This window comes from Micromonospora sp. NPDC005197 (genome assembly GCF_040608295.1).
In the GTDB taxonomy this organism is placed as follows: domain Bacteria; phylum Actinomycetota; class Actinomycetes; order Mycobacteriales; family Micromonosporaceae; genus Micromonospora.
In genome coordinates, this window is sequence record NZ_JBEXHY010000008.1 from 55,586 (window position 1) to 110,892 (window position 55,307).

Here is a 55,307-nt window from a genome sequence, read left to right on the forward strand (position 1 = left end):
GTGACCCAGCCGTCGGCGTCCGGCGCACCGGCGTGCTCCTGCGCCGCGCGGCTCATCGCCGGTGGGAGCAGGTGCGTCGTGCGCGCCAGCGCCGCCACGGTCATCCGCACCCGGGCCTCGGCGCGATAGACGCCCCGCTCGTAGCGCTCGGCGTGCTCCTGCCAGCAGCCCGCCAGGTCGAACCCGTCCGGCCGCTCGGCCGGTTCGTCCAGCACGGTCAACTCCAGGATCGCGCCCACCCGGTAGGTGCGCACCTGCCCGGACGCGGCGGCGACCAGGTACCAGCGGCCCGCCTTGAGCACCACGCCGAGCGGGTCGAGGGTCCGGGTCACCTCCCGGGGCGCCTGCCACCGCCGGTAGCGCACCCGGACCCGACGGTCCTCCCACACCGCTGTGGCCAGCGCGGCCAGGTGGGGTGTGGGCTCGGGTTCGCGAAACCAGCTCGGCGCGTCCAGGTGAAACCGCTGCCGGATCCGGCCGCCGGGGTCGGCGAGGTCCGCCGGCAGCGCGGCGCGCAGCTTCAGCTCCGCCGTGGCCAGCACCGAGCCCAGGCCCAGCTCGGCGGCCGGGCCGGGCACACCGGCCAGGAACAACGCCTCGGCCTCACCGGCGGTCAGCCCGGTGAGCCGGGTGCGGTAGCCGTCGAGCAGGCGGTAACCACCGGCCGGGCCACGCTCGGCGTACACCGGCACACCGGCGGCCCCCAGCGACTCCACGTCGCGATACACCGTGCGAACCGACACCTCCAGGGCGTCGGCCAGCTCGGCGGCGGTCATCCGCCCCCGGGCCTGCAGGAGCAGCAGCAGGGAGACCAGCCGGCTGGCACGCACCGTGCGACCGTAGCCGACACCGTCCGCGCCGCCGCGCGGGCCGGCGTCGGCGCGCCTGCGTGGCAATCCCATCCGCTGCTGAGAACCTTTTTCACATGGTGTCCTCCGACGCTCCCGTGCTCGCCCGCCCGACCGCCCGACCGGCCCTGCCGAGCGGGCCGGTCGACGTCACCGAGGCGTGGCTGCGCAACCGCCGGCTGTCCGAGCACACCCGCGACGCCTACCGGCGCGACGTCACCGCGTGGCTCAGCTGGTGCGCCGGGCACGACCTGGATCCGCTGCGGGCCAGCTTCCTGCACGTCAACGAGTACGCCCGCGCGCTGGAGTCCACTCTCGTCGTCCGCAGCGGCCGACCGTTGACCCCGGCGACCGTGGCGCGGCGGCTGTCGGCGCTGTCCAGCTGGTACGACTTCCTCGTCAAGCTCGGGGGCGTGCCGGCCAACCCGGTCTCCGGCGCGGACCGGCCCCGCGTCGACCGGGACCACTCCGCCACCGTCGGGCTCACCCCGGAGGAGGTGGACGCGCTGCTCACCGCCGCCGACGCGGAGACCGGCCCGACGGCGGCCCGCAACCGGGCGACGATCGCGCTCCTGGCCGATCTGGGCCTGCGGGTCGGGGAGCTGGTCTCGCTGGACCTGACCGATCTCGGCACCGAACGCGGGCACCGCAGCGTGCGCTTCGTCGGCAAGGGCGGCAAGCAGCGCCGCCGCGCCCTCACCCCGGGCACCGCGTACGCGGTGGACGCGTACCTGGCGCAGCGGGCCGCCACCACCGGCGTGCCGGTGACCCACCTGACCGGGCCCCTGCTGGTCACCGCCAGCGGCGCCCGGCTCGACCGGCACTCGGTGTTCCGGATGGTCCGCCGACTCGCCCGCGCCGCCGGCATCCCGGCCTGGGCGCGGCTGTCCCCGCACTCGCTGCGACACGCGTTCGCCACCACCGCCCGCTCCGAGGGTGTTCCCCTCGAAGACGTGCAGGACGCCATGGGCCACGCCGACCCGCGGACCACCCGCCGCTACGACCGGGACCGGCACAACCTCGACCGCGACCCGGCGTACGCGGTGTGGGCCGCCCGGTCCCGTCGCCGCGGCTGACTGTCCCACCCCCGGCCTACGGTCGGCGGATGAGACACGGTCTGGAGATCCCCTGCGGTGGCGGCGCCGTCGCGGTGTCCACCCTGGTCGAGCTGGGTGAGCTGGCCGAGAACGCCGGATGGGACGGGGTGTTCCTGGAGGATTACCTGATCCACCACTGCGGCGACGACCCGTTCACCTACGACCCGTGGTTGGTGCTCACCGCGATCGCCGGGCGCACCGACCGGGTGCGGCTGGGCACCACGGTCACAGCGCTGCCCCGCCGCCGTCCGGCGAAGCTGGCCCGCGAGGTGCTGACCCTCGACCACCTGAGCGCGGGCCGGGCCACCGTGGCGGTCGGTGTCGGCGACCCCGGCGACCGTGGCCTGGCCGCGTTCGGCGAGCCGACCGAGGTGGCCGTGCGCGCCGCGATGCTCGACGAGGGTCTCGACCTGCTGACCGGCCTGCTCAGTGGTGAGCGGGTCGACCACCGGGGCGCCCACTACCGCGCCAACCGGGTGGCGCTGCGGCCACCGCCCGTGCAGTCGCCCCGGGTGCCGGTCTGGGTCGGCGGCAGCACCCAGGCCGGGGCGGTGCGACGCCGCGCGGCCCGCGCCGACGGCATCGTGCCGTACAAGCTCACCGACACCGACGGCTGGGCCGACTTCACCCCCGACGAGGTCCGCGACCTGGTAGCGGCCATGCCACCGACCAGGGCCGACGGCCAGCCGTTCGACGTGGCGATCGGCGGGCGACGCCGCCGCCCGGACGAGCGCGCCGAACGGGCCTACCTCCGCGAGCTGGCCGCCGCCGGGGCCACCTGGTGGCTGGAGTACGTCCCGGTCGGCGACCCGGCGGCGATGCGCGCCGCGGTGGCCCGAGGTCCGCTGCGCTGAGCGTCCCTCCCGCGCCCGCAGGTCAGCCCTGCGGGCGGGGGCAGATGCAGAACGGCTGCCCGATGGGGTCGAGGAGCACCACCCACCGGTCGCCGCCGGGTTGGAACTCCGGCTTCGAGGCGCCGGCGGCGACGAACTCCTTCTCGGCCACGGCCAGGTCGTCGACGTAGAGGTCCAGGTGGTAGCGCTTCTGCCCGGCCGGGTCCGGCCAGGACGGCGGCTGGTAGCCCTCGACCAGGCCGAAGCCGATGGACGCGCCACCGCCGCTGATCATCGCGTACTCGGCTTGGCTGTGGGTGATCTCCCAGCCCAACGCCCGGTGGTAGAAGGCGGCGTGCGCGGCCGGGTCGGAGCTGTCCAGGTTGACCATCGCGAGGTCGGCGGTTGTCGTCATGCGGGCAGTCTGCACCGGTGTACCTGCCAACCGATGTCAGGTACGTCGGGCGTTTCTCGACGCCGACGACGCCCGGGTTCAGGGCGCGCCGAGTGGCCACACCGTCACCCGCGAGGCGCTCTCGCGGCAGGCCAGGCCACTGCCGGCCCGCCGGCAGTCGGTCACCCCCGCCGGGAGCGGGCCGCGCACCCGGGGGCCGTCCCGACCTGCCGTGGCGACCAGGGTGCGCCGGCCGTCCGCTGCCGTCCGCAGCAGCACCAGCGCGTCGGTAGCCGTCCGGGTACCCGCCACGGTGTGCCAGCGCGCCCCGGCCGGCCACGTCCAGCGGACGACGCCGGAGGCCGGATCGAGGGCCCGGCGGCCGTGCTCGTCCTGCGCGCAGACCAGGCCCTGACAGGCCCGCAGGGTCAGCTCGCCCCGCTGCACCGCACCTCCCAGCGCGGCGCCAGCTCGGGCAGGTCGTACCCCGTCAGCGCCGCACCGGTGGCGGTCGGGTGACGCAGCACGAGGTACGCGCCGACGGCCTGCGGGTTGTCCGGGCCGTAGTCGGCCGGCGGCAGCCGCCCCTGCCCGTGCACGGTGCCGTCCCGCGCGGCGAGCAGCCGGGTCAGCCCGTCGTCCTGCACGAGCAGCACCCGCGCGGGTCTGCCGGGCAGCACCTCCAGCACGGCCGTGGACGGCAGCCGTACCGTCCAGCGGGTGCCGCCGGTGGCCGGGTCGACGCCACGTACCAGCCCCTCGACCCGGCGCCCCGGTTCGGCGGCGCTGCGGACCTCGCTGACCGCCACCGCCGCCTCGCCGACCGCGTACACCCGCTCGGGTCGCCGCCACAGCGCCGCGCCGGTGCGCATCGACCGGGCGGTCGTCGCCACGGCCTGACGCACCTGATCGCGCTCGGTGAGCAGCAGCACGTCACCGGCAGCCTCGGCGGACCACCCGGCGGCGGGCGACACGGCGACCCGCCAGCGCGGGGCGCGGTACGGCGCCGCCACGTCGTACGCGCTCAGCGTCGGCGGGTCCACGACCAGCAGCAGCGGGCCCGCGCCCAGCAGTGTCGCGTCGCCGGACACCGGCGGCCCCACCCGCGCCGACAGGCGTACGGGAGCGGCGGCGCCGCCGAGCAGCGCGCACGCCGCCAGCAGCAGCGCCACCCGCCACCGCCGCGACGGCGCGCCCGACGCCCGACGGTGGGCCGGGGGAGCGCCCCGGTCAGGACGTCCACCGGCCGTCACCCCCGCTCGTGTCGACCGGTCAGCAGAGCAGCTCCAGGTGATGGTGGGCGTCCTCGGCGATGTCCTCCTGCCGCAGCCACCGCCGCGCCCACAGCCGGGCGGCCAGCTCCGCCTGCTCGTCACCCCACGCGGCGTGCTCCACGAGCAGGGCGGCGGTCAACGCGTACGCCAGGCGCAGCGCCAGGCCACGGGCGCCCGCGAGCACCGCCGCCGCGCCCGGCTCGGCCGTCACCGCCGCGATGGTGTCGCGCAGCTGCCCGGCGGCCGCGGCGAGGGTGTCGGCCAGCGCGGGCGACAGTGGCCGGGCCAGGTCGACGGCGGCGGTCAGCCGGCTCAGCAGCGGCGTCCCGGCGTCCTCCCGGGTCAGCGCGCGCAGCACGTCCAGGGCCAGCACGTTGGTGGTGCCCTCCCAAATCGGCAGCACCTGCGCATCGCGCAGCAGCCGGGGAACACCGGTGTCCTCCACGTAGCCGGCGCCGCCGAAGCTCTCCACGTACTCGCTGGCGGAGCTGACGGCGAGCCGACCGGTGGCGAGCTTCGCCAGCGGTGCCACGATGCGCAGCTCGGCGGCGGCCTCCGGGTCGGCGCCGACCTCGACCCGCCCGAGCAGCGCGAACGCGTGCCCCGCGAGGGCGAACGCGCCCGCCGCGTCGACCGCGAGGGTGCCCAGCGTCGCGCGGTGCAGCGGCGAGGACGCCAACGCGCCGCCCGCGACGTGCCGCGCGTCGGCGAACGCGCGGGCGTACGCGAGCCCGCGTCGCATCCCGCCGGCCGCGGCGGCGGCGTTGTGCACCCGGGTCACCACGACCAGGGTCATCGCCCGGACCAGGCCGGGCACCGCCGGGTCGCCCAACGGCAGGGCGTACGCGTCGCGCAGGCCGATCTCGGCGGTCGGCAGCGCCCGGGTGCCGAGCTTGTCCTTGAGCCGGTGCACGGTGACCCCGGGGGCGGGCGCGTCCGGCGCCGCGCCGGTGGCCAGCGGCGAGTCGACCGCGTAGCGGGGTACGAGGAACGGGGCGAGCACCCGGCTGCCCCGCCCGGCGCCCTCGGGGCGGGCCAGCGCCACCGCCATCGCCGCGTCGGCTGCGGAGCAGAACCACTTCTCCCCGGTCAGCCGCCACGAACCGTCGGCGGCGGGACGGCCGACGGTGCCGGAGCGGCCCAGGTCGGAGCCGCCCTGCGACTCGGTCATCCACTGGCCGCTGGTGATCGCCGTGGCCGGGTCGGTGGAGATCAGCCGGGGCAGCCACGCGTCACGGACACCCGCGTCGACGTCGGGGAGGCTGAGCAGCGCCGCCGCCCCGTCGGCCATCGCCACCGGGCAGGAGAACGTCGCCGACTCCGGCCCGTACAGGTGCAGCAGCGCGTGTTGCACGACCCGTGCGGCGGCGCCCCAGGTGCCGCGCGCGTCGGGCAGGTAGGGCAGCGCCACCACGGCGTGCCGGGCGGCGGCGGCCCGCTGCGCCTGCCAGCCGGCGGACGTGTCGATCCGGTCGATCCGCGCGCCCCACGGGTCGTAGCGGACCAGCGTCGGCGGGTGCGCCTCGGCGTCGGCGTGCGCCGCGCGCAGCGGCCCGGTGACGTCGGCGGCCAGCTCGGCGAGGCGACCCTTGGCGGCCGCGTGTCCGGCCGGGCCGAGGTGACGCTCCAGCCAGGACCGCAGCAGGGCGTCACCGGCGTACGGGTCGGCGGGGGGTGGTACCGGCTGCACGAAGCGGCTCATCGATCGACTCCTGGCGCTGCTGGGGGTGTGCGCCGACGGTAGACGATGCGTCGCCGCCGCGAACAGGGCCTCGGGCACACCCGATTTCCCGCTTGTCCTGCCTCACCGCGATGGCGTTCTCTACGGTCGGTAGTCGTGGGTGCCGGCCAGTCGTGGAGCCGACCGGCCCGGCGGCACCGCCCGATGCGCACCGGGCTGGCCTTCGCCGGGTTCGGCATGGCGCTGTGCTGCGTCGGGGTGGCCGGGCTGGGGGCGTGGAACCTGCAGACGGTGCGGCAGGCATCCGGCCCGATCCGGGAGACCGCCGACGGTTTCCTCAGCGAGGTGGCCCTCGGCGACAGCGACCAGGCGTACGAGCGGCTCTGCGCGGACGCGCGTACCCGGTGGAGCGCGATCGGGTTCACCAGCTGGGTGCGGACGCCACCGATGGTGACCGACTACGAGATCACCGACGTGTCGGTGGCCACCAAGGGCGGTCGTCCCCGTGGCACGGTGACGGTGCGGTTGACCCGCGACGGCGGCATCAGTGAGGAACGCCGCCTGCCGGTGGTCCGTGAGAACGGCGACTGGCGGGTGTGCGGTGACCCGTTCTGAGCCGCCGGCCGTCGACCTGGTGACCAACTGGCTGCAACCGGATCAGGGCCCGGTGCGGGCGATGCTGATCGGGGTGACGCTGGGCAGCCTGCTGTTGTCGGCGGCGATCCCGCAGGCGTTCGCCGGGACCGGCCTGCTCTTCGCGGTGGTCTACGCGGGCGTGCAGGTGGGCCGGACCATGTTCGCGTTGTGGGCGACGCAGGGCAGTCCGTGGCTGGTCGACGGGTTTCAGAAGTCGCTGCCGTGGATCGGCGCCACGTCGGTGCTCGTGGTGGTCGGCGGCCTGGTGGACATGCCGGCCCGGGAGGTGGTGTGGGCAGCGGTGATCGTGCTGGAGGTGGTTGGCCGGTCGATCGGCTACCCGCTGCCGGGTCGGGAGCGCAGCCGCCCCGAGCGGTGGATGGTGGAGGGTGGGCACCTGGCCGAACGCAGCGCGGCGTTCGTCCTGATCGCGCTCGGCGAGTCGATCCTGGTCACCGGCAGCACCCTCACGTCGCACGTGGACCTGGTGACGTCGGGGGCGTTCCTGAGGGCCTCAGTCGCGGGGGCCGAGGTCGCCGCTGCGGTAGTGCCGGCGGCAGAGCACCTGGTAGCGCACGTCGGCGGTGTCGACGGTGTCGCCGATGACGACCTGCGCGCCCTCGCGCACGACCCGGCCGTCGACGACGCGGGCGTTGAGCAGCCCCTCCCGGCCGCACCAGCAGAGCACCTCGACCTGGATGCGGGCCACCTCGTCGGCCAGCTCGAACAGGCGCTGCGCGGCGGGGAACAGGCAGGACCGGAAGTCGGTGGCGAGGCCGAACGCGAACACGTCCACGTCGTAGCTGTCGACCAGCTCGGCCATCTGCTCGACGTGTTCGACTGTGTAGAAGCAGGCCTCGTCGCAGATCAGGTAGTCGACGCGGACCCCGTCGGCCCAGCGGCCGCGCACCAGCGCCCGCAGGTCCAGGTCGTCGGTGACCTCGATGGCCTCGTGGGCCAGGCCGATGCGGGTGGTGACCTGCGGGCCCAACGACCGGTCGATGCGGGTGGTGACCAGCCCACGACGACCCTGTCGGGCGTGGTTGTAGTTCATCTGCAACGCCATGGTGGACTTGCCGCAGTCCATCGGCCCCCAGAAGAACTTCAACGCCGCGGCGTGCACCGGACGCCCGTCGAGCCCGCGCGCGGCCGCGCAGCCCGCCGGAGCGTGCGGCTGGCCGGGGAACGGGTGGGCCAGGCAGGTCGGGGCGGCAGCGGCGTCGTCGGTCACGGTCGGGCAGCCTAGCTGATCGACCGCCCCTGATCCGTCGGGTGCGGGATGCGTGCTCAGAGCACCCGGGGTGGCGTGTTGCCGGCGGCGACGATGGCCCGACGGATCGGCACGGCGGCCAGGAGCAGGAACCCGACCACGAAGAAGATCAGCAGTGAGACCAGGCCCACGCGGTAGGAGGCGGTGAGTTGGAACACGAGGCCGAACGCGAGCGGGCCGAGCCAGCTGGTGCCCTTGTCGCTGATCTCGTAGAAGCCGTAGTACTCGCCCTCCTTGCCGGCGGGGATGAGCTGGCTGAACAGCGACCGGCTCAGCGCCTGGCTGCCGCCGAGGACCAGGCCGATGGCCGCGCCGAGGATCATGAACGGCACCGGCGCCTCGGCGGGCAGCCGGAACGCGCCGAGGATTACACCGGTCCACAGCACCAGGCTGAGCAGCACGGTCTTCCACGCGCCGATGCGCCGGGCCAGCGCGCCGAGGCTCAACGCGCCGCCGAAGGCGAGGAACTGCACCAGCAGGATGGTGATGATCAGGGTGCTCTGCTCCAGGCGCAGCTCCTCGGTGCCGTACTGGCTGGCCAGGGTGATGACGGTCTGGATGCCGTCGTTGTAGACCAGGAACGCGAGCAGGAAGAACAACGTCAGCGGGTACGCCTTGACCTCGCGCAGGGTGCGGCCGAGCTGCCGGAACCCGTCGGTGAGCACGTTGCCGCGCGCCGCGAGGGCCGCCGCGCTGGGGCGTTCGCGCAGCCAGCGCAGCGGCACCAGCGTGAACGCCGCCCACCACACCCCGGCCGACACGATCGACCAGCGGGCCAGGTCCAGGGTGCGCTGCGGGTTGTCGTCCTCGCTGAGCAGGGTGACCGCGACCAGGTTGAGCGCCAGCAGCAGGCCACCGCCGAGGTAGCCCAGCGCCCAGCCGCGGCTGGAGATGCCGTCGCGTTCGTCGGGGCCGCCGAGCTGCGGCAGGAACGAGTTGTAGACCACGATGGCCGCGCCGAAGGAGATGTTGGCGATCAGGAACAGCGCCCCGCCGAGCAGGTAGCGGTCGCCGGTGACGAAGGCCATCGCGATGGTCGCGCCGGCGCCGGTGAACGCGGCCCCGCCGAGCAGCCGCTTCTTGTGCGCCGACCGGTCGGCGATCGCCCCGATGACGGGCAGCACGAACACGGTGAGGAACACCGACAGCGAGATCAGGTACGGGTAGTAGGACCCGGCCGCCACCCGGATGCCCAGCGGGTGCACGTACCCGTCGCAGGTGTCGGCGCCCAGCTCGCAGCCGGCGGCCAGCTCGGCGACGGTGGTGATGAACGGTCCCAGGAACACGGTGATCACCGTGGTCTGGAACGCCGAGTTGGCCCAGTCGTAGATGTACCAGCCGCGCCGCTCCCGGCGAGTGCTCGCCGGAGGCGGGGTGTCGTCCACCGTGGGGGTCACGGTCTCGGCCATCGGGGGTCCTTCGACGCTCAGGCGGCCCAGTGGCCGCGGCTGCGGTAGACGTCGCGCAGCACGCCGACGTGATCGGTCATGATGCCATCCACGCCACGATCCAGTAACTCGTGCATCTGGGCGGGTTCGTCGATCGTCCAGACGTGCACCTGCAGGCCGAGTCGGTGGCAGTAGTCGAGGAACCGGCGGTCCACCACCGGCATCCGCCCGTAGCGCGGCGGCACCTGCGCGGCGACCACCGACTGCGGCAGCCGCAGTGGCCGCCCGTGCAGCGAGGCGAGCCGCAGCCGGGCGACGCCGCGCATGCCGAGGCTGGTGGCGACGCGTCCCTCGGTGAGCGCCCGCAGCCGGGTCAGTCGGGCGTCGCTGAACGAGGCGAGCAGCACCCGGCCGGCGGCGCCGACCCGGGTCACGGTCGCGACCGTCGGCGCGACGCCGCCGTCGGCCTTCACGTCGATGTTGAATCGGACCTGCGGCCAGGCGCTGAGCACCTCGTCGAGCCGGGGTACGACGGCGGCGCCGCCGACGCGTACCGAGGCGAGGTCGGCCCAGCTCATCTCGGCGATGCGTCCCGCCTCGCCGGTGAGCCGCGCGAGCGTCGGGTCGTGGAAGATCACCGCGACGCCGTCGGCGGTGGCGTGCACGTCGGTCTCCACGTACCGGTAGCCGAGCCCGATGGCCCGGGCGAACGCCTCGGTGGTGTTCTCGTCGCCGTCGGCCGCGCCGCCACGGTGGGCGAACGCCAGCGGCGCGGGCGCGTCCAGGTAGCCGAATCGGTTCAGCACGGGACGCAGTATGCCTGCCGCTGGTGGACCCCCGGTGGCCTGCCGGCAACATTCGTCGCACGGCGGCGAGGGTCAGGCCAGCCAGCCGCCGGTCAGCCGGGCCACCGCGGCGCCGTCGAGGTCGGCGAGCTTGACGGCGGCGAACTGCCGGGCCCCGTCGGAGGTCTGCACCCGCACCGGCGGCGTCGGGTCCATCAGCGTCGCCACCACGACCGCCGCGGCGTCGGCGGAGGACTGCGCGGCGGCGAACGCCTGCCCGGTGCGGGCCAGGTACGCGCGCAGAGCCGGCCCGTACACCCCGGCGGCGTCGCTGGCGGCGCCGGGATCGATGCCGATGCTGGAGACGAACTCGCTGGCCACCGCGCCCGGCTCGACGACGGTGACCCGCACCCCGGTGGTCGCGGCGAGCGGGGCGAGCGATTCCATGTACCCCTCGACGGCGAATTTCGCCGCGCAGTACGCCTCGTTGAACGGCTGCCCGACGATCCCGCCGACGCTGGAGATGGTGATCAGGCGGCCCCGGCTGGCCCGCAGGTGGGCCAGGGCGGCGCGGCTGACGTGCAGCACGCCGAAGAAGTTGACCTCCATGACGGCCCGGACGTCGTCGACGCTGTCGACTTCCAGGGTGCCGACGTGCCCGGCGCCGGCGTTGTTGACGACCGCGTCGAGCCGGCCGTAGGTGTCGACCACCTCGTCGACGCAGGCGCTCACCGAGTCGGGGTCGGTGACGTCGAGGCGGCGTACGTCGATCAGGTCGGCCACGCCCGCGATGTCGGCGGCGGCGCGCAGCCGTTCGGCGCGGCCGAGGTCGCGCATGGTGGCCACCGTTCGCCAGCCGGCGCGGGCGCAGCCGAGCGCGATCTCCAGGCCGATGCCGGAGGACGTGCCGGTGATCAGCACCGTCTGCTCGCTCATGATCTCCTGCCCTTCGTGCCAGGGCGGCTGGCGCGAACGGAAGCCGGTCCCCGCCGGCCGCCCCCGTACGCACCCAACCCGCGGTGAACGTCACCGCATGTTACGGCCGGGACTGGTGTCCGGTGCCCGTTCGGCTCGGCTCAGCGCCATGCACCGCGTATCCGCCGGCGAGGATCGGGTACCGGGGCCGCTGGGGGTTGCCCGGGGGCAGGTCGGTCTCGGGGTCGAGGCAGTGCGTGGGTGGCGGCTCGTCCCCGTTCTGCGCCTGCGCGTCGACGATCACATCCGGCAGCCTCCCGCCGTCGATGATCTTCACGTAGTAGCCGTGGTTCCGTACCGCGCCTTCGCCCTCGGGCACGATCGCGGTCAACAGGGCGACGTTTCCGGTGACCCGCAGACAGGTCACGTCGGCCCGTCCCTGCCGCGACCACCACGGCCGCCACCACCCCCAACGCCGCCACACGTGAACCAGACATGACCATTCCTCCTCGGTCGGTTGCTCGGTTGACGCGTTCCAGCATCAGCGCGGGCCGAGGCGACCTCATCCCTCCACCGAGCCAGCCTGCTCCCTCGGCCAAGGGACGGACGCCGGCGGTGATCGACTCGGTTTCCTTGAAGGCGGGGCGTCCGAGGCACGGCAAGCCCCGGTTTGCCGAAAGCCGGGTCGATCTCGGCGTCGGCGGCGTCCGCTAGCTCGACCGGCGGTGGGCGCGGCTGGGGTCGGCCGGGCGGCCGGGGTCGACGTGTCGGGGCAGGTCGGGTTCGTCGGGGCGCAGCGGGGCGAGGGTGTCGGTGAGCGCGTCGATGATCCGGCCGGTGGCCCGGCGGGCGGCGCCGGGGTTGGCGGCGTTCGCCTCGCCCAGGTCGACGGGCGGCCCGAAGTGCACCCGGATCACCGGGCGGCGCCACAGCGCGCGGGCGATGCCGCGCAGCATCCCCTTCGGCGCCCGGTAGGGCAGCACCTCGTGCGCGCCCCACTGGGCGACCGGGATGACGGGGGCGCCGCAGGCCAGGGCGAGTCGGGCGACGCCGGTCTTGCCGCGTTCGGGCCACATGCCGGGGTCCAGGCCGATGCGTCCCTCGGGGTAGATGAGGATCACCGAGCCCGCCGCGACGGCGGTGGCGGCGTCGTCGAGGGCCCGGTGCACGGCGCTGGTGCCCCGGTCGACCCGGATGTGTCCGGCGTGGCGCATGGCGGCTCCGAGCACCGGGGCGCGGAACAGCCCGGCGGTCGCCATGATCCGCGGGGCGATGCCGCGGGTCTGGCAGGCGGCGATCATCACCGCGGGGTCGAACGGGCTGATGTGGTTGGCGGCGAGCACGAGCGGGCCGCGGCGCAGGTGCGCGGGGACGTCGCCGGTGACCTCGAGGCGGGCGAGTAGACCGACCAGGACGCGGGCCAGCACGAGGGCGGCGCGCCAGATCAGTGGTGGCTGCCAGGTCGTCGTGTTCATCAGCGCGCCATCCTCGCATGAGGTGGCGGGGCCGCGAGGGCGAGTGGCCCGAGTGATCAGGGTCATTGGTCCCGGGGCGGTTCGGGCCGTCCGGCCCTGCCGCATTCTCTACGACGAGCAGTAGTATTTACTACGTCTCGTAGTACGCATAGCTGGGGGTAACAGGTGGACGCGTTGGACGTCGCCCGGTGGCAGTTCGGTGTCACGACCGTCTACCACTTTCTCTTCGTGCCGCTGACCATCGGCCTGTCCGTGCTGGTGGCCATCCTGCAGACGATGTGGCACCGCACCGGCAACGAGCGCTACCTCAAGCTCACCAAGTTCTACGGCAAGCTGTTCCTGATCAACTTCGCCATGGGCGTGGTCACCGGCATCGTGCAGGAGTTCCAGTTCGGCATGAACTGGAGCGACTACTCCCGCTTCGTCGGCGACATCTTCGGCGCGCCCCTGGCCATCGAGGCGCTTGTCGCGTTCTTCCTCGAATCCACCTTCATCGGCCTGTGGATCTTCGGCTGGGATCGGCTGCCCAAGCGGGCGCACCTGGCCAGCATCTGGGCCGCCGCGATCGGCACCAACCTGTCCGCGTACTTCATCCTCGCGGCCAACTCGTTCATGCAGAACCCGGTCGGCTTCCGGATCAACCCGGACAGCGGGCGTGCCGAGCTGACCGACTTCCCGGCCGTGCTGACCAACAAGGTCGCCCTGATCACCTTCCCGCACACCCTGGCCGGCTCGTTCCTGGTCGCCGGGTCGCTGATCGTCGCGGTCGGCCTGTTCCACGTCATCCGCAACCGCGACTCCGCCGACGCCGGCGCGTACCGCTTCGCCACGAAGTTCGGCTCCTGGGTGGTCCTGGTCGCCTCCGCCGCCGTGCTGTTCACCGGTGACATCCAGGGCAAGATCATGACTGACGTGCAGCCGATGAAGATGGCCGCCGCCGAGGGCCTCTACACCACCGAGAGCCCCGCCTCGTTCTCCGTGCTCACCATCGGCAGCCTCGACGGCAGCCGCGAGGTGTTCGCCCTCAAGATCCCGTACCTGCTGTCGTACCTGGGCACCGGTGACCCGCACGGCACCGTGCACGGCATCAACGACCTGCAGGCCCAGTACGCCACCCAGTACGGCGCGGGCAGCTACACCCCGATCATCCCGGTCACCTACTGGAGCTTCCGTTTCATGATCGCTTTCGGGATGGCGGCCGCCGCGATCGCCCTGCTGGTCCTCTGGAGCCAGCGCAAGGGCCGCACCCCGCGCAGCAAATGGCTGCTGCGCGCCGGGCTGGCCATGCCGGTGCTGCCGCTGCTGGCCAACTCCTTCGGCTGGATCTTCACCGAGATGGGCCGCCAGCCGTGGATCGTCTTCGGCGAGATGCTCACCCGCAACGGCGTGTCCCGCAGCGTCTCGCTGGCCGAGGTGCTCACTTCGTTCACCGCCTTCACGCTGATCTACGCCACCCTCGCCGTGATCGAGGTCAAGCTGCTGCTGCGCTACGCCAGGGCCGGCGTGCCCGACGTCAGCGACGAGCACCCCATCGACGACACCCCTGACGACGCCGAGCGCCCGCTCGCCTTCGCCTACTGATCCCCGGAGCCCATCGTGGACCTGACCACCATCTGGTTTCTCCTCGTCGCCGTGCTGTTCACCGGCTACTTCATCCTGGAGGGCTTCGACTTCGGCGTCGGCATGCTGCTGCCCGTGCTCGGCCGCGACGACCGGGAACGCCGCGTCCTGATCAACACCATCGGCCCGGTCTGGGACGGCAACGAGGTCTGGCTGATCACCGCCGGCGGCGCCATGTTCGCCGCGTTCCCCGAGTGGTACGCCACCCTGTTCTCCGGGTTCTACCTGCCGCTGCTGCTGATCCTGCTGGCCCTGATCGCCCGGGGGGTCGCCTTCGAGTACCGGCACAAGCGTCCCGAGGCGTCCTGGAAGCGCCGCTGGGACGCCGCGATCGTGGTCGGCTCGCTGCTGCCGGCGATCCTGTGGGGCGTCGCCTTCGCCAACATCCTGCGCGGCGTGCCGCTGGACGCCGACCACGAGTACGTCGGCGGCCTGCTCGACCTGCTCAACCCGTACGCCCTGCTCGGAGGCGCGACCACCCTCGCGCTGTTCCTCACCCACGGCGCGGTGTTCCTCGCCCTGAAGACCACCGGCGACATCCGCGAGCGCGCGGGCGCCCTCGCGGTGCGCCTGGGTGTCGGCGCCGCCGTGCTCGCGGTCGGGTTCCTGACCTGGACGTTGAGCATCCGCTCCAGCGCGGCCGCCGTCGTGCTCGCCGTCGGCGCGGCCCTCGCCCTGCTCGGCGCTCTGGCCGCCGCCCGGGTACGCCGGGAGGGCTGGGCGTTCACCGGCACCGCCGTGGCGATCGGCCTGGCCGTGGCGACCCTGTTCGCGGCGCTGTTCCCGAACGTGTTGCCCTCCACCCTGGACGCGGCCGGCACGCTGACGGCCACCAACGCCGCCTCCACCCCGTACACCCTGAAGATCATGACGTGGGTGGCGGTGATCTTCACGCCGGTGGTGCTTGCCTACCAGGGGTGGACGTACTGGGTGTTCCGCAAGCGCATCGGCGTGGCCAACATCCCGCAGCACTGACCGGCGGGCGGGGTCGCACGGTGCCCAGGAGCGAGAGGCCGCTGGAAAGATCGTCGCCATGTGGAGCCGGGATCTCGACGTACTGGTGCCGATGTGGCAGGGCGCGGATGACCTCCGGGTGCGCGAGGGCCCGGCCGCGCTGGCCGCCCTCACCGTGCCGGGGACGCGGCGGGTCACGGTGCCGGTCCCGGCCGGCGGATCGGAGCGCGAGGGCGGTGTCCGGCACCGGGCTGCGGTTGTCGACGCGTACCGCGCGCACCGTGACGTGCTCGCGCGGCACCGTCCGCGGCGGCTGCTGACCTTGGGTGGGGACTGCGCGGTCGAGGTCGCGTCGGTGGCCCACCTCGCGGGTCGGTACGCGCAACGGCTGTTCGTGCTGTGGATCGACGCGCACGCCGACCTCAACACGCCCGCGAGCTCGCCGAGCGCAACCGCGCACGGCATGCCCCTGCGGCTGCTGCTCGACGACGACGCGCAGGGCGTACTGCCGGCGCCCCGCTGCCTCTCGCCGGGGCAGGTCGCCCTGGTGGGGGTCCGGGATCTCGACCCCGTCGAGGTCGGGTACGTGCACCGGCACGACCTGACGGTCCTGGACGCCCCGACGCTGGGCGCGCAGCCGACCCGGCTGGCCGCGCTGCCCCCGCCCGGCGCCGCGGTGTACGTGCACCTCGACCTGGACGTGCTGGACCCGTCCGCGTTGCCGGCCGTGGCCGTCCCCACCCCCGCTGGCGTGACAGCCGCCGCGCTGGCGCGGTCGCTGACCGCGCTGCGCGCCCACCACGAGGTGGTCGGAGTGGGAATCACCGAGTACGTTCCGCAGCTCGCGCACGACCGGCAGGCGCTCATCGAGGTGCTGGACGCACTCGGGCTGACCGATGCGCTTGCCTGATCCGGTCCACGCGGGCACGGCTCGGACACCGAACACGCGGCCCCGGCCAGCCGGCCTCGCACCCGCCAGAAAATCGGCGGTCGGCGCGGATCCGGCCCGCTAGGGTGTGCCGATGCCCGACGCCGTGCACGTTCGTGAGCTCACCACCGACGACCTCGACGCCGCCTGGGAGTTGGGGCGGTTCGCGTTCGGCTCCAACCCGCAGCGGCCCGCGCACGCGAGCGTCGAGGTGCCCGGCATGATCCGCTACGGCGCGTTCGACGGCAGCGGTCGGCTCGTCGGCAAGGCCGTCGACCTGCACCACGACCAGTGGTGGTCCGGGCGGGCGGTCCCGGCGGCCGACGTCGGCGGTGTGGCGGTCGCACCCGAGTCCCGCGGCCGGGGGGTGGCCCGTGCCCTGCTCACCGCTCTGCTGGGCGGCGCCCACGAGCGCGGCGCGGCGGTCAGCGCCCTGTACCCGACCGTCGCCGCCCCCTACCGCTCCTGCGGCTGGGAGGCCGCCGGTGTGCTGCGCACCGTCGACCTGAGCACCGTCGCGCTGCCCCGGCGCCGGCCCGCCGCGCACCTGAGCGTACGGGCCGGCACCCCCGCCGACCTGGACGCCGTCGCCGACCTGTACGAGCGGGTCTCCCGCCACCGCAACGGCATGCTCACCCGCCAAGGCGCGCTGTTCGACCACTTCAACGCCAAGGGAGACCTGCCCGGCGACGGTCTCACCCTCGTCGAGGCCGACGGCGACCTGGTCGGCTACGCCACCTGGCAACGGGGCCGCGGCTACGGCGCCGATTCGGTGCTCACCGTCGACGAGGTGCTGGCCGTCACCGCCGACGCGGCCCGGGAACTCGTCGGCGTGCTGGGCAGTTGGGCCAGCGTCGCGCCGACGCTGCGGCTGTGCCCGCTCGACGGCGACACCGTCAGCGCCCACCTGCCGCTGGAGGCGGCCCGCGACCACGCGCGGGACCTGTGGATGCACCGGCCGGTGGACGTGGCCCGGGCGGTGAGCGCGCGTGGCTGGCCTGTCCACGCCCGGGGCGCCGTCGACTTCCACCTCACCGATCCGCTCGCCGACTGGAACACCGGCGCCTGGCGGTTGGCTGTCGCCGACGGCGCCGCCGAGTTGACCCGGATCAGCGGCGAGGCGGACCTGCGGCTGGACGTGCGCGGTTTCGCGCTGCTCTACGCCGGGGCGGCCCGCGCCCGCTCGGTCGCGCAGGCCGGCCTGCTGGACTGTGCCGGTGACGCGGACCCGTCCGCCCTGGACCTGTTGGGCGCCGGCGGCCCGGCACAACTGCTCGACTACTTCTGACGGCCCGTGCGGCGTGCGCTCGGGCAAGGACCGTCCCCGGCGGGGACGGGTGGCCGTCCGCCTCGCCGCTAAGGTGTGCCGGTGGAAATCCTGGCTCGTGTCCGGTCTGGAGCGACGGTGCAGCGGCTGCTGTCCCATCCGCGCCTTCCGTTGGTGGCGGCTTGGGACGACGACCGTCCGGCGATCCGGATCTGGGAGTACGGGGACGGACATCTGCGGGAGTGCGGAGCCCTCGGCGTGGGTTCGGCCGTCTACGTCGAGGACATCGGCTATGAACGGTTCGAGCGGACACCCTCCGCCGGCACCGCCGAGGCGTCGGTTGTCGACATGGACCAACTCGACCTCACCGACGGGACGCGGGTCTGGCAGTCGGGCGACCTGAACGCGGTCAGTGAAACCTCCGCGACCGACCCGTCCTGGCTGAAGATCCGGGCGGCCACGAACCGACTCACCTGAGCCCCTGTCGGTTCAGGCAACGCCCGCCAGTTCGTTGTTGGCCCGCTCGGTGATGAGCGAGAGGACGCGGGCGGCCGCGTCGGCCTCGGCGGGCGGGATGTCTCCGTACAGCCGGGCGGTGATGCCCTCGACGGCGTCGGCGATGTGGGCCTGGGTGGCGTGGCCGGCGTCGGTGAGCCGTACCTGCGGCTCGGCGGTGTCGTCGAGCCGCGCCAGGTCGGCGGCGACGAGGCCGGTGATCATCTCGTGCACGGCCGACTCGTCGACCTTGCGGGTGCTGGTGATGCGCTGCACGAGACTTGTGCGGGCGACGGGGCCGGCGGCGAGGGCGTTGAGGGTGAGGACCTGGCCGAAGTCGACGCCCAGGGGCGCGACGGCGCGTTCGAGCAGGGCCCGGGTGGCGAAGTGGGCCTGACCGATGACCTGACCGTTGAGAGTGGACACGATGCCTCCTTCAGAAACGTTGGCTTCACCAACGTTGGTAGAACCAACGTAACACGGTTTGTGGGTCACGCCAACGATTACTGTTAGGCTGCCGCCATGGACGCCACCGCCCCGCAGTCACCCGCCGGGCTGCGGACCACCCCGAGCTGGCTGCTCAACCAGGCCGCCACCCACGCCGGACGACTCATCAGCGCCGGCTTCGCCGCGCACGACCTGCGCGGCTACCACTACCGGCTGCTCGCCGCACTGGCCGAGAGCGGACCCGCGAGCCAGGCCGACCTGGGACGTCGCTGCGCCATCGACGGTAGCGACGTCGTGGCCGCCGTCAACGACCTGACCGGTCGGGGACTCGTGGTACGCGCCCCCGACCCGGCCGACCGTCGCCGCAACGTCATCAGCCTCACCGAGGCCGGCGCCGACGAGGCCCACCGGATGGCCGACACCGTCGCCCGCGTGCAGGACGACCTGCTCGCACCCCTGTCGAGCGCCGAACGCGACCAGCTGACCCGCCTGCTCACCCGACTGCTCGAGCACCACAGCGGCCACTGACGCCGACACCGCCACGGCGGGCCCACCCCACCGGGGCAGACCCGCCGCGACCAGCGAAAACCCGACGCGCGCAGCGCTCAGCGGGCCTCGCGCAACTCCGCGAGCCGGGCCTCGATCTCGGCCAGCTCCGCGCGCAGCTTCTCCGCCTGCTGCTCGGCCTCGGCCCGCTCGGTGCCCAGGATCTGCTCCACCGCCTCCTGCACACCGGGCACGTCGACAAGCGCCACCATCTTCAACGCCTCGGCCGGCTTCACCACGTACGGCTTCGCGAGGGCCTTGCTGCCCTGCTGCGCGGCGACGGTCCACTCGCCGTCGGCGTACGCCAGAGTGACCGTGAGACCGGCGGGGCTCTTCGGCTTGGCGGCCTTGACCACCCGCCGGGCCGGCGTCGCCTTCTCCGTCTGCTCCACCTTCGGCTCCTCCTGTCGCGGCGCGGGCACCCGCGGCGTGTCCAACACGAACTCCGGCGCGGCCACCGCCGCCGGCTCCGGCTCGGGCTCCGGTTTCGGCTCCGCCACCCGACGACCCGCGCCCTTGGGCGCCACCGCCAGGTCGGCGGGGGAGAACGGCAACTCGTCGCGGCCGAAACGCACCACCACGAACTCGTCGGACACCTCGGGATCGGTCAGCTCGACCACCTGGCCGACCTGACCGGCGATCTGCCCCGCCGACGCGGTGAACACCACCCGCGGCTTACGACCGGCCGCCAACGCCTCCCGGATGCTCTGCACCTCGTCAGTGGACAAACCCTGGCCGGCATCCATCACAACCCTCTTCCGTACACCTGTTTGATTGCTGTCTTGATACCAGTCGGCTGCGACAGCCGCCGCAAGGGGGTTCAGCCGCCCAGCGCCCGCAGCGCCCGGTCCGCGTGGTCGTTCATGCTGACCTCACTGTGGATCACCTCGATGACCCGCCGGTCGGCGCCGATGACGAACGTCATCCGCTTCGTGTTCAGCGGCCCCAGCGGCACCCGCCGCTTGACCCCGAACGCCTGCGCCACCGTCCCGTCGGCATCCGACAGCAACGGATAATCGAAACCGTGCAGCGTCGAGAACTCCGCCTGCTTCGCCACCGGATCACGGCTGATGCCCACCCGCGACGCGCCCAACGCCGTGAACTCCGCGCCCAGGTCCCGGAAGTGACAGCTCTCCGCCGTGCACCCCCGGGTCATCGCCGCCGGGTAGAAGAACAGCACCACCGGCCCGGTCGCCAGGAACTCCGACAGCCGCCGCGGCGTGCCCGTCTCATCCGGCAGCTCGAAGTCCTGCACCACATCGCCGACACCCACACCCGCCACCGCGCACCTCCGTTGTCCGATCGAACGCGCGGTGAGCGTAAGCGATCACACCCAGAGCGCCATCACCTCGTCGGCCACCGTCGCCGCCTGCGCCCACCCGGCCCGCGCCGCGCCGGCCCGCCGCGCCGGGTCCAGCACGTTGCGGCCGATCGCCGTACGCGCCCCCGCGTCCGGCGTCACCACCACCACCTGCGACCCGGCCGCCCGCAGCTCGGCCACCTGCGCCGCCAACCGTGGCATCGGCCCGAACGCCGCCGACGTCGGCGCGAGGACCAGCACCCGCTGCGCGCCCGCCGCCAGATCCGCGTTCACCGACGAGCGCATCCCACCGTCGACGAAACGACGCGCCCCGATCGTCACCGGCGGCCACACCCCGGGCACCGCGCAGCTCGCACCCACCGCGTCCACCAACGACACCCCGTCGGCGCCGTCGAACACCACGAACTCACCCGACGCCGCGTCGACAGCCGTCACCAGCAGCCGCCGCGCCGGCCACTCCCGCGCCGGCAACCGCGCCTCGATCACCGCCCGCCGCGACGCCTCCGACGGGGTACGCGCCGCCACCGCCATCGCCCCGATACGCGCCCTCGACCGCACCGCGTCCCGCGTACGACCACCGGCCCACACCAGCCGCGCCACCGCCAGAAACCCCAGCCGCGCCGCCAGCTCACCCGTCGGCGGGGCCAACTGCTCCTCGTACAACCGCTGCAGCGGCACCCCGGAGCGCACCTGCGCGCCGACCACCGAACCCGCCGACGTGCCCACCACCAGATCTGCCTCGGTGAGGGCCGCACCCCGCTCGGCCAACCCTGCCAGCAGGCCCAACTCCCACGCCACCCCGGTCACCCCGCCACCGCCGAGCACCAACGCCCGCCGCATGTGACCCTCCTCTCGACGATCGACCCGCGCCGGTCACGGTAGCGTCGGCTCACCCCACCCGACAGCCCCGGAGGCATCGTGGCACCACCCGTCACCGTCATCACCGGCGGCGGTCGCGGCATCGGCGCGGCCACCGCCCGCCGACTCGCCGCCGCCGGGCACCACCTCGCCCTGTGCTACCGCCGCGACCACGCCGCCGCCGAGACCGTCCTGGCCGACCTGCACGCCGCCGGCGCGCAGGCCATCGCGGTACGCGCCGACACCACCGACCCCGACCAGGTCGCCGCCCTGTTCGACGCCGCCGCGCAACTCGGCCCGCTCACCGGGCTGGTCAACAACGCCGGCGTCACCAGCCCCATCGGCCCGTTCACCGAGCTGCGCGTCGACGACCTGCGCCGGGTCGTCGACATCAACCTCATCGGGTACGTCCTCAGCGCGCAACAGGCCGCCCGCCGCCTCACCGACGGCGGCGCCATCGTCAACGTGTCCTCGGCCGCCGCGACCCTCGGCAGCCCGGGGGAGTACGTGCACTACGCCGCCGTGAAGGCCGCCACCGACACCCTCACCGTGGGCCTGGCCAAGGAACTCGCCCCGCGCGGCATCCGGGTCAACGGCGTCGCCCCCGGCATCGTGCGCACCGACATCCACGCCGACTCCGGCGTACCCGACCGCGCCGACCGCGCCGCCGGCCGCATCTCATTGGGTCGCGCCGGCGAACCCGACGAGGTCGCCGCCGCCATCGCCTGGCTGCTCAGCCCGGACGCCTCCTACGCCACCGGCACCGTCCTGCGCGTCTCCGGCGGCCTGTGAGCCGGGGCGCGCGGCGCCCCGGCTCACCGCTCAGTGAGTGAACAGCTTCGCCGCCGTGATCACCGTCTGCACGACCCCGTAGCCGAGCAGCACCGCCACCACCAGCCAGGAAATCCACAACCGGGCCTGCTGCCCGTGCCGACCGTCGTCACTCATCGCGTACCACTCCTCTCGACCGTCGTGTCGTCGTCCACGCCCTGCTCCGCCGCTGGTTCGTGGTAGCGCTGCGGCACCGGCCGCACCAGCAGGTTCGCCACGAAGCCCACCGCGAGGACACCCACCATCGTGAACAGCGCCGGCCGGTACGCCGCCGCCGTCAACGTGCCCGGCTTGCCCTGCGCGTCGAGGAACCCGTTCACGATCAGCGGCCCCGCGATCCCCGCCGCCGACCAGGCGGTCAGCAGTCGCCCGTGGATCGCACCCACCTGGTACGTCCCGAACAGGTCCCGCAGGTACGCCGGCACGGTGGCGAACCCGCCGCCGTAGAACGACAGGATCACGCACGCGAACAGCACGAGCAGCGCCGTCGCCGTCTGCCCGAACACGGCCAGCAGCGCGTACAGCACCATGCCCACACCCAGGTACACCAGGTAGATCGGCTTGCGGCCGATCACGTCCGACGTCGACGACCAGACGAACCGGCCCGCCATGTTGAACAGCGACAGCAGACCCACGAACCCGCCGGCCGCCGCCACCGACACCGCCGACGTCCCGTTTTCCCGGAAGAAGTCCTGAATCATCGGGCTGGCCTGCTCCAGGATGCCGATCCCGGCCGTGACGTTGCAGAACAGCACCACCCACAGCAGCCAGAACGAGCGGGTCTTCACCGCGTTGGCCGCCGACACGTTCGCCGTGGTCACCAGCGGCTTCGCCGCCACCGCCGCCGGGTCGAAGCCGGCCGGACGCCACCCGTCGGCCGGCACCCGCACGTTCGCCACCCCGAACATCATGATCACGAAGTAGCCCAGGCCGAGCGTCACGAACAGCCACACCAGCGCGCTGCCCGACGCCGTCGAGCCCGCGTTGGACGGGTCGTAACCGGGGTCGTAGAACGACAGGAGCTGACGCGACAGGGGAGAGGCCACCATCGCGCCACCACCGAACCCCATGATCGCCAGACCGGTGGCCAGACCCGGCCGGTCCGGGAACCACTTGATCAGCGTCGAGACGGGGGAGATGTACCCGATGCCCAGACCGATGCCGCCGAGCAGGCCGTAGCCCAGGTACAGCAGCCACAGCTGCTTCGTGGCGATGCCCAGCGACCCGACCAGGAAGCCCGTCGCCCAGAAGCAGGCCGAGACGAACATGGCCTTACGCGGCCCGTTCGCCTCCACCCACGTCCCCGCCACCGCCGCGGACAACCCCAGCATCACGATCGCGATGCTGAAGATCACCCCGATCGCGGTCTGACCGGTGTCGAAGTGGGCGATCAACGAGTTCTTGTAGACGCTTGTGGCGTAAACCTGGCCGATGCAGAGATGGATGGCCAACGCCGCCGGGGGAATGAGCCACCGGCTGTAGCCGGGCGGCGCGACGGTGTGCCGACGATCGAGTGCGGAAAGCATGCGCTGCTTCCTCTCCGAAGAGGACGTGAGACACCCCCACATGCCCACACCCCACGCCCGCGGCAAACCTCACCGTCGCCGGACGGTCCCTCCGGTGAGCTGAGCGGTCACTCAGCCCCTCCCTGCCGGCTACCCCAGGTCGGGCACGTGCCAGCCGCCGGCCAACGCGTCGGCCTCCGCCGGACCCCAACTACCCCTGTCGTACGGCCGCACCGGGGTCGCCAGATCCAGGATCGGCTCGACGATGCGCCACTCCTGCCGAATCGTCTCCGCCCGCGCGAACCGCAGATGCTGCCCGTCCATCGCATCGTCGAGCAACCGCTCGTACGCCTCCTGACGGCGACCCAGCGCCGCCCCGAAGTCCACCGACAGGTCGACCGGACGGCTCGCCACCTCCGCACCCGGGCTCTTCGCCTGAATCGACATCGTGATGCCGTCCCCACGACCCAGCCGGAACCGCAGCAGATTCGCCGGCGCCGCCGCCCCACCCGCGGCAGGGATCAACGCACGCTGCGGCTGCTTGAACTCGACCACCACCTCGGTCGCCGTCCCCGCCAGGGACTTGCCCGTCCGCAGATAGAACGGCACACCCGCCCACCGGGGAGAGTCGACAGTCAACCGGGTCGCCACGAACGTCTCCGTGTTCGAATCCGGCGCGACACCCGGCTCGTCGCGGTAGCCCGCGTACTGCCCCCGCACCGTCAACTCCGGCGACAACGCCTCGATCTGCCGCAGAACCGCGGCCTCCGCCTCACGAAACGCGTCCATGTCGTCACCCGCCGGCGCGTCCATCGCGATCAACGCGACCACCTGGAGAATGTGGTTCTGCAACACGTCACGGGTCGCGCCCACGGTGTCATAGAACCCGGCACGACCCTGCGTGCCAAAACCCTCGGCCAGAGTGACCTGCACGTTGTCGATGTGCTCGCTGTTCCACAACGGCTCGAACAGCCGATTGGCGAACCGGAACGCGTACAGACTCTCCACGGCCTCCTTGCCCAGGTAGTGGTCGATCCGGAACACCCGCGTCGGATCGAAGGCCCCCCGCAACGTCCGATCCAACTCCGCGGACGACGCCAGGTCACGCCCGAACGGCTTCTCCACGATCACCCGACCACGATCGGCCAGCCCGACCGCCGCCAGCCCCCGCACGACCGCACCGAACACCATCGGCGGAATCGCCAGATAGAAGACCGGACGCTCGGCGTCGCGCAGACGCTCCGCCAGCCGCTCGTACGTCACCGGGTCCGCGTAGTCGCCCGAGATCATCGACAGGTTGCCCGCCAGGGCGTCGAACGCCTCGTCGTCCACCTCGTCACTCGCCTCGGCCACCGACTTGCGGGCGGTCGCAATCAACTGCTGATCGTCCCAGGGGGAGCGGGCCACCCCGATCACCGGGACATCGAGCCGACCACGTCGGGTCAACTCGTACAGCGCCGGAAACAGCTTCTTCGAAACGAGATCACCTGTCACGCCGAACAGCACTACCGCGTCTGAGCGCACGTGCATGGCACTTCCATCCGATCATGTGGAAACCTGATCTTCCGAACGGACAACCGCGAGCCCACAGGAGGAATTCCCCGGCAACGACACACGTGAGGTCGGCGACAGCGACGGCGCACACCCTGAGAAGTCCACCGATCAGAGTGTGACGCGGGCGACACCCAACCCTGATCGACGAATCTCGATCATCCTAAGGCCCGCCAACCCCGACGCTCCACCCCCTCCCGCGTATCCGCCACGACCGAAGACGGGCAGCAACGCTCCGCGCGACAGGGGAGGACCCCAGAATGAACCTGGCAGTCGACCGATCCGCCGCAGCCGACCCCGAGGTGGTGTGCCTGCCGATGTTCGGCATGACCCGCACCGCCACGGCCACCGCCTTCAGCCCCGCCCTCGCCGGCGCCGACCTGCGCGAGACATACCTGGACCTGCCCGGCCACGGCGACAGCCCCGCCACCTGCCCACCCACCTCCCAGGCCCTGCTGGACACCGTCTGCGCATGGCTCGACCACCACGTCGACGCACCGGTCCTGATCGCCGGCGCCTCCTACGGCGCCTACCTCGCCGCCGGCATCGCCCGCCAACGCCCCGACCTGGTCCGCGGCCTGCTCCTCGTCTGCCCCGGAATCACCATCGCACCGGCCAGCCGCACCCTGCCCGACCACCGCCCACCCCCGGGACCCGCCGGCTGGCTCGACAACGCCCCCACCGAACTGCGCACCCACCTCGACACCGCGCTCGGCCACCGCACCCCGGCCGTCGTCGCCACCGTGCTCGCCGCCCTGCACGCCGGCGGCCCCGGCGACGACACCTTCCAACAGGCACTGCGCACCGACCCCGGGTACGCGCTTCCCGACGAGGCCACCGACACCCCCTACGACGGCCCCGTCAGCGTCCTCACCGGCCGCCAGGACGGCATCGTCGGCTACGCCGACCAGTTCCACGCCATGCGGCGCTACCCCCGAGGCACCTTCACCACGATCGACGCCGCCGGGCACTACCTGCCCTTCGAACAACCAGCACTGCTGCGCGCACTCACCCAGGACTGGCTACACCGGACGCTGACCTCACCCATGCCACGGCACACGACGGCGCAGCGCCTGCGCGACAATGGCCGGCATGGCTGACCTGAGCGATACGAAAGCCGCGCTGCACTACTACCTGCGGCGGACGCGCGACGACCTCGTCTGGAAGCTCGACGGTCTGAGCGAACGCGAGGCCAGAACACCCCGCACCGTGACCGGCAACAACCTGCTCGGAGTCGTCAAACACTGCCTCAACGTCGAAGCCGGCTACTTCGGGCCCACCTTCGGCCGGCAGTTCCCGACGCCCGAGGAACTGGTTCCCCTGCCGGCATTCGACGACGACCCGCAGGCCGACTGGTACGCGCGCGAGGACGAGACGAAGAACGGCCTGATCGACCTGTACCGCCGTGTCGCGCTGTTCGCGGACGAGACGATCGACCAGCTGCCGCTCGACGCGCCCGGGCAGGTGTCCTGGTGGCGGCCAGGGCACCAGGACGTGACCCTGGACCGGATCATCATGCACGTGACCGGCGACCTCGCCCGGCACGCCGGGCAGGCGGACATCATGCGCGAGCAGCACGACGGCGGAATCGGCTGGCACCAGGACGGCACCAGCATCCCCGACGGGTACGACTGGCCGGCGTACGTCAGCAAACTGCAGAAGCTGGCCGACCACTTCGAGTGACCGACCGCGCACGGCGCCCCCGCACAGGCGATCATGGCCGATCCGGGCTGGGGGAGAGGCGACGCGGAAACGGGCAGTGCCCGGCCGACGAGAACCCTCGCCGACCGGGCACTCTCGCGGCTGCGGTCAGCTGCCGGCACCCAGGTTCTTCAACCCCTGCAGCATCTCGGCGAAGTCGCTGGTCTCCGCCGCCGGCGGCGTCTCGATGGTCACCGCCTTGCCGTAGTCGGTGTAGTCGACCACCATGTCGCCCATCGCGCCCATGACGGTGCCCGCACGGCGCGGCCGGTACTGCTCGTCGACCCAGAGGTCGACCTTGATCTCCTTGACGCCCGCCGCGGCGAACTGCTTCTCGACACCGGCCCGCAGCTTGGCGTCCACCTGAGCCAGCTGCGTCGCCACCGGAGTGGTGACGGTGTAGTGGACGGTACGCGCCCCGTTCACCGTCTCCGCACCGATGACCGTCACGCCCTCGGCGGCGAGCAGCGTCTTGACCTGCTTGGTCGGGTCAATGTCCTCGAACTGCTTGCTGAAGTCCATCCCCGCCTGCTGGCCGATGCTGGTCATGTCCATCTTCATCCAGCGCTTACCGCCCATGCTCGCGCGGTCCTTCGTCGGCACCTCGACGTAGATCACGGTGCCGATCAACCGGATGGTGGTCGTGTCGCCGTCCGGGTCCGGCGTCGTCATCTCGGCCTTGACCGGGTCACCCAGGTCCATGACACCCTGCATGGAGATCTTCTCGCCGCCGACCGTGCCCGTCATCGTCATCGTCACCGAGTCGCTCTTGTCGGTGACGTCCATCGTCTTCTGCAGCGACCCCTTGAGGTCGCTGGCGAGCAGCTCAAGGACGCTGGGCTGCTTCGGCGCCTCGGACGAGCCGGACGCCACGCCGCAGGCTGAAGCGCTGAGTGCGGTGATCGCCGAGAGCGTCACCACCGCGGTCTTCTTCCACAGTGACACGTGTGCTTCTTTCCCCGAAGGATGCTGGGGATCTCCCCAGTAGATCGACGACACGCTAGCCCACCCGGTCGACTCCCGGGTGCCGCCCAAACCCCTTCGATAATCCACATTATGTAAAGTAAGCCGATTCGGGGGTCCCCTCGACAGCGGGCAGTCGCGGGTCATGCCCGGCACGACACGTGCCTCTCGATCAGCGCGACTCGTTGCGACACCGGTCCGGCCGGCACGTGGACCAGGTGGTGCCCGTACGCCTCGTACACCTGCTCGTGCACGCGGGCGAAGGCCAGCGCATCGGCGTGCGGCGATGGTGGCGTCTATCTGGCGGCGGCTCTGCAGGGCGATCACGGCGTCGGCGAAGTCGGGTTCGTGCCACGGCTCGGCGCACCCCTGCGCCTGGCGCTCGGCGATGATGTCGGTGGCGGCCTCTCGGACCGTGACGTGTCCCCTGTGGCGGAGTGCCTCCAGCAGGGTCGTCTTGCCGGCGCCGGGTGCTCCGGTCAGGACATACCGCGGTGGTTCGCGCATGTTCTCGCTCCTCTCCCCCCGCTTCCCGGGAACGCGAAAATGCTGCATAATATCCCTTATGCATGACAAAAAGGACGAATCGCTCGGGGTGCTGATCGAGGAGTTCCTGACCGCCCGCGCGACCCGCAAGCCCTCCCCCCACACCCTGGCGGCCTACCGGCGAGACCTGTACACGGTGGCCGCCCTGGTCGCCGAGGGTGACACCACTCCCCTCCCCCTGGACGCGCTGTCGATCACCGACCTCTCCCCCCGCGTCATGCGGGCGGCGTTCGCCCGGTTCGCCGCGCCCCGGGCGCCCGCGTCGGTGCACCGGGCCTGGTCCACCTGGAACAGTTTCTTCACGTTCCTGGTCGCCGATCAGGTGGTGGCGGGCAATCCGATGCCGGCGGTGGGCCGTCCCCGGGCGCTACTCCCCCAGCCGAAACCGCTGCGGGGCGCGGACACCCCCGAGGTGCTGCTCGCGTCGGTCGCCCGCGACGACGGACGGCAGCGCGACCCGTGGCCGGAGCGGGACGTGGCGGTGCTGGCGGTGGCGCTGTGCGCGGGGCTGCGCCTGTCGGAGCTGCTAGCGCTGCGGGTCGGTTCGCTGGCGGGTCGGCCGGGTGAGCGGCGGATCGAGGTGGTCGGCAAGGGCGGGCGGCCACGCGTGGTGCCGATCGAGGCGGACCTGGATCGGGTGCTGCGGGACTACCTGGACAGTCGCGGGCGCCGTTTCGGGTCGCGGTCGGTACGTCCCGACTCGGCGTTGCTGGTGGACCGGCGCGGTGAGCCGCTGCGCCGCGGTGGTCTGCAGTATCTGGTGGAGTCGTGTTATCGGCGGGCGGGCATCGGTGACCGGGTGCCGCGCGGGGCGCGGCTGCACGCGTTGCGGCACACGTTCGCGACCCGGTTGGCGGAGGACGGGGCGAGCGCGGCGGAGATCATGCGGTTGCTGGGGCACGCGTCGTTGGCGTCGTCGCAGACGTACATCGAGGTGACGGCCGGGCAGCAGCGTGACGCGGTGCGGGCCAACCGCACCAATCGCGCGTTGGCTGCTCTGGTCGGGTTGGACCAGGACTGAGCGGGGTCAGTGTGCGCGGTGGCCGGTGCCGTCGGCGGTGACGGGAAGGGGGCCGAGGACGGCGTTGATGATGTGGATGCGGGCGTTGGTGGCCTGGTAGTCGGCGCAGACGGTGTCGGCGCGGTCGGCGAGGCGGGTGGTGGCTCCGGTACGGGTGACGGTGATGGTGGCGCCGTCGATTGTGGTGGTCGAGCCGGCGGTGGCGAGGTCGCCGATCGGGTGGGCTCCGGTGCTGAGGTGGGCCTTGAGCAGGGTGCGGAGCTGGTCGGTGTGGTGGGTCATGAGGTCGTCCCAGTTGTCCTCGGAGAACGTGGCGGCGAAGGCGTCGTCGGTGGGTGCGAGGACGGTGACGGCGGTGCCGGCGGGGAGGTCGGTGAGGACGCCGCTGGTGCGCAGAGCCGCTTCGAACGTGGTGAGGGTGGGGATCCAGCGCAGTGCCTCATCGACGGGTTGACCGGCGAGGAAGGTCGGGTTGCCGGGGTCGGTGCCGGTGGGCAGGGCGGCGCAGAGGGGTCCGGTGACCTGGGGTGTGGTGGCGGCTGACGCGTCCTGGGCGCGAGGTGTGGTGCCGGTGCAGGCGGCGAGCAGCAGCAGTGTCGGCGCGAGGAGGAGGAGCCTTCGCGGTCGGGGGTGTCGCGCTGCGGTGGCGGGGTGCGACACGACGGCCTCCACGGGTTCGGGGTGGACCGGCGGCGCGAGCGTGGGGCCCGCGCCGCCGGTGCGGTCAGTTGGCGTTCAGAGTGCCGCGCACTGGGTGGTGCGGGGGCCGTGCACGGTGTTGGCGATGCCGAGGTTGGTCGGCGTGGGGTTGTTGCCGGTGCAGGTGAGAGGGCCGCGGATGGTGGAGCCGGCCAGCAGTGGGATGTCGGTGCCGGTGGTGTTGCCGGTCAGGCTGACCGGGCCGGCGACGGTGACGTCGATGATGGAGACCGCGTCGGTGGTGTTGGCGATCTGGACGGGGCCGTTGACGGTGCTGTCGGCGAGCAGGACGCCGGCGGCGCCGCTGGCGGTGACCGGGCCGCTGATGGTGGTGCCGGTGGTGACGAGTGCCGCGCCGGCGCGGACGGTGACCGGGCCGTTGACGGTGGCGTTGGCGGCGCAGGTGAAGCCGGTGACGACCAGGGGTCCGTTGCGTCGGCCGGTGAGGGTCGGGTAGACGCGTTCGCCGTCGGTCAGCTTCTCCACGCCCAACGGGTCGAGCAGCAGTGGGATGAGGCCGCGTTCGGGTTGGTTGAGGGGGACGTACCAGCCGTCCGTGGTCTTGATGACCTTCCAGCCGTGGGCGGCGATGCGCTGGGCGACGGTGGTGCCGACGCCGCCGGGTCCGTCAGTGCGCGGGGCGTTGTACTGGGCGTCGGTGAGCTTGTAGGCGCACGGCGCGTTGTCGAGGATCAGGTTGGCCGGGGGCGCGTCCAGGGGCGGCGGGCTGTCGCCCGGGTGGGGTGCGGGGTGGGCGGGGATGGGGCGGGAGCCGCGGAAGACGAGGCGGCCGGTGTTGGCGGCCTGGATCTCGATGGCCTCGGCGCGGGAGGTGAGGATGTCGCCGCGGTCGGTGCGGTGGTAGTCGAGGAACTGCTGGAACGTCCAGAGGGCGGAGTAGGTCTTGCGGCGCCGGTTGTTGGCGGTGTTGCCCTCGTCGGGTCGGGTCTGGCCGCCGGAGCTGCGCAGTTCCAGCAGGGAGTTGGTGACGTTCTTGAGGCCGAGGGTGTTGCGCAGGATGGTTTCCTCGCTGAGGCCGACGTTGCCGCCGCCTTCGCAGCCGTAGGGGCAGGGCCACCAGCCGGCTTCGGCGCCCTTGGCGTACATGTGGCCTTCGATCATGTCCTGGGACTGGTCGAAGATGGGCTGGGCGACGTTCTGGTGCCGGGGCGGCAGCATGGGCAGGTCGCCGGCGCGGGAGTTGCCGAACTCGTGGCCGTCGTAGCCGGCGACGGGTCGGTAGTCGCGGACCATCGTGATGTACGCGGCGGTTTCGGGTTGGCGGATCAGGGAGTAGTCGCGGTTGAGGTCCTGGCCGGTGGAGTTGCCGCGGGTGTTGGCGGCGCGGCCGTCTCCGTTGATGGTGGGGACGATCAGGACGGTGGTGTGGCTGAGCAGGTCGGTGATGCGGGGGTCGGTGCTGAAGGCGAGTTGTCGGGCCATGATGAGGCAGGCTTCGCGGTCGCCGGGTTCGTTGCCGTGCACGTTGCAGTTGATGGCCACGGGTGCGGTGGCGGCGACGGCTGCGGGGGTGGCGGCCGGGGTGGGGTGTCCGATGACCAGCATGTTGATGGGCCGGTTCTGGACGGTGCGGCCGAGTTCGACGACGCGTACCCGGTCGCTGAGGGCGTCGATGGCGGCGGTGTAGGCGTACTCGTCGGTGTCGCTGGTGTACTGCGCGGCGTGGGTGGTCTCCCACTGGGTGCGCAGTTGTTGGCCGGGGGTGTCGGGGTTGCCCCAGGGTGCGGTGGTGGTGGCGGTGACGGGGTCGGAGTAGGGCTGTTCGGTGGTGCCGGTGCGGGCGCGGACGCGCCACTGGAAGCTGTCGCCGGGGTTGAATCCGGAGTCGGCGAAGGTGGGTGCCTGCTGGTTGATCTGGCGGTTGGGGCGCCAGACGCCGACGATTGTCGGTGCGCCGGTGGGGGTGCCGTTGGTGTCGATGGCGGTGCGTTCGATCTGGTAGTCCGTGGCGCCGTCGACGGGCGTCCAGGCGAGGGTGGCGTAGCCGTCGGCCTGGCGGACGGTGAGGTCGGCGACCTGGTTCGGTTGTGCGGCGCTCTGGGCGTTGGCGGGGGTGGGTGCGGTGGTGAGGGTGAGAGCGATGAGGGTTGCTGCGGCGACGAGGGTGGATCGCTGGCGTCTCATGTGGCCTCCGACTGTTTGATCGTGGCGCGACCCGCCCAGCATGATCGTCGGAGTTCGTCGATGCAATGATCTTGAGGCAATCTTGCGGCTCGGCGCTGGCTGCGTGGAGGTCGGGTCGGTCTTCAGCCGAGGTCGACCAGCAGGGGGCGGTGGTCGGAGATGGTGGACGGTGGTGCGGTGACGGCCCGTACGGGTGGGAGCTGGTTGAGGGCGTGCCGGTCGGCGAGGACGTGGTCGAGTTGGACGCGGGGCTGCCCGGAGGGGTAGGTGGGGAGTCGGCCCAGGGGGCGCCAGCCGGAGATGAACCGGGCCGGGCCGGCGGGCAGGTTGAGGTCGCCGAGCAGGACGCGGGGGCCGGGTAGCGCGCGGAGGGCGCGCACGGTCTGGCGGAGTTGGCGGGCGTTCCAGCCGGGCACGAACGACAGGTGGGTCGCGGCGGCGGTGAGGGGGCCATGTGGGGTGTCGAGGACGGCGGCGAGGACGACGCGGGGTTCGTCGTGCAGCAGGATGAGGCCGCCGCCGGGGCCGGGGACGTAGACCGGTGAGCGGACGGGGGCGGGCTTGAGTCGGGTGACGTGCCAGCTGCGTACGGGGTGGCGGCTGATGAGGCCGATGCCGTAGCAGGGTTCGCCGTGGCCGTCGTCGTCGTGGCGCAGGGGGCGGAACTGTTCGCCGGGGGTGCCGACGACTGCGGCCGCGAAGCGGTGGTGTGGCGCGTCGAGGGCTCGGGCGGCGATGGCGGTGAGGTCGAGGTTGCCGCTGCGGTGTTGGTCGCGGTCGACCTCCTGCAGGGCGAGGACGTCGGCGTCGAGGGCGCGGACGGCGGCGGCGAGTCGGTCGGGGTTGACGAGCCCGTCGGTCAGGGATCGTCCGTGCAGCAGGTTGAAGGTGGCCAGGCGCACTCCTGCACCCTACGTCCCCGTGGCAGGGTTGCCGTGTGGTGAAGGTGCTGCTGTGTTCGATGCTGGTGTTCGTGGCGGTTGGCGCGTTGGGGGTGTGGTTGCGGCGTTCGCGGGGTCGTTGACGGGTGAGGCTGGCCACTTCGGGCGTCGGTGGGTCGGGTGGGGTGGGGAGAATTGCCGCCCGTGGACGTCGTATCGCTGAGTACGTTGCTGGTCGCCGCCGCGATGGCCGGGTGGGTGGACGCCGTGGTCGGCGGTGGTGGGCTGCTGTTGTTGCCGGCGTTGCTGGTGGCCGCGCCGGGGTTGCCGGTGGCCACGGCGTTGGGCACGAACAAGTTGGCGGCGATCTTCGGTACGGCGACGGCGGCGGCGACGTACGCGCGGCGGACGAAGCTCGACTGGCGGGTGGTGGGGCCGGCGGCGGGGCTGGCGGTGTTCAGCGCGGGGGTGGGTGCGGCACTGGCCGGGGCGGTGCCGGCGTCGGCGTACCGGCCGGTGGTGTTGGTGGTGTTGGTGGCGGTGGCGGTGTTCGTGCTGCTGCGTCCACGCCTGGGGGTGGTGGCGGTGCCGGCGCGGCGGACGCCGGCGCGGGTCGCGGTGGCGATCGGCGTGGCCGGGTTGGGCATCGCCCTGTACGACGGGTTGATCGGTCCGGGTACGGGCACGTTCCTGGTGTTGGCGTTCACGGCGCTGATCGGTGCGGACTTCGTGCACGGGTCGGCGATGGCGAAGGTGGTCAACGCGGGCACGAACCTGGGTGCGTTGGTGGTGTTCGGGGTGACCGGGCACGTGTGGTGGTTGCTGGGCGCGGGGATGGCGGTGTGCAACATCGCGGGCGCGGTGCTGGGTGCGCGGATGGCGTTGCGCCGTGGTTCGGGTTTCGTGCGGGTGGTGCTGCTGGTGGTGGTGCTGGCGTTGGTCGCGAAGTTGGGTCACGACCAGTGGGTGGCCCGCTGACGGAGGCGGGTGGGCCCGCCCTAGGCGCGGCGGCTGGGTGAGTCGAAGCGGCCGGCGCGGATCTCGCGCAGGGCCCGGCGGCGGGTGTCGCCGCGCAGGGTGTCGACGTAGAGGGTGCCACGCAGGTGGTCGGTTTCGTGTTGCAGGGCGCGGGCGAGGAAACCGGTGCCGCTGATGGTGAGCGGTTCGCCGTGCTGGTCGACGCCGTGGGCGGTGGCGTGCAGGGCCCGTACGGTCGGGAAGTACAGCCCGGGGATGGACAGGCAGCCTTCCTCGTCGTCCTGGAGTTCGTCGGACAGTTCCAGGGTGGGGTTGATGAGGTGGCCGCGGTGTCCGTCGGCGTCGTAGACGAACACCTGGGCGCTGACGCCGATCTGCGGTGCGGCGACGCCGGCGCGGCCGGGCTCGCCGAGCAGGGTGTCCATGAGGTCGGTGACCAGGGCGCGTAGCTCGGCGTCGAAGGTGGTGACCGGCTCGCATTCGGTGCGCAGGACGGGGTCGCCGATGATCCGGATGGGCCGCATGGTCATGCGGGTCAGCGTATCGCCGTCGGTGGTGGGGTCAGCGTCCGGCCAGGGTGGCGCGGATGGGGGTGGTCTTCGCGGCGGCTTCGGCGACCTCGGCGGCGGGGTCGCTGTCCCAGGTGATGCCGCCGCCGGCCCAGGTGTGCAGCAACTCGCCGTCGGCGGCGGCGGTGCGGATGGTCAGGCCGAGGTCGACGCGGCCGGGTGCGACCCAGCCCAGCGCGCCCATGCTGGCGCCGCGGCCGACGGGTTCGAGGTCGGCGATGTGGGTCAGGGCGGCGAGTTTCGGTGCGCCGGTGACGGAGCCGCCGGGGCAGGTGGCGCGCAGCAGGTCGGCGAGGCCGAGGCCGTCGGCTGCGGTGGCCCGTACGGTCGACTCGGCCTGCCACAGGTCGCACCAGCGGCGCACGGTGAACAGGTCGTCGACGGTGACGGTGCCGGTGCGGGCGATGCGGGCGAGGTCGTTGCGTTCCAGGTCGACGATCATGATGTGTTCGGCGCGTTCCTTGGCGCTTCTGAGTAGTTCGGCGCGGCCGGCGGCGGTGGCGGGGCGGGTGCCCTTGATGGGTCGGGTGATCAGGTGCCCGTCGCGGACCTCGATGAGGGTTTCCGGGGAGGCGCAGCCGATGGCCCAGTCGTCGCCGGTGAGGACGCCGCCGTAGCGGGCGCCGGGCAGCGCGCCGAGGCGGAGCAGGGCGGGCAGCGGGTCGCCGGTGTAGGGGGCGGCGGCGTGGCCGACGAGGTTGGCCTGGTAGACGTCGCCGCGGCCGATGGCGGCGCGGATGGCGTCGACGGCGGCGGCGTGCTGCTCGGGTGTCCAGCTGTCGGTCCAGTCGCCGAGCCACCAGGGTGTCGCCGCGCGGGCGGGGGCGCGTCGGGTGGGGCCGTGGTCGTAGACGACGACGGCGAGGTCGGGCAGGGCCGGGGCGGGTTCGGGCGCCGCGGTGGGGGCGCCGGCCAGGTGTGCTCCGGCGGCGGCGGACAGGTAGAGCGCGGCGCCGCAGGCCCCGGTGTCGTGGTGGGTGGGGGTGGGTCGGGTGAGGTCGCGCAGGTTCAGGCCGTGCGCGGCGAGGAACTCCTCGGCGAGGGCGGCGGGGTCGCCGCCGTCGGTGCGGCGCCAGTGCAGGCGGGCGCGTTCAGCGAGCGTGTCGCGACAGGCGGTGGGCGCGGCCGGCACATCGACCAGCACCTGTGGGAGCGTTTCCACGCCGTATGGTCCGACCTTCCTCATCCGTTCAGTGGATTTCCCGTACGCCAGGCCGGCACCTGCTCGATGCTGGACACTTTCGCTTGGTACTGTGCGTCACTGGTCATGTGAACCATGACACAGTGCCCCCACAGTCCGGAGAACCCGATGTGCCAGCACCAACCGACCTGCCCCTTAGCTGAAGCCACCGACCGGGAAGCCGCCCGGGTCCTCGCCTGCTTCCCTGAGCAGGGCTGGAGCCTGCTCTGCAACGGTGTCATCGTCTTCGAGGACACCGGCGAGTTGCTCCCCGACGGCAGCAGCATCGCACCGCACCGCGGCCCCGCCCGCCACGCTCTCGTGGCCTGAACGACCACCCAGCGTAACCACACCGCCGCCGTCGACCCAGGCTAGTCCCCCGGTACGGGACGTCTCCGCCCAGGTCGCGGCGCAGCCGGGGCGGCCAGAACCGCCCGCCCCGGCCCGCCGACGTCAGTCCTCGAACGCCTCCGGCGACGGGCACGAGCAGACCAGGTTCCGGTCCCCGTAGGCGCCGTCGATGCGCCGCACCGGCGGCCAGTACTTCCCCGCCCGGTCGGTCCCGCCCGGGTACGCGCCCACCGACCGCGGGTACGGGTGCGGCCACTCGTCGCCGCTGACCATCGCCGCGGTGTGCGGCGCGTTCGCCAGGGGGTTGTCCCCCGCCGGCCACTGCCCCGACCCCACCTGCTCGATCTCCGCCCGGATCGCGATCATCGCGTCGCAGAACCGGTCCAGCTCGGCCAGGTCCTCGCTCTCGGTCGGCTCCACCATCAGCGTCCCGGCGACGGGGAACGACATCGTCGGCGCGTGGAAGCCGTAGTCGATGAGCCGCTTCGCCACGTCGTCGACGCTCACGCCGGTGGCCTTCGTCAACGGCCGCAGGTCGAGGATGCACTCGTGCGCCACCAGGCCCTTGTTGCCGGCGTACAGCACGCCGAAGTGCCCGCGCAGCCGCGCCGCCACGTAGTTCGCGGCGAGGACGGCCACGCCGGTCGCCCGGGTCAGGCCCTCGGCGCCCATCATCCGCAGGTACGCCCACGGGATCGGCAGGATCCCCGCCGATCCGTACTTCGCCGCCGAGATCGCCGGGGTGGCGTCGGCGTGCGCGCCGAGCGGGTCACCGGGCAGGAACGGCGCCAGGTGCGCGCGCACCGCCACCGGACCCACGCCGGGGCCACCGCCGCCGTGCGGGATGCAGAACGTCTTGTGCAGGTTCAGGTGCGACACGTCCGCGCCGAACGTGCCCGGCTTGGCGAACCCGACGAGGGCGTTGAGGTTCGCCCCGTCGACGTACACCTGACCGCCGGCGTCGTGGACCTTCGCGCACAGCGACGCGATGCCCGTCTCGTACACGCCGTGCGTCGACGGGTACGTCACCATGATCGCGGCGAGCGCGTCCCGGTGCTTGTCGATCTTCGCGTCCAGGTCGACGAGGTCGACGTTGCCGTCGTCGTCGCAGGCCACCACGACGACCCGCATGCCGGCCATCACCGCCGACGCGGCGTTGGTGCCGTGCGCCGACGACGGGATCAGGCACACGTCGCGGTGGGTTTCACCCCGCGACGCGTGGTAGGAGCGGATGGCCAGCAGGCCGGCCAGCTCACCCTGGGAGCCGGCGTTGGGCTGCACGCTGACCGCGTCGTAGCCGGTCACCTCGGCCAGCCACGACTCCAGCTGCCCGATCATCTCCCGGTACCCGGCGGTCTGGTCGTCCGGCGCGAACGGGTGGATGTGCGCGAACTCCGCCCAGCTGACCGGCTCCATCTCGGTGGTCGCGTTCAACTTCATCGTGCACGACCCGAGGGGGATCATGCCCCGGTCCAGGGCGTAGTCGAAGTCCGACAGCCGCCGCAGGTAGCGCAGCATCGCCGTCTCCGAGTGGTGGCTGCGGAACACCGGGTGGGTCAGGAAGTCCGAGGTCCGGGCCAGGTCGACCGGCAGGGCCGCGTCGGCGTCGCCGTCGAACGCGTCCACACCGAACGCCGCCCACACCGCGCGCAGGTGCGCGTCGGTGGTCGTCTCGTCGCAGGACATGCCCACCCGGTCGGCGTCGACCAGCCGCAGGTTCACCCCACGCTCGGCCGCCGCCGCCGCGACGACAGACGCCGCGCCGCCCGGCACGCGGGCGGTGATCGTGTCGAAGAACGCGACGTCCGCGACGTCGACGCCGCCGGCGCGCAGCCCGGCCGCGAGCCGCGCCGCCATGGCGTGGGTACGCGCCGCGATGGCGCGCAGCCCGTCCGGGCCGTGGTAGACGGCGTACATGCCGGCCATCACGGCGAGCAGCACCTGCGCGGTGCAGATGTTGCTGGTCGCCTTCTCCCGCCGGATGTGCTGCTCGCGGGTCTGCAACGCCAGCCGGTACGCCGGGTTGCCGTCCGCGTCGCGGGACACCCCGACCAGGCGCCCGGGCAGCATCCGCTCCAGGCCCGAGCGGACCGCCAGGTAGCCGGCATGCGGCCCACCGAAGCCCATGGGTACGCCGAAACGCTGGGTGGTGCCGGCGGCGATGTCCGCGCCGATCTCCCCCGGCGCGCGCAGCAGCGTCAACGCCAGCAGGTCCGCGGCGACGGTCACCAGGGCCCCGACCGCGTGGGCCGCCTCGACGAGCCGCGCGTGGTCCCGCACCGCCCCGGACGCGCCCGGGTACTGCAGGTGCAGTCCGAAGAACTCCGCCGGCAACTCGTCGCGCTCGACGTCGAGGACCCGCACGTCGATGCCGAGGGGCACCGCCCGGCTGGTGATCACCGCGATGGTCTGCGGCAGGGCGTCGGCGTCGACGACGTACACCCCGCTCTTGCTCTTGGACGCGCGCCGCGCCAGGGTCATGGCCTCCGCGGCGGCGGTGCCCTCGTCGAGCATGGAGGCGTTCGCGGTGGCCAGGCCGGTCAGGTCGGTGACCATCGTCTGGAAGTTCAGCAGCGCCTCGAGGCGGCCCTGGCTGATCTCCGGCTGGTACGGCGTGTACGCCGTGTACCAGGCCGGGTCCTCCAGGACGTTGCGGCGGATCACCGCCGGGGTGTGCGTGCCGTGGTAGCCCAGGCCGATCATGGAGACGGCGACGGTGTTGCGGGCCGCGAGGGCCCGCAACTCGGCGATCGCCTCGGCCTCGGTGGCGGGATCGGGCAGGTCGAGGGTGCCGTGCCAGCGGATCACCTCGGGGATCGCGGCGTCCATCAGCTCGTCGATCGAGTCGTGCCCGACGACCTCCAGCATCCGACGCTCATCGTCGGGGCCGGGACCGATGTGACGGGTGGCGAACTGCTCTACGGACATCAGGGGCGCTCCCGGGCGAGGTCGACGGATCGGCCTCCCCCTCTGTCGCGCCCGCACAGCGCTCCACAGTGCCTGCCCACGAGGTCCTTTTGCCTGAGAGGTTCCGGGGAGGATTTGCCCCTTCGGCGCCGCCCCTGCTGCTGTCGGGCGGTCTCTCCCACGTGGGTGGTACCGGCATGGTCAACGCTACCAGCGCCGGTGTTTCCGGCAGATGTCCTACCCCGGTGACGTCACACGCCGGCCGGCGCGGCCAGCGGCGCGGCCCCGCCGACGACCTGGTCGGCCAGCACCGGCAGCAGCGCCCCCAGCGGCGCGTCGACGCACACCGTGGCGTACCCGTCACCCCGGGTCGGCCCCTGGTTGACGATCGCGACCGGAATGCCGTGTTTCGCGGCCCGGATCACGAACCGGCGCCCCGACATGACCGTCAACGACGACCCGAGCACCACCACCGCCCGCGCCTGCTCCACCAGCGCGAAACACCGCGCCACCCGCTCGGGCGGCACCGTCTCGCCGAAGAACACCACGTCCGGTTTCAGCATCCCCGTCCCGCAGATCCCGCAGTCCACCGGCCGGAACCCGGCCACCTGCTCGTCGGGGAGATCCACATCACCGTCCGGGTTGACGGCGGCGACGCGGGCCACGAAGTCCGGGTTGGCCTCGCGCAGCCGCCGGTCCACCTCCTCCCGGGAGGTCAGGTTGCCGCAGTCCAGGCAGACCACCTCGTCGAGACGGCCGTGCAACTCGACCACCCGGTCGCTGCCGGCGGCGCCGTGCAACCCGTCGACGTTCTGCGTGATCACCGCGTCGACCAGGCCGGCGCGTTGCAGCCGCGCCACCGCGCGGTGCCCGTCGTTCGGCGCCGCTCGCGCGATCAACCGCCACCCCAGGTGGCTGCGCGCCCAGTACCGCCGCCGGGCGAGGGGATCCCGGGTGAACGCCTGGAAGGTCATCGGGGTGTGCCGGCGGGCCACCCCGCTGGGTCCCCGATAGTCCGGGATACCCGACTCGGTGGACAGGCCCGCCCCGCTGAGCACCACCACCCCACCACCGGCCACCAGCGAGGTCAACGCCTCCAGGCTCTTCGTCACCCCTTCATGCTGCCTCAGCGCACCCGCCGACGCCGAACACCCGGCAACGGTCACGTGGCGGCGGTCACGTGGCGGCGGTCACGTGGCGGTGCCGCACACCCGCTCGACGGCCAGCCCGTCGCCGTCTACACCGCGACGACGTCAGCGACGACGCAGGCGATGTTGTCCGGCGCCCCCGCGTCCCGCGCCGCGGCGACCAGGTCCCGCACCGCGTGTTCCGGATCGGCGGCCGCGCTCAGCGTCGAGAACAGGGCGGCCCGGTCGACGACCGCCCACAGTCCGTCGGAGCACAGCAGGTACCGGTCACCGGGCAGCGCCGCCCGCAGCGCCAGGTCGGCCTCGACCTGCTGACCGCCGCCCAGCGCGCGCACCAGCAGCGCCCGCTGGGGGTGCGCGCCCGCCTCGTCGCGGTCGAGGCGGCCCTGATCCACCTGGGCCTGCACCCACGTGTGGTCCTGCGTCAACAGGGACAGCTCACCGTCGCGCAGGAGGTACGCCCGGGTGTCACCGACGTGCACCAGCGCCAGGTGGGTGCCGCTGCGCAGCAGCGCGGTCAGCGTGGTGGCCGGCTGGTGGTCGTCGGTCGCCAATTCGCGTACGACCCGGTCGGCGTCGGTGACCGCCCCCGCCAGCGTCGTCAGCAGGTCGACGGCCGGCCCGTCGGTGAGATCCAACGCGGTGAGGGCGTCGACGGCGGCGGCGCTGGCGGCCCCGCCGCCGGGCCCTCGCACCCCGTCGGCGACGGCCAGCAACCGGCAGGTGATCCACGAGGAGGCTGGCGAGCCGGGCGCGAGCCGCGGTGTCGACCGACACCTGCCGCCAGTACGCGGTGACCGCCTCCGCAGCCGCCGCGGGCTCCAGGTCGCACACGGCGCGGATCTGCGCCAGCGGCATGCCGATGCGACGCAACTGGGCCACCAGCCGGGCCAGCGGCACCTGCCGCGGGTCGTAGAGCCGGTATCCCGACTCGGGATCCACCGCGGCCGGCGCCAGCACCCCCACCCGTCCGTACAGGCGCAACGCCTTCGGCGTCAGTCCCGCCGCCCGGGCGAACGCCCCGATGGTCAGCAACCCCACGTCGGCATCCTCCTCGCGCCGGTCACGGCGACCGGCACGCACCACCCTGGGGGTTGCCCACAGGTCAAGGTCAAGCCCGGCGACACCGCCGCCGGTAGGTTGGGCCCATGCGTGTTGTCATCGCCGGAGGCCACGGCAAGATCGCCCTGCTGCTCCAGCGGCACCTCGCCGGCCGCGGCGACTCCGCCGTCGGCCTGATCCGCAACCCCGACCAGGCCGACGACCTGCGCGCCGCCGGCGCCACCGCGGTCGTCTGCGACCTCGAACACGCCGACGTCGACGAGGTCGCCGCGCACCTGCGCGACGCCGACGCGGTGGTCTTCGCCGCCGGCGCCGGCCCCGGCAGCGGCGCCGCCCGCAAGGACACCGTCGACCGGGCCGCCGCCGCGCTGCTCGCCGACGCCGCCACCCGCGCCGGCGTCCACCGCTACCTGCTGGTCTCCTCCATGGGCGTGGACAACCCACCCGCCGCCGGCACCGACGACGTGTGGGCCGCCTACCTACGCGCCAAACGAGCCGCCGAGGACGACCTGCGCGCCCGCGACCTGGCCTGGACGGTGCTGCGCCCCGGCCGGCTCACCGACGACGAACCCACCGGGCACGTCACCCTCACCCGACACGCCGGCCGAGGCGACATCAGCCGCGCCGACGTCGCCCTGGTCCTCGCCGCGCTCCTGGACGAACCCCGCACCGCCGGCACGACCCTGGAACTCGTCGGCGGAACGACACCGATCGCCGACGCCGTCCGCGCCGCCGCGAGATGACCCCCGGGCTGGGGTCGCGGTACGTGACCCCAACCCGGGCCGGTCAACGCTGGTGGTGACGCGGCAACGCCGCCTGCCCCGCCACGCCACCCACGAAGGGCGCCCCCGGCGTCTCCTTCGCGATCCGGTCCATCGTGCGCGCCAACTGCTCACTGCCGTCGTCGAGATGCCGCGCCGCCGCCTGCATGTGCGACACCATCATCTCGCCGAAGATCCGCAACGCCTCCCGGGTCGCCACCGTGTCGTCGAAGCTCGGCCCGGCCGTACTGCGGTACTCCGCCACCGCCCGCTCGGCCTCCTGCTTCGCCTCCTCCGCCGCCGCCCGCATGTAACTCTCGTACTGCAACCGGGCGTACTCGGCGACCCGCCGCGCGTAGTCGTGCGCCTGCGCGATGATCTGCTCGGCCTCCCGCTGCGCCGCCGACAGCAGATTCACCTCCTTGGCCGCCGGCACCTTCACCGCCGCGCCCGTGCTCGGGATCACCCCGTGGCGGTGCAACTCCACCCGGTCGGTGAGCCGCTCGTTCTCCGCCCGCAGGTTCGCGATCTGCGTCGCCAACAGATCCAACTCGTCGGCGACCTGCACCCGGAACCGGTCCACGTCCGCGTTGTCGTAGCCACGCCGCGCGAACGGCGCCGTCCCGAACTCCCACCGCCGAACCCGGTCGGAGGTCATCCGCACCTGCACACCGCCGGACACCTGAATCCCGTCGTACCGGCTGATCGGGGTCGCGCTCACCTCTCACCCCCCTCACTCGACTGCTGGACCGCCGTACGCCACGCCGGGCCGTACCACTGCTTGCCCAGACCCTCGTGATGCACCTGACCCTCGTGGTAACCCGCCCGAGCCAACGTCTGCACCGCGTGCGACACCATCTCGTCCGACCCGCACACGTACACGTGCCGCGAACGCCAGTCACCATCGGCCAACGCCCGGTCCACCGCGTACACGAACTCACCCGGCCGGTTCGCGTCCGCGCCCACCACGTACGTCACCGTCAACCACGGACACGACGACGCCAACTTGTCGATCGCGTCGCTGTCGTAGAACTCGCTGCGCGACCGCGCACCCACGTACAGATCCACGCGACGACCGGAACCCTCCGCGGCGACCTGCTCCACCAGGGCCTTCACCGGCGCCCAGCCGGTGCCCGACGCCAGCAGCAACAGGTCACTGGAACCCGCCGCCCACAACGCCAGGTGCTCCCCCACCGGCGCGGCCAGATGCACGCGGTCCCCCACCGCCGAGCCGTACACCAGCCGCGACGACACCGCGCCACCCGGAGCGGCCCGCACATGCAACTCCAGCGTGCCGTCCGCGCGCGGCGCGTTCGCCGGCGAGTAGTACCGCCACGACCGCACCGACGGGTGCGACACCCCGATCGACTGACCCGGGGTGAACGGCAACAGGTACTGCGGACGCACCGTCAACACCGCCACGTCGAACGCCCGCCGCTCATGGGACACGATCTCCGCCACCCACCACGGCGGGTTCACCGCCTCCGCGGCCTGCGCCGCCTCCGTCATCACCTGCGCGATCAGCCCGTACGCCGCCGCCCAGTCCTGGGCCAGCTCATCGGTCCACTGCTCGGCGAGAAAATGCTGCAACGTCGCCAACAGCGCCTCACCGACCGCCGGATAGTGCTCCGCGCGGACCGCGAACTTACGGTGATCCGCGCCGAGGTCCTGCAGGAAACCCACCAGCCGATCGACCTGATCCACGTGGGACACGATGTGGCCCAGCGCGGTGACCAGGCGGTCCCGCTGCCCCGCCATGTTCGTGGGGAACATCTGCCGCGTCTCGGGATGCGCCAGAAACAACGTCGAATAGAAGTAGAGCGGCACCTCGTCGCCGTGCCCGGCGACGAGGGACCAACTCTGCTTGAGTCGGGCCGCGTCCACGCTCAGACGCCCGGACGCTCTCCGGTGGCCACCACCTGGTCCTGCACCTGCGCCAGCACCGCCCGCACGTCGTCCTGCACGTCGGCCGGAACACCCAACTCGGTCAGCGTCGCGATCAGGTACTCACCGACCTTGGCGTAGTGCGCCACCGGAATGCCCAACGGCTGGTGCGCCTCGGCCAACCCGCGACCGGTGTACTCGTTCGGGCCGCCCAGCACCACCGTCAACATCAACGCCAGGTGCCGACGCTGGCCCGCCATGTCCACAGTGGCGAAATAACCCGCCAACTCCGGATCGGCGAGCACCTTGTCGTAGAACAGCTCCACGGCCGCCTTCACCGAACTCGCTCCGCCGATGCGGTCGTAATTCGAGGCGGGAGCGGTCTCTTCCGTAACCGTCACGGTCGTTCCTTCCGGGGTGACAGGTCGCGCGCGCGGTGACGCGCAGGGGCAACGGCCACCGACGCCACACCGTCAAGCCGCTGCGGCACACCGGGGACCGTGACGGACCATAGCGTGCCCGCAACCTCCGGTCAGGGCCCCCCTATCGGTTTCCCGACAGTCGACGCACACGCATCGTCACCACAGTGGACCCCGAAGATCCACCCACGGCAATCAGAAGATCACCCACGGTATCCACTGTGGAAAACGTCACCCGGGGAAACCGTCACCCGGACGCCACGACCTGACCCGCAGTCACCAGACGGCCGTAGCCAAAAGAGTCACCCGTATCGCCGGACCGGGCACCAGCGGACGCGCAGCGCGACTCAGCCGGCCCGCCGCCGCGCCCGCCGCGCCGCCAACTCGTCACCCACCGGATCCGACGAGGGCCCCACCACCGGCTCCGCCGGGCCGCTCGCCGCCGGCTCCGCCGGCAGATGCGACAACGACCCCTGGATCTCCTTGAACGCCCCACCGATCGCGATCCCGAAGACGCCCTGCCCACCCTGCAACAGGTCGACCACCTCCTCCGGGGACCGACACTCGTACACCGTCGTCCCGTCGGAGATCAGCGTGATTCCCGCCAGATCCTCCACACCACGCGACCGCAACGCCTCGATCGCCTTGCGGATGTTCTGCAGGGACACCCCCGCGTCCAACAACCGCTTCACGACCTTCAACACCACCAGATCGCGGAACGAGTACAACCGCTGCGTCCCCGAACCCGACGCGTCCCGGACGCTCGGCACCACAAGCGTCGTGCGCGCCCAGTAATCCAACTGCCGATAACTGATGCCCACCGCGTGACACGCCGTCACACCTCGGTAGCCCACCGAGCCGTCACCCTCAGTCGCCACACCCGGCGACGACGCACCCGGCTCACCCAACTGTGTACCCGGATCAGGATCCTGCGGCTCGTGCATCCGGACAACCTCCCCGTCAGTGCGGCGACGCGTCGTTTCCGGGACGCGCACCCCTCGACACGGCAACCCTAACGCCACCTTCAGGGGTTACCACGGAGGAACCGACGCGACACGCCGCGCAGCCACCGAGAAAGATCACCAACCACACGCCGACGTCACCCACCGTGACACCAGCGCGGAACCGAGCCACTCAGCCCGCGAAATCCTCCGGACGCACCTGCTCCAGGAACTCGCGGAACTTCTCCACCTCGTCCTCCTGCTCGTCGGGGATGACGATCCCCGCCTCGCTGAGGACCTGCTCCGCACAACGAATCGGCGCACCGACCCGCAACGCCAACGCGATCGAATCGCTCGGCCGCGCCGACACCCGCACCCCATCGCCGATCAGGAGATCCGCGTAGAACACGTTCTCCTTCAGCTCGGTGATCTCCACCGCCTGCAACGGCGCCTGCAACGCCGCCAACACATCCCGCAAAAGATCATGCGTCAACGGACGGGCCGGCTTGACCCCCTGCTGCTCATAAGCGATAGCCGTGGCCTCGACCGCGCCGATCCAGATCGGCAGATAGCGGTCGCCCTCGACCTCCCTGAGCAGGACGATCGGCTGGTTGCTCGGCAGCTCCACCCGAACTCCGACCACGCTCAGCTCGCGCACCGCCGCCTCCGTGTCGTTGTCACCTACGCCGCACCGCGCCCTTCCCTGCACGGTACACGGACCGCAACACGGTCGTCCGATGCGCTACAGCACCACGCCCGCGCCAGAGAGGGGTTACCCCGGCAAGCCTACGGCACGCTTCGGAGAAGAGATCTTTCCGCTCCACCGCCGCCTGCCGGGCACCCTCACCGACCCAACGTCGACCGAAGCCCCACCCGCACCAACGCCGCGTGCAACTGCTCCGACAACGCCACCAACTCCCGCGCCGTCTCCGCCGCCCGCGCCCGCGCCGCCGGATCACTCTGCCGCGCCAACGGCGCCACCAACTGCGCGAACAACCCGACCTCACGATCGGCCGCGCTCCGGTAACCCCGCAGATGCCGCGGCTCCAACCCGTACGCCGCCAAACCCGCCACCGCCGACGCGATGATCAACGCATCCGCGTCGTACCACCCCGGCGGATCCGACACCAGCACACCGAGCCGCTCCAACTCCACAAGCGTCGACTCGTCGATCCCACTGCGAGCCACCAGCTCAGCCCGGCCGAGCCGCACCTGCGACGACTCGGCCGGCTCCGCCGACTCCCGACCCGGCACCGCACCATCGGGCCCCACCGCGACCAACGCCGGCCGCGACCGCTCCGGCTGCTCGCCAGACGAATCCCACTGGGCCAACTGCTCACGGATCACCCGCAACGGCAGGTACCGGTCCCGCTGCGCGGTCAGCACGAACCGCAACCGCGCCACATCGTCCCAGCTGTACTTCCGGTAACCCGCCGCCGTCCGCTGCGGCTCAACCAGCCCCTCGGCCTCAAGGAACCGCAGCTTCGAAATCGTCGTGTCCGGGAAATCCACCCGCAACTGCCCCAGCACCTCACCGATGCTCATCAGCGGCTGGGACCGGGCCGCCCCGGGTGGCGTGGAGGCCGCAGGCTCGTTCACCCCCGGCCGGCCTCCTCCTCCGGGCGCGGACCGGCGATGAACACCACCCGGAACTTACCGATCTGTACCTCGTCACCATTGCTCAACGTGGCCGCCTCGACCCGCTCACGATTCACGTACGTGCCGTTCAGGCTACCCACGTCCCGCACCGTGAACGTCCCACCATCACGATGGAACTCCGCGTGCCGGCGCGACACCGTCACATCGTCGAGGAAGATGTCACTGTCCGGGTGCCGGCCACTGGTCGTCACATCGTGGTCCAACAGGAACCGGGCACCCGCATTCGGGCCGCGACGAACCACCAGCAGCGCCATACCCGGCGGCAACGAACCGGACATCCGGCTCGGCACCACATCGGTGTCCGGCCCTTCCAGCACTTCGTCGAGCGAGCCGAGATTGAGCGTCGAGGTGACGTCGAGTGGGGGGAACTCGTCGTCTGGGCGCGTCATGGGACCACCTCACGGATCTGTTCGGTCGGCGTCGGGTAATGGCGGGTCTGGCCCCCGGGCGCTCGTCCACCCGGCGGCTGGCTCCCCGTGCCCGGGAAGGCAATTCCACAACGCTCAACTAATGGATTCTTCTCGGTCGACTGGGCGAGCCTAGCCAGCGCCGAAATGCAGGGCAACCGGACGCGCGCAGACATCCCGCACACCGGATCAAGCACACTCAGCCTTCGGTGATCTTCTGGTACGCGCCCGCCGTCAGCAACCCGTCCGTCGCCGTCGGATCGTTCGGAGTGATCTCCACCAGCCAACCCGCACCGTACGGATCCGTGTTGATCAGCTCAGGGGTGTCACCCAGCGCGTCGTTGCGCGCCGCCACCGTGCCCGCGACCGGCGCGTAGATCTCCGACACACTCTTGGTCGACTCGATCTCACCCAGCGAGTCACCGGCCGCGACTACCGCACCCGCCTCCGGCAACTGCACGTACACGATGTCACCCAACGCGTCCTGCGCGAAGTGCGTAATGCCGACCCGCACCGAGCCGGTACCGTCACCCGCCACCCACTCATGCTCGGCGGTGTATCGCAGATCCTCGGGAATCACCAGACGCGTCCTCATCCATCGGTGCCCCGGACCACCCGGGCCCGGCGCGGCCGCGCCGGTCAGGAGACCGGACGGGCGTGTTCCTACTTGGTCGGCGCGTGCAGCGCCGAAACCTCGGCAACCTCACGCTCCCCAAACGCCACGTTACCGCCGTCACCCCGGACCGACGCGACCACCCCACCAGGAATGTTCAACGCCGTACGCATCGTCGCCGGATCACCGATCACCGTGATGGTGTACGGCCCCGTCAACCGACGCCCCTCCACCATCAACGACCCGTTGTCCCCATCGAGGAAGTACGTCGATGCGATCACCCGCACCGTCGCCCGGTCACCACCGGAGATCTGCATCGCCTCCGCGCCCGCGCCCCGCAACTCCTGCACCGCGTCCAACACCCGGTCCGCCGTGATCGGCTTGACCCCGTTGCTGGAGAACTGCACCGTCAACCCCGGACCCACCGCCGGCAACGTGCCCGCCAGAATCCCCAGCTCGTCCGCCCGACGAGTCGCCTCGTCCAACGCCGCCTGCCGACCCTGCGCACCCGAGGCCAACTGCCGCTGGCTCTCCTCCAACGCCCGAATGTCCTGCTGGAGACGGTTCTCGCGCGCATCCAGATCCGACAGGATCCGCACCAGATCCTCCTGACGCGTCGCCCCCAACGTCGGATCCGTCGACGTCGTCCGCAACTGCACGACAAGCGTGAACCCCAGCAACGCCAACAACGCCGCGATCATCACCCCGGCCGCGCTGAACCGCGACCGACCCGCCGCCACCGCAGGGGCCGACTCCGCCACCGGCTCGTCCACCGGCTCACCCGCCCGCGCCACCGCGCTCAGGTCCACCGTCGCGCCGTCATCGACCGGGGCCACCCCGGGCTCCGCATCCGGAGACTCCGGCTCCTTCGTCGGACCATGCGGCGCCAACGGACTCAACTCGTCCGGATCCGGCGCGTCCGGCCGCGGATCCGGCTCACCCGCCGGCCCACCCGGCCGCCCCGGCACCGCCGGCTGCGGCCAGCCCGTCCCCGTCTCCGCCTGCTCGTCGCTCATCGCTGTCAAACCTACGCCCGGAACAGGTGCCGACGGATCGCCGCCACATTCCCGAAGATCCGCACACCCAGAACGACCACCACACCGGTGGACAACTGCCCGCCCACGCCCAACTGATCCCCCAGATACACGATCAGACCCGCCACCAGCACGTTCGAGATGAACGACACCACGAACTGCTTGTCGTCGAAGATGCGGTCCAACTTCGCCCGGACCCCACCGAACACCGCGTCCAACGCGGCGACCACCGCGATCGGCAGGTACGGCTGCAACGCCGCTGGCACCGTGGGGTCAAGCCACACGCCCAGCACCACACCGGCGAGCAACGCCAGCACCGCGATCATCCGCCACCTCCGGAAGGACTAGCGGTCCCCGGCGAACCCGACGACCCAGGACTGCCGGACCGGACACCCGACCCCGAAGGGCTCGGACTGACCGACGGCTTGGCGTAGCGTAGCTGCGGCTCCGGAGCCGCCGGCAGGGTGAGGTCCTCCGCCTTGCGCACACCGAACGACAGGCCGGTCTTCTGCGCGACCTCCTGCATCACCGCCGCGCTGCGACTGTCCTCGAACTTGCGCCGCATCGACCCCGGCCCGATCGCCGACACCTCGTACGGCCCCGTCACCGGCCGGAAATCCACCAGGATCGCCTCGCCCGCCGTACGGATCGTCGACGTCGACGTCAACCGCTGCCCATTGATCGCGATCGCCTCGGCACCGGCGCTCCACAACGCGTTCGCCACAGCCTGCAGATCGCTGTACAGCACCTGCGGCGGCCCCGCGCCCTTACCGGTCACCGCGTCCGCGTTGCCCGGGGCGTCCGCCAGGCGCACCACCACACCGTCACCCCGCACCCGGCCGAGCCCGGTGACCGCCTCCAGGTCCCGCAGACGTGCCGCGGTCGACCCGCTCAACGCCGCGTCCCGCTGCCGGCTGACCTCCTCCCGCAGCTGATCCGCGCGCGCCGACAACCGGTCGGTCTGGCTCTCCCGCTCCTTGATCTGCGCCACCAACCCGGAGCGGGCCTGAGCACGCCCCGGCTCGTCCGCCATCGTCTGGCGATACGCCACCGCGAACAGGAAACCCAGCACCACCACCACGACCAGGCTGACCGACCGCGCCGGCCAACCCCGGGACGCGTCCTGCGACGACGCCACCCGCTCGCGCGCGGCCGCCGCGTCCGCGTACCCCGGATCCAGGGGGTTGCGGAACAGCTCGGTGAGGAAGTCCGGGGCGTACACCCGATCCGGGCGGGGACGCTCCGGCGGCGTCGCGCTCACGCGGCCGCTCCCGGGTCGCGCGCCGCGCGCACCAGCCTCGACGCCTGCACCACGTACATGGCGCCGGCCACCCAGTAGAGCACCAGCCCCCACCAGGCCAGCCCCCAGCCGATCGCGGCCGTCGCCGTCGCCGCCTGACTCCACTCGGTGGCCAACAGCAGCACCGGGAACGCCGCGAGCAGCAGGAACGTGGCGGTCTTGCCCACGTAGTGCACCGGTGGCGGCCCGTACCCGTAGCGGCGCAACACCGCCAGTGAGCCGAGCAGCAACGCCTCCCGGGCCAGCAGCGCCGCCGTGAACTGCCACGGCACGATCTCCCGGGCGGTGAAGGCAAGCAGCGTGGCGAGGATGTAGAGCCGGTCGGCGAGGGGGTCGAGCAGCTCCCCGAGCCGGCTCACCTGACTCAGCCGGCGCGCGATCCAACCGTCGACCCAGTCGGTGGTGCCGCCGATGGCCAGCACCACCACCGCCGCCACGTCCGCGCGGGCCACCAGGAACAGGTAGAGGAACAGGGGTACGCCCAGCAGGCGCCCGAAGCTGATCAGGTTGGGCAGGGTGAGCACCTGGTCGCCGGGAGCCTGGTCACCGGTGTCCCGCGGATGCTCTGCCCGAGCCGGCCGACGCGACACCCGAACCTCCTCCACCGCACGCCCCGACGCCAGACCGAGATCGGGCGCGGCGGAGGTCGTACGCGCTGTCGGGCCGGCAACCGCCGGCTCCCCTGCGGCCCCGGGATGGGACCTCTGCCCTGATGCGGCCCGCGATCTCGATGATCACGGGCCGGCTGAGTGCGCTGCCACTATATCGGGCTTCCCCGCGCTCCTCGGCCGCCGCCGCGTGCTGTCGGTGCGGCTGTGCCGCACTGTGGCGTGGATCACCACGTGTAGAGCGTCCTAGGATACTAGTGGAAGGGGGACGGCGGTTCAGGCCGTCTGGACCGCTTGATCGGTCTGCTGCTCCGGCACCGTCTGCGTGGCCGCCCGACCGAAGGCGAGCAACGACAGCAACAGATCGTGCTGCATCCGGGGCGGCATCCGGTCCAACACGGCCTGCACCGCGCGCTGGCGCCGCTCCGCCAGCTCCCGCAGCAGGGTCAGGGCGGCGGCGGTCGGCACCAACCGCACCTCCCGCCGGTCGCGCGGGTCGGCCACCCGGCGCAACAGACCGGTCGCCTCCAGCCGGTCGCAGAGGCGGCTGGCCGAGGAGGGCACCACGTCCAGCAGCTCCGCGAGACCGTTGACGTTGGTCTCCCGTCGGCCGCTGATCAGCATCAGCACCCGCAGCTGGGTCGGTGGCACCTGATGCCGCGACGCCGCCGAGTCGAGCACGGCGATCAGCGTCTCGGCGGCCGCGTCGATCGCCGAGGCGAGATCCGCAGGTCGCTCCACCCGATGTCCCCTGCCGTCGTCACGCTGGTGCCCGCCCGGCGCGGCGGCGGCAACCCTCATCCGCCGTCCCGCTCACGCGGACCATGCCAGTCGAGGCAGACGACGACGGCGTCGTCGCGCAAATCGGAATCCGCGTGATAGGCGTGTAGTTCGCGCATCACCGTACCAACCGCCTCGGTCGCCGGCTGCAACCGTGTGGCCCGCAGGGATCGGGCCATCATCCGCTGCCCGTACGGCTCCCGCCCCGCCGGCTCGGCCGCCCACACGCCGTCGCTGACGACGAAGACACGGTCACCCGGCGCGAGCTGGAACTCCTGCAGCTCGTAGCGGGTCTCGGCGAACATGCCCAGCGGCAGTTGCTGCTCCAGCTCCACCGGCTCGACCGTCGCGCCACGCATCCGCAGCAGGTGCGGCGAACCGGCGTCGACCGCCCGCACCCGCCCGGTGCGGATGTCCAGCTCGAGCAGCAGCGTGGCCACGTACCGACGGCCACGGTGCTGGTAGTAGACCGTGTCCGAGGCCAGCTCCGCCTGCTCCACCAGGCCACCGCCGGAGCGGCGGGCGTTGCGCATCGCGTTCACGGTGACCGCCGTCAGCAGCGACGCGGCCAGGCCCGTGCCCTCGCCGTTGAGCACCGTCAGGGTCAGCCGGTCACCGTCCAGCGACCAGTCGAAGTGGTCGCCACCGACGGTGTACGCCGGTTCCAACTGCCCGGCCAGGTGAAAGGCGCGGTGCGCCACGCTACGACCGGGCAGCAGGTCCCACTGCATCTCGGCGGCCATGCTGAGCCGCTCCCGGCGACGGGCCCGCCGATAACGGTCGGTCTCCCGGTCCGCGGCCCGCATCGCCACCGCCAGGTCGCCGGCGATGTCGGTGGCGCGGCCGGTCATCGCCGGGCCCGGGACGGTCGGCAGTTCGATGAGCAGCACACCCAGCCGCTCCCCCCAGACCGTCAGGGGCAGGTAGAGCCGGCAGACTCCGTCGTCCAGCCCGTCGCGCACCGGCTGCTGGCTGGAGAAGCAGCGCTGCGCCACGGTGTGCTGGGCCAGGGCTCCGGCCGCCGGCAGGTCCGGATCCAGCACCGGCCAGAGCCCGCTGATCCGGTAGTCGGCGACGAACACGTCGGTGCGTAACGCGCCCAACGCCGACCGGATCGCCCGGTCCGCCGCTTCCGCCAACTGGTCGGGCGCGGCCTCGCGCAGCGCGCGCGACACCCCGTCCGGCGCGTCCACCATGGTTGGTCGTCCCTCCATAAACTTGCTACAGGGCAAGCATCATACGGACGCCACCGGGCAGCCGGTCGTCGCGGGTCAGTCGGCGTCCCGTGCCGCCAGTACGCCGTGAAAGGCGTCCGGCACGTCGGCGGGCGGGCCGGCGGGCCGCCACCGGTGGACCGGGACGATCCCGTCCGACGTCGGCGTCCACCGGCCCAGCAGTGGTGCGAAGGCCGCCGGGGGACGCATCCGGAATTCCGGACCCATCATCGCCAGCGCCTGCGGGTGGGCGGCCAGCTCCTCGGTGTCGAAGTCCACGGCCAGCAGGCTGCCCGGCGCCGCGGCGGCGAACAGCTCGTCGAGGGTGCGCGTGAGCGTGGCGTCGTCGAGGAACGCGGCGAGCCCGAGGAAGACCACCCCCACCGGCCGCCGCCCCCACCCGGGTACGAATCGATGCAGCTGGGCCGGGTCGATCGTGCCGATGTCGGTGGCGTCGCCGTAGCCGTAGCCCGCCCGGTCGCTGTCAGCGAGGATCCGCTGCCCCAGCCGGATGGTGACCGGGTCGACGTCGGTGTAGAGCACGGTGGCCTCGGCGGCGACCTCGTGCACGTTGCCCATCGTGGGCACCCCCGCGCCGAACACCAGGAACCCGTCCACGCCCTGCTCGACCATCGCCCGCACCGCCCGGCGCAGGAACGCCCGCAACTCCCGGAAGACCGGCGCGCACGGCCCGTACGCCTGCTCGAAGGCAGTCGCCGCGGCCACGTCGACGTCGAAGTGGTGTTTCCCGCCGAGCCAGAAGTCGATCATGCGAGCGGTGCTCGGCTCGTCCGGTTCATCCATCGACGACGCTCCTCCCCGTCCGGTCGCCGCCAGCGTACCGACCCGGGCCCGACCGGCGGTATCGCTCCGTCGCGCCGCCACGCCCGCGATACTGGCTCGGCGGGAGGTGAGACGGGTGAACTCGGCGGATAGCGCGGCGGTGATGGTCGGCGTGGACGGCTCGGAGCCGTCCCTGCGCGCGGTGCGCCTGGCCGCCGCCGAGGCCGTCCGCCGGCACCGGCCGCTGCGGGTGGTGCACGGGTTCATCTGGCCGGTGCTGCACGTGCCGGTCTCCCCCGCTCCCGACGCGCCGGACTGCGCCACCGGGCCGAGGAGCTGGTCGCCGCCGCGGTGGCCGAGGCCGAGGCGACCGCGCCCGGGCTGACGGTCTCCGGCGAGATCATCGACGGCGAGGCGTCTGCGGTGCTGGTGGGTGAGTCCCCCACCGCCGCGCTCATCGTGCTCGGCGACCGCAGGCTGGGCGGCTTCTCCGCGCTTGTCGTCGGCTCGGTGGCGGTGCAGGTCTGCGCGTACGCCGGCTGCCCGGTGCTCGTCGCCCGCGGCGACCAACGCCCCGACGAGCCGGTGCTGGTGGCGATGGACGGCTCGGCGGCGTCCCGGCTCGCCGCCGACTTCGCCGCCGAGACCGCGGTGGCGCGCGGCGTGCCGCTGCGCGCGGTGCACGCCTACCGGCACCCCGGCAGCAGCGGCCCCGGTGACATGCAACCCCTGGTGTACGACGAGGCGCAGTTGCACGCCGAGCAGGAGCGGATGCTCACCGGCTGGCTGGACGGGCTGACCGACCGCCACCCGGGGCTGCGGCTGACCTGGCGGGCGGCGCACGGCCGCGCCGGCGCGGTGCTCGCCGAGGCGTCCCGTTCGGCCCAACTGTTGGTCGTCGGGGGGCAGGGGCGTGGCGAGGTGACCGGCTTGCTGCTGGGGTCGGTGAGTCAGTCGGTGCTGCACCACGCCCGCTGCCCGGTCGCCGTGGTCCGCGGTCCCCGCTGACACCCCGGGTTGGCCTCCCGCCAGACGGGTAGACGGCCGCGGTACGCCAACGGCGACGAAGGAGGCAGCAGATGCCAGGACCACGGCCGGGCAGCAACGCGTACGACAAGCAGCGGGCGCGGTTGCGCAACGCGATCGACGACTCCGGACGCCGGGTGCCCGACGGCAAGGCCAACCAGGTCGCGAACCGGATCCTGCAGGAGGATCGCGGCCAACGGGGCGTCGTACGTGGCGAGCGCACCTACGGCCCCAAGAGTGAACGCGAACCGGGCGACCCGAAGTGAGGGGGGTCGACCTGGCCGACGGCGCCATCGCGGGCGCCGTCGGCAGCACCGCGCTCAACGTGGTCAGCTACCTGGACATCGCTCTGCGGGCACGGCCGGCGAGCAGCACACCGGAGCAGACCGTCGACCGGCTGGCCGGCATCGCGCACGTGGACCTGGGGTCGGGGCCCCGGGCGGCGAACCGCCGCTCGGGGCTCGGGCCCCTGATCGGCTACGGGCTGGGCATCGCCGCCGGCGTGGCGTTCGCGCTCTACGCCGGTGGTCGGCGCCAGCCACTGCCGATGGCCACCGGCGTGCTCGGCGCCGGCGTCATGGCGATGACCGACGGGTCCATCACCGCGCTGGGGATCAGCGATCCGCGTACCTGGCGGCGCTCCGACTGGATCTCCGACATCATCCCGCACCTGGCATACGGACTGACGGCCGCCGCCACCAGGGAAATGTTGGGGGGGCCCGTCCGGAACGGGGGTTTTGGCCGGGGGTGGGGTTTGTGATAGGGCTCCCGCGCACCCCCCCGGCCGGAAGGCCCCATCTATTTAAAT

The 55,307-nt window shown here is 72.4% G+C and carries 59 protein-coding genes, 4 pseudogenes and 1 riboswitch (1 of these 64 cut by a window edge); of the genes and pseudogenes, 20 read left to right on the forward strand and 43 right to left on the reverse strand.

The window, feature by feature from the left end; translation table 11 throughout:
• Positions 1-830: the 5' portion of a WYL domain-containing protein gene (locus tag ABZU46_RS05600; RefSeq protein WP_354855273.1), read on the reverse strand. It extends 298 nt beyond the left edge of the window; only the first 830 of its 1,128 coding nucleotides appear in the window; its start codon is at positions 828-830; the stop codon falls past the left edge of the window.
• Positions 831-925: 95 nt separating this feature from the next.
• Between ABZU46_RS05600 and ABZU46_RS05605 the strand changes: the two genes are divergently transcribed.
• Positions 926-1,924 carry a tyrosine-type recombinase/integrase gene (locus ABZU46_RS05605; protein ID WP_354855274.1) on the forward strand — a complete coding sequence of 333 codons (999 nt, stop codon included), beginning with the start codon at positions 926-928 and terminating at the stop codon, positions 1,922-1,924.
• A 29-nt stretch (positions 1,925-1,953) separates the two neighbouring features.
• A complete protein-coding gene (locus tag ABZU46_RS05610; protein ID WP_354855275.1) occupies positions 1,954-2,799 on the forward strand; it encodes an LLM class flavin-dependent oxidoreductase in 846 nt (281 codons plus the stop codon).
• Positions 2,800-2,821: 22 nt separating this feature from the next.
• Here the strand turns inward: ABZU46_RS05610 and ABZU46_RS05615 are convergent, their stop codons facing one another.
• The 4 genes from ABZU46_RS05615 to ABZU46_RS05630 form a co-directional block, all read right to left on the reverse strand.
• The gene (locus ABZU46_RS05615; RefSeq protein ID WP_354855276.1) at positions 2,822-3,193 is read right to left on the reverse strand and encodes a VOC family protein; all 372 of its coding nucleotides are present in this window, start codon (positions 3,191-3,193) and stop codon (positions 2,822-2,824) included.
• A gap of 78 nt (positions 3,194-3,271) precedes the next feature.
• Positions 3,272-3,619: a hypothetical protein gene (locus ABZU46_RS05620; protein ID WP_354855277.1), complete on the reverse strand. Its 348-nt coding sequence runs from the start codon at positions 3,617-3,619 to the stop codon at positions 3,272-3,274.
• On the reverse strand, positions 3,601-4,344 hold the full coding sequence (locus tag ABZU46_RS05625) for a hypothetical protein (RefSeq protein ID WP_354855278.1): 744 nt from the start codon (positions 4,342-4,344) through the stop codon (positions 3,601-3,603). Before ABZU46_RS05625 ends, ABZU46_RS05620 begins: the two co-directional genes overlap by 19 nt.
• A gap of 100 nt (positions 4,345-4,444) precedes the next feature.
• Positions 4,445-6,148, reverse strand: a complete 1,704-nt coding sequence (locus ABZU46_RS05630) for an acyl-CoA dehydrogenase family protein (protein ID WP_354855279.1) — start codon at positions 6,146-6,148, stop codon at positions 4,445-4,447.
• Positions 6,149-6,331: 183 nt separating this feature from the next.
• On the opposite strand from ABZU46_RS05630, the gene ABZU46_RS05635 reads away from it, so the two are divergent.
• Together ABZU46_RS05635 and ABZU46_RS05640 are read left to right on the forward strand one after the other, a co-directional pair.
• Positions 6,332-6,742 (forward strand): hypothetical protein, encoded by a 411-nt coding sequence (locus ABZU46_RS05635; protein WP_354855320.1) that lies wholly within the window; start codon positions 6,332-6,334, stop codon positions 6,740-6,742.
• Between the two features lie 61 nt (positions 6,743-6,803).
• A pseudogene (locus tag ABZU46_RS05640) lies at positions 6,804-7,229 on the forward strand (low temperature requirement protein A); the annotation flags it as partial.
• A gap of 48 nt (positions 7,230-7,277) precedes the next feature.
• Here ABZU46_RS05640 and ABZU46_RS05645 read toward each other — a convergent pair.
• From ABZU46_RS05645 to ABZU46_RS05670, 6 genes are all read right to left on the reverse strand, one after another.
• Positions 7,278-7,886, reverse strand: a complete 609-nt coding sequence (locus ABZU46_RS05645; RefSeq protein WP_244295995.1) for a thymidine kinase — start codon at positions 7,884-7,886, stop codon at positions 7,278-7,280.
• 164 nt (positions 7,887-8,050) lie between these two features.
• On the reverse strand, positions 8,051-9,442 hold the full coding sequence (locus ABZU46_RS05650) for an MFS transporter (protein WP_354855280.1): 1,392 nt from the start codon (positions 9,440-9,442) through the stop codon (positions 8,051-8,053).
• Between the two features lie 17 nt (positions 9,443-9,459).
• Entirely contained in the window at positions 9,460-10,227 is a 768-nt protein-coding gene (locus ABZU46_RS05655) for a glycerophosphodiester phosphodiesterase (RefSeq protein ID WP_354855281.1), read from the reverse strand.
• Between the two features lie 72 nt (positions 10,228-10,299).
• The gene (locus tag ABZU46_RS05660; RefSeq protein ID WP_354855282.1) at positions 10,300-11,142 is read right to left on the reverse strand and encodes an SDR family NAD(P)-dependent oxidoreductase; all 843 of its coding nucleotides are present in this window, start codon (positions 11,140-11,142) and stop codon (positions 10,300-10,302) included.
• 100 nt (positions 11,143-11,242) lie between these two features.
• A complete protein-coding gene (locus tag ABZU46_RS05665) occupies positions 11,243-11,548 on the reverse strand; it encodes a hypothetical protein (protein WP_354855283.1) in 306 nt (101 codons plus the stop codon).
• 283 nt (positions 11,549-11,831) lie between these two features.
• Positions 11,832-12,596: a lysophospholipid acyltransferase family protein gene (locus ABZU46_RS05670; RefSeq protein WP_354855284.1), complete on the reverse strand. Its 765-nt coding sequence runs from the start codon at positions 12,594-12,596 to the stop codon at positions 11,832-11,834.
• A gap of 165 nt (positions 12,597-12,761) precedes the next feature.
• On the opposite strand from ABZU46_RS05670, the gene ABZU46_RS05675 reads away from it, so the two are divergent.
• The 5 genes from ABZU46_RS05675 (at position 12,762) to ABZU46_RS05695 (ending at position 17,842) form a co-directional block, all read left to right on the forward strand.
• Positions 12,762-14,177: a cytochrome ubiquinol oxidase subunit I gene (locus ABZU46_RS05675; protein ID WP_354855285.1), complete on the forward strand. Its 1,416-nt coding sequence runs from the start codon at positions 12,762-12,764 to the stop codon at positions 14,175-14,177.
• 15 nt (positions 14,178-14,192) lie between these two features.
• Complete coding sequence (gene cydB, locus ABZU46_RS05680; RefSeq protein ID WP_354855286.1) at positions 14,193-15,191, forward strand: cytochrome d ubiquinol oxidase subunit II; 999 nt, start codon at positions 14,193-14,195, stop codon at positions 15,189-15,191.
• Positions 15,192-15,249: 58 nt separating this feature from the next.
• Entirely contained in the window at positions 15,250-16,080 is an 831-nt protein-coding gene (locus ABZU46_RS05685) for an arginase family protein (RefSeq protein WP_354855287.1), read from the forward strand.
• Between the two features lie 112 nt (positions 16,081-16,192).
• A complete protein-coding gene (locus ABZU46_RS05690) occupies positions 16,193-17,386 on the forward strand; it encodes a GNAT family N-acetyltransferase (RefSeq protein WP_354855288.1) in 1,194 nt (397 codons plus the stop codon).
• A gap of 81 nt (positions 17,387-17,467) precedes the next feature.
• Positions 17,468-17,842: a hypothetical protein gene (locus tag ABZU46_RS05695; protein ID WP_354855289.1), complete on the forward strand. Its 375-nt coding sequence runs from the start codon at positions 17,468-17,470 to the stop codon at positions 17,840-17,842.
• Between the two features lie 12 nt (positions 17,843-17,854).
• On the opposite strand, the gene ABZU46_RS05700 is transcribed toward ABZU46_RS05695, so the two are convergent.
• Positions 17,855-18,286, reverse strand: a complete 432-nt coding sequence (locus ABZU46_RS05700; RefSeq protein WP_354855290.1) for a hypothetical protein — start codon at positions 18,284-18,286, stop codon at positions 17,855-17,857.
• 96 nt (positions 18,287-18,382) lie between these two features.
• On the opposite strand from ABZU46_RS05700, the gene ABZU46_RS05705 reads away from it, so the two are divergent.
• Entirely contained in the window at positions 18,383-18,835 is a 453-nt protein-coding gene (locus ABZU46_RS05705; RefSeq protein ID WP_354855291.1) for a MarR family winged helix-turn-helix transcriptional regulator, read from the forward strand.
• Between the two features lie 77 nt (positions 18,836-18,912).
• On the opposite strand, the gene ABZU46_RS05710 is transcribed toward ABZU46_RS05705, so the two are convergent.
• The 3 genes from ABZU46_RS05710 to ABZU46_RS05720 form a co-directional block, all read right to left on the reverse strand.
• Positions 18,913-19,599 carry a hypothetical protein gene (locus tag ABZU46_RS05710; protein ID WP_354855292.1) on the reverse strand — a complete coding sequence of 229 codons (687 nt, stop codon included), beginning with the start codon at positions 19,597-19,599 and terminating at the stop codon, positions 18,913-18,915.
• Between the two features lie 74 nt (positions 19,600-19,673).
• The gene (locus ABZU46_RS05715; RefSeq protein ID WP_354855293.1) at positions 19,674-20,135 is read right to left on the reverse strand and encodes a peroxiredoxin; all 462 of its coding nucleotides are present in this window, start codon (positions 20,133-20,135) and stop codon (positions 19,674-19,676) included.
• A 45-nt stretch (positions 20,136-20,180) separates the two neighbouring features.
• Positions 20,181-21,014 (reverse strand): patatin-like phospholipase family protein, encoded by an 834-nt coding sequence (locus tag ABZU46_RS05720; RefSeq protein WP_354855294.1) that lies wholly within the window; start codon positions 21,012-21,014, stop codon positions 20,181-20,183.
• Positions 21,015-21,092: 78 nt separating this feature from the next.
• Between ABZU46_RS05720 and ABZU46_RS05725 the strand changes: the two genes are divergently transcribed.
• Entirely contained in the window at positions 21,093-21,824 is a 732-nt protein-coding gene (locus ABZU46_RS05725) for an SDR family oxidoreductase (protein WP_354855295.1), read from the forward strand.
• A 30-nt stretch (positions 21,825-21,854) separates the two neighbouring features.
• Here the strand turns inward: ABZU46_RS05725 and ABZU46_RS05730 are convergent, their stop codons facing one another.
• The 3 genes from ABZU46_RS05730 to zwf all read right to left on the reverse strand — a co-directional run bounded on the left by ABZU46_RS05730 (position 21,855) and on the right by zwf (position 24,898).
• Positions 21,855-21,980: a hypothetical protein gene (locus tag ABZU46_RS05730; protein WP_255473694.1), complete on the reverse strand. Its 126-nt coding sequence runs from the start codon at positions 21,978-21,980 to the stop codon at positions 21,855-21,857.
• Complete coding sequence (locus ABZU46_RS05735; protein WP_354855296.1) at positions 21,977-23,389, reverse strand: OFA family MFS transporter; 1,413 nt, start codon at positions 23,387-23,389, stop codon at positions 21,977-21,979. The genes ABZU46_RS05730 and ABZU46_RS05735 overlap by 4 nt, the downstream gene beginning before the upstream one ends.
• 129 nt (positions 23,390-23,518) lie before the next feature.
• Positions 23,519-24,898: a glucose-6-phosphate dehydrogenase gene (zwf, locus tag ABZU46_RS05740; protein WP_354855297.1), complete on the reverse strand. Its 1,380-nt coding sequence runs from the start codon at positions 24,896-24,898 to the stop codon at positions 23,519-23,521.
• A gap of 281 nt (positions 24,899-25,179) precedes the next feature.
• Here zwf and ABZU46_RS05745 point away from each other — a divergent pair, with 281 nt between their 5' ends.
• Together ABZU46_RS05745 and ABZU46_RS05750 are read left to right on the forward strand one after the other, a co-directional pair.
• Complete coding sequence (locus ABZU46_RS05745; RefSeq protein ID WP_354855298.1) at positions 25,180-26,019, forward strand: alpha/beta hydrolase; 840 nt, start codon at positions 25,180-25,182, stop codon at positions 26,017-26,019.
• The gene (locus ABZU46_RS05750) at positions 26,012-26,602 is read left to right on the forward strand and encodes a DinB family protein (protein ID WP_354855299.1); all 591 of its coding nucleotides are present in this window, start codon (positions 26,012-26,014) and stop codon (positions 26,600-26,602) included. Before ABZU46_RS05745 ends, ABZU46_RS05750 begins: the two co-directional genes overlap by 8 nt.
• A gap of 126 nt (positions 26,603-26,728) precedes the next feature.
• Here ABZU46_RS05750 and ABZU46_RS05755 read toward each other — a convergent pair whose 3' ends face one another.
• Complete coding sequence (locus ABZU46_RS05755; protein ID WP_354855321.1) at positions 26,729-27,565, reverse strand: hypothetical protein; 837 nt, start codon at positions 27,563-27,565, stop codon at positions 26,729-26,731.
• Between the two features lie 369 nt (positions 27,566-27,934).
• Positions 27,935-28,138 (reverse strand): annotated as a pseudogene (locus ABZU46_RS05760) (AAA family ATPase); the annotation flags it as partial.
• A 10-nt stretch (positions 28,139-28,148) separates the two neighbouring features.
• On the opposite strand from ABZU46_RS05760, the gene ABZU46_RS05765 reads away from it, so the two are divergent.
• Entirely contained in the window at positions 28,149-29,150 is a 1,002-nt protein-coding gene (locus tag ABZU46_RS05765; protein WP_354855300.1) for a tyrosine-type recombinase/integrase, read from the forward strand.
• Positions 29,151-29,156: 6 nt separating this feature from the next.
• On the opposite strand, the gene ABZU46_RS05770 is transcribed toward ABZU46_RS05765, so the two are convergent.
• The 3 genes from ABZU46_RS05770 to ABZU46_RS05780 all read right to left on the reverse strand — a co-directional run bounded on the left by ABZU46_RS05770 (position 29,157) and on the right by ABZU46_RS05780 (position 32,896).
• A complete protein-coding gene (locus ABZU46_RS05770) occupies positions 29,157-29,810 on the reverse strand; it encodes a fasciclin domain-containing protein (RefSeq protein ID WP_354855301.1) in 654 nt (217 codons plus the stop codon).
• A gap of 75 nt (positions 29,811-29,885) precedes the next feature.
• Positions 29,886-31,994, reverse strand: coding sequence for a M14 family zinc carboxypeptidase (locus tag ABZU46_RS05775; RefSeq protein ID WP_354855302.1), 2,109 nt, complete (start codon positions 31,992-31,994; stop codon positions 29,886-29,888).
• 122 nt (positions 31,995-32,116) lie between these two features.
• Positions 32,117-32,896, reverse strand: a complete 780-nt coding sequence (locus tag ABZU46_RS05780) for an endonuclease/exonuclease/phosphatase family protein (protein ID WP_354855303.1) — start codon at positions 32,894-32,896, stop codon at positions 32,117-32,119.
• Between the two features lie 183 nt (positions 32,897-33,079).
• Here ABZU46_RS05780 and ABZU46_RS05785 point away from each other — a divergent pair, with 183 nt between their 5' ends.
• A complete protein-coding gene (locus ABZU46_RS05785; protein ID WP_354855304.1) occupies positions 33,080-33,853 on the forward strand; it encodes a TSUP family transporter in 774 nt (257 codons plus the stop codon).
• 20 nt (positions 33,854-33,873) lie between these two features.
• Here ABZU46_RS05785 and def read toward each other — a convergent pair whose 3' ends face one another.
• Together def and ABZU46_RS05795 are read right to left on the reverse strand one after the other, a co-directional pair.
• Positions 33,874-34,383, reverse strand: coding sequence for a peptide deformylase (def, locus tag ABZU46_RS05790; RefSeq protein WP_354855305.1), 510 nt, complete (start codon positions 34,381-34,383; stop codon positions 33,874-33,876).
• A gap of 31 nt (positions 34,384-34,414) precedes the next feature.
• Entirely contained in the window at positions 34,415-35,635 is a 1,221-nt protein-coding gene (locus ABZU46_RS05795; protein ID WP_354855322.1) for a chorismate-binding protein, read from the reverse strand.
• 96 nt (positions 35,636-35,731) lie between these two features.
• On the opposite strand from ABZU46_RS05795, the gene ABZU46_RS05800 reads away from it, so the two are divergent.
• Positions 35,732-35,932 carry a DUF5999 family protein gene (locus ABZU46_RS05800; protein WP_234586185.1) on the forward strand — a complete coding sequence of 67 codons (201 nt, stop codon included), beginning with the start codon at positions 35,732-35,734 and terminating at the stop codon, positions 35,930-35,932.
• A gap of 123 nt (positions 35,933-36,055) precedes the next feature.
• Here ABZU46_RS05800 and gcvP read toward each other — a convergent pair whose 3' ends face one another.
• The 3 genes and pseudogenes from gcvP to ABZU46_RS05815 form a co-directional block, all read right to left on the reverse strand.
• Entirely contained in the window at positions 36,056-38,881 is a 2,826-nt protein-coding gene (gene gcvP / locus ABZU46_RS05805) for an aminomethyl-transferring glycine dehydrogenase (RefSeq protein WP_354855306.1), read from the reverse strand.
• Between the two features lie 71 nt (positions 38,882-38,952).
• Positions 38,953-39,051: riboswitch (glycine riboswitch) on the reverse strand.
• A 60-nt stretch (positions 39,052-39,111) separates the two neighbouring features.
• Complete coding sequence (locus tag ABZU46_RS05810) at positions 39,112-39,972, reverse strand: NAD-dependent protein deacetylase (RefSeq protein WP_354855307.1); 861 nt, start codon at positions 39,970-39,972, stop codon at positions 39,112-39,114.
• Between the two features lie 125 nt (positions 39,973-40,097).
• Positions 40,098-41,049 (reverse strand): annotated as a pseudogene (locus ABZU46_RS05815) (MerR family transcriptional regulator).
• Between the two features lie 107 nt (positions 41,050-41,156).
• On the opposite strand from ABZU46_RS05815, the gene ABZU46_RS05820 reads away from it, so the two are divergent.
• Positions 41,157-41,813: an NAD(P)-binding oxidoreductase gene (locus tag ABZU46_RS05820; RefSeq protein ID WP_354855308.1), complete on the forward strand. Its 657-nt coding sequence runs from the start codon at positions 41,157-41,159 to the stop codon at positions 41,811-41,813.
• A gap of 43 nt (positions 41,814-41,856) precedes the next feature.
• Here ABZU46_RS05820 and ABZU46_RS05825 read toward each other — a convergent pair whose 3' ends face one another.
• The 15 genes from ABZU46_RS05825 to ABZU46_RS05895 form a co-directional block, all read right to left on the reverse strand.
• A complete protein-coding gene (locus tag ABZU46_RS05825) occupies positions 41,857-42,552 on the reverse strand; it encodes a DivIVA domain-containing protein (protein WP_354855309.1) in 696 nt (231 codons plus the stop codon).
• A complete protein-coding gene (locus ABZU46_RS05830; RefSeq protein ID WP_354855310.1) occupies positions 42,549-43,715 on the reverse strand; it encodes a globin domain-containing protein in 1,167 nt (388 codons plus the stop codon). The genes ABZU46_RS05825 and ABZU46_RS05830 overlap by 4 nt, the downstream gene beginning before the upstream one ends.
• A gap of 2 nt (positions 43,716-43,717) precedes the next feature.
• Positions 43,718-44,116 carry a group 1 truncated hemoglobin gene (locus ABZU46_RS05835; RefSeq protein WP_354855311.1) on the reverse strand — a complete coding sequence of 133 codons (399 nt, stop codon included), beginning with the start codon at positions 44,114-44,116 and terminating at the stop codon, positions 43,718-43,720.
• 365 nt (positions 44,117-44,481) lie between these two features.
• Positions 44,482-45,078, reverse strand: coding sequence for a MerR family transcriptional regulator (locus tag ABZU46_RS05840; RefSeq protein ID WP_354855312.1), 597 nt, complete (start codon positions 45,076-45,078; stop codon positions 44,482-44,484).
• 190 nt (positions 45,079-45,268) lie between these two features.
• Positions 45,269-45,733 (reverse strand): bifunctional nuclease family protein, encoded by a 465-nt coding sequence (locus tag ABZU46_RS05845; protein WP_007460347.1) that lies wholly within the window; start codon positions 45,731-45,733, stop codon positions 45,269-45,271.
• 185 nt (positions 45,734-45,918) lie between these two features.
• Positions 45,919-46,620, reverse strand: a complete 702-nt coding sequence (locus ABZU46_RS05850; protein WP_193376631.1) for a MerR family transcriptional regulator — start codon at positions 46,618-46,620, stop codon at positions 45,919-45,921.
• A gap of 50 nt (positions 46,621-46,670) precedes the next feature.
• Entirely contained in the window at positions 46,671-47,123 is a 453-nt protein-coding gene (locus ABZU46_RS05855; protein WP_007071101.1) for an FHA domain-containing protein, read from the reverse strand.
• A 217-nt stretch (positions 47,124-47,340) separates the two neighbouring features.
• A complete protein-coding gene (gene gcvH, locus ABZU46_RS05860; protein ID WP_007460354.1) occupies positions 47,341-47,721 on the reverse strand; it encodes a glycine cleavage system protein GcvH in 381 nt (126 codons plus the stop codon).
• Between the two features lie 83 nt (positions 47,722-47,804).
• On the reverse strand, positions 47,805-48,770 hold the full coding sequence (locus ABZU46_RS05865; RefSeq protein ID WP_354855313.1) for a DUF881 domain-containing protein: 966 nt from the start codon (positions 48,768-48,770) through the stop codon (positions 47,805-47,807).
• 11 nt (positions 48,771-48,781) lie between these two features.
• Positions 48,782-49,114: a small basic family protein gene (locus tag ABZU46_RS05870; protein WP_007460356.1), complete on the reverse strand. Its 333-nt coding sequence runs from the start codon at positions 49,112-49,114 to the stop codon at positions 48,782-48,784.
• The gene (locus ABZU46_RS05875; protein WP_354855314.1) at positions 49,111-50,049 is read right to left on the reverse strand and encodes a DUF881 domain-containing protein; all 939 of its coding nucleotides are present in this window, start codon (positions 50,047-50,049) and stop codon (positions 49,111-49,113) included. Before ABZU46_RS05875 ends, ABZU46_RS05870 begins: the two co-directional genes overlap by 4 nt.
• The gene (locus tag ABZU46_RS05880; protein ID WP_354855315.1) at positions 50,046-50,678 is read right to left on the reverse strand and encodes a CDP-alcohol phosphatidyltransferase family protein; all 633 of its coding nucleotides are present in this window, start codon (positions 50,676-50,678) and stop codon (positions 50,046-50,048) included. The genes ABZU46_RS05875 and ABZU46_RS05880 overlap by 4 nt, the downstream gene beginning before the upstream one ends.
• Positions 50,679-50,972: 294 nt before the next feature.
• Positions 50,973-51,437: a MarR family transcriptional regulator gene (locus tag ABZU46_RS05885; protein WP_354855316.1), complete on the reverse strand. Its 465-nt coding sequence runs from the start codon at positions 51,435-51,437 to the stop codon at positions 50,973-50,975.
• A gap of 56 nt (positions 51,438-51,493) precedes the next feature.
• On the reverse strand, positions 51,494-52,672 hold the full coding sequence (locus ABZU46_RS05890; RefSeq protein ID WP_354855317.1) for a PP2C family protein-serine/threonine phosphatase: 1,179 nt from the start codon (positions 52,670-52,672) through the stop codon (positions 51,494-51,496).
• A 75-nt stretch (positions 52,673-52,747) separates the two neighbouring features.
• Complete coding sequence (locus ABZU46_RS05895; protein ID WP_354855318.1) at positions 52,748-53,494, reverse strand: SAM-dependent methyltransferase; 747 nt, start codon at positions 53,492-53,494, stop codon at positions 52,748-52,750.
• A gap of 115 nt (positions 53,495-53,609) precedes the next feature.
• On the opposite strand from ABZU46_RS05895, the pseudogene ABZU46_RS05900 reads away from it, so the two are divergent.
• The 3 genes and pseudogenes from ABZU46_RS05900 (at position 53,610) to ABZU46_RS05910 (ending at position 55,259) form a co-directional block, all read left to right on the forward strand.
• A pseudogene (locus ABZU46_RS05900) lies at positions 53,610-54,481 on the forward strand (universal stress protein).
• A gap of 71 nt (positions 54,482-54,552) precedes the next feature.
• On the forward strand, positions 54,553-54,765 hold the full coding sequence (locus ABZU46_RS05905) for a phosphatidylethanolamine-binding protein (protein WP_088948250.1): 213 nt from the start codon (positions 54,553-54,555) through the stop codon (positions 54,763-54,765).
• Positions 54,762-55,259: a hypothetical protein gene (locus tag ABZU46_RS05910; RefSeq protein ID WP_354855319.1), complete on the forward strand. Its 498-nt coding sequence runs from the start codon at positions 54,762-54,764 to the stop codon at positions 55,257-55,259. Before ABZU46_RS05905 ends, ABZU46_RS05910 begins: the two co-directional genes overlap by 4 nt.
• Positions 55,260-55,307: the final 48 nt, after the last annotated feature.

What these genes read in the sequence shown, in the direction of transcription:
- ABZU46_RS05605 (WP_354855274.1), top strand. Translation starts at nt 926, where the DNA reads ATGGTGTCCTCCGACGCTCCCGTGCTCGCCCGCCCGACCGCCCGACCG.
- ABZU46_RS05720 (WP_354855294.1), bottom strand. Translation starts at nt 21,014, where the DNA reads ATGCGGCGGGCGTTGGTGCTCGGCGGTGGCGGGGTGACCGGGGTGGCG.
- ABZU46_RS05670 (WP_354855284.1), bottom strand. Translation starts at nt 12,596, where the DNA reads ATGAACACGACGACCTGGCAGCCACCACTGATCTGGCGCGCCGCCCTC.
- ABZU46_RS05705 (WP_354855291.1), top strand. Translation starts at nt 18,383, where the DNA reads ATGGACGCCACCGCCCCGCAGTCACCCGCCGGGCTGCGGACCACCCCG.
- zwf (WP_354855297.1), bottom strand. Translation starts at nt 24,898, where the DNA reads ATGCACGTGCGCTCAGACGCGGTAGTGCTGTTCGGCGTGACAGGTGAT.
- ABZU46_RS05630 (WP_354855279.1), bottom strand. Translation starts at nt 6,148, where the DNA reads ATGAGCCGCTTCGTGCAGCCGGTACCACCCCCCGCCGACCCGTACGCC.
- ABZU46_RS05685 (WP_354855287.1), top strand. Translation starts at nt 15,250, where the DNA reads ATGTGGAGCCGGGATCTCGACGTACTGGTGCCGATGTGGCAGGGCGCG.
- ABZU46_RS05615 (WP_354855276.1), bottom strand. Translation starts at nt 3,193, where the DNA reads ATGACGACAACCGCCGACCTCGCGATGGTCAACCTGGACAGCTCCGAC.
- ABZU46_RS05710 (WP_354855292.1), bottom strand. Translation starts at nt 19,599, where the DNA reads ATGGATGCCGGCCAGGGTTTGTCCACTGACGAGGTGCAGAGCATCCGG.
- ABZU46_RS05905 (WP_088948250.1), top strand. Translation starts at nt 54,553, where the DNA reads ATGCCAGGACCACGGCCGGGCAGCAACGCGTACGACAAGCAGCGGGCG.
- ABZU46_RS05895 (WP_354855318.1), bottom strand. Translation starts at nt 53,494, where the DNA reads ATGGATGAACCGGACGAGCCGAGCACCGCTCGCATGATCGACTTCTGG.
- ABZU46_RS05775 (WP_354855302.1), bottom strand. Translation starts at nt 31,994, where the DNA reads ATGAGACGCCAGCGATCCACCCTCGTCGCCGCAGCAACCCTCATCGCT.
- ABZU46_RS05730 (WP_255473694.1), bottom strand. Translation starts at nt 21,980, where the DNA reads ATGAGTGACGACGGTCGGCACGGGCAGCAGGCCCGGTTGTGGATTTCC.
- ABZU46_RS05840 (WP_354855312.1), bottom strand. Translation starts at nt 45,078, where the DNA reads ATGCACGAGCCGCAGGATCCTGATCCGGGTACACAGTTGGGTGAGCCG.
- ABZU46_RS05890 (WP_354855317.1), bottom strand. Translation starts at nt 52,672, where the DNA reads ATGGTGGACGCGCCGGACGGGGTGTCGCGCGCGCTGCGCGAGGCCGCG.
- ABZU46_RS05660 (WP_354855282.1), bottom strand. Translation starts at nt 11,142, where the DNA reads ATGAGCGAGCAGACGGTGCTGATCACCGGCACGTCCTCCGGCATCGGC.
- ABZU46_RS05750 (WP_354855299.1), top strand. Translation starts at nt 26,012, where the DNA reads ATGGCTGACCTGAGCGATACGAAAGCCGCGCTGCACTACTACCTGCGG.
- ABZU46_RS05610 (WP_354855275.1), top strand. Translation starts at nt 1,954, where the DNA reads ATGAGACACGGTCTGGAGATCCCCTGCGGTGGCGGCGCCGTCGCGGTG.
- ABZU46_RS05850 (WP_193376631.1), bottom strand. Translation starts at nt 46,620, where the DNA reads ATGAGCATCGGTGAGGTGCTGGGGCAGTTGCGGGTGGATTTCCCGGAC.
- def (WP_354855305.1), bottom strand. Translation starts at nt 34,383, where the DNA reads ATGACCATGCGGCCCATCCGGATCATCGGCGACCCCGTCCTGCGCACC.
- ABZU46_RS05855 (WP_007071101.1), bottom strand. Translation starts at nt 47,123, where the DNA reads ATGACGCGCCCAGACGACGAGTTCCCCCCACTCGACGTCACCTCGACG.
- ABZU46_RS05765 (WP_354855300.1), top strand. Translation starts at nt 28,149, where the DNA reads ATGCATGACAAAAAGGACGAATCGCTCGGGGTGCTGATCGAGGAGTTC.
- ABZU46_RS05870 (WP_007460356.1), bottom strand. Translation starts at nt 49,114, where the DNA reads ATGATCGCGGTGCTGGCGTTGCTCGCCGGTGTGGTGCTGGGCGTGTGG.
- ABZU46_RS05800 (WP_234586185.1), top strand. Translation starts at nt 35,732, where the DNA reads ATGTGCCAGCACCAACCGACCTGCCCCTTAGCTGAAGCCACCGACCGG.
- gcvP (WP_354855306.1), bottom strand. Translation starts at nt 38,881, where the DNA reads ATGTCCGTAGAGCAGTTCGCCACCCGTCACATCGGTCCCGGCCCCGAC.
- ABZU46_RS05650 (WP_354855280.1), bottom strand. Translation starts at nt 9,442, where the DNA reads ATGGCCGAGACCGTGACCCCCACGGTGGACGACACCCCGCCTCCGGCG.
- ABZU46_RS05635 (WP_354855320.1), top strand. Translation starts at nt 6,332, where the DNA reads ATGCGCACCGGGCTGGCCTTCGCCGGGTTCGGCATGGCGCTGTGCTGC.
- ABZU46_RS05820 (WP_354855308.1), top strand. Translation starts at nt 41,157, where the DNA reads ATGCGTGTTGTCATCGCCGGAGGCCACGGCAAGATCGCCCTGCTGCTC.
- ABZU46_RS05735 (WP_354855296.1), bottom strand. Translation starts at nt 23,389, where the DNA reads ATGCTTTCCGCACTCGATCGTCGGCACACCGTCGCGCCGCCCGGCTAC.
- ABZU46_RS05745 (WP_354855298.1), top strand. Translation starts at nt 25,180, where the DNA reads ATGAACCTGGCAGTCGACCGATCCGCCGCAGCCGACCCCGAGGTGGTG.
- ABZU46_RS05690 (WP_354855288.1), top strand. Translation starts at nt 16,193, where the DNA reads ATGCCCGACGCCGTGCACGTTCGTGAGCTCACCACCGACGACCTCGAC.
- ABZU46_RS05865 (WP_354855313.1), bottom strand. Translation starts at nt 48,770, where the DNA reads ATGAGCGACGAGCAGGCGGAGACGGGGACGGGCTGGCCGCAGCCGGCG.